Below are 55,946 nucleotides of genomic sequence, written 5' to 3'. Positions count from 1 at the left end.
CGGTGCACCGGCGTGTGGGCATTCGCCCTGAAATGCGCGTAATTGATCGCCAACGCGCAGCAATACAATTTTGGTTTGCCCGATCTGGACTTCAAGGCCACGATTTTCGGGCACATCGGTGAAACGGGCGACGCGTTGCAGTGCCATGATCGGTCTCCAGACAGGCGTTTCACCTATTGAGTTTGGCGCTTGTTTAGAGGTTCAGCCAATTCCTGCTGCCACCGCACGAACGGTACAGCTATAGTTCGCAAGCCGACGACGGCCCCATCCGCACAAGGTGCTCCGGAATGACCCGATTGACCTCTTTGAACCCTTGGCTGGCGGCCGTTGCTGTCGCCCTATGTGTGCAACTGCCAGTGCAGGCCCAGGAACGTTTCACCCTGAACATCCCAGGCGTCACCGATGACCGCCTGTTCACCTCGGCCGCCGCCAGTGACGCGCCCAATTGTGGCGGGCACAACCAGTCACCGGCCTTGAACTGGACCGCCGGCCCGGCGGGCACCCTCAGTTACGCCATCGTCATGCATGACCCCGATGGTGCGAAAGGCCAGGGTGTCGATCACTGGGTGCTTTACGGCATCAAACCGACCACCCACCAGATCCCGGCCGGTGTCGGCGCCAAATCCGCCCTGGAAGGCGTCGGCGGCATGAACGTCAAAGGCACGACGGGCTATATCGGTCCTTGTCCGCCGATTGGCGATAGCGCGCACCACTACATCATCCAGATTTTTGCCCTGGACCTGGCCCCGGACGCCTTGCCTGCTGGCCTTACCCGCGCACAGCTGATGGAAAAGATCAAAGACCATGTGCTGAGAAACAGCAGCGTGGTGCGGCGTTATCACCGCTGAAGATTCTTTTCACTGCGGTTTAACCCGAACCTGTCGGGCTGTCCGTCTCAGAGGATGAATGGATCAATTTCCTCCTGAGGTCAGCCCCATGTTCCTCCCCCTGCATTTCCTCCGCCCGGCCGCCCAGGGTTTCGCCATCGGGTTGTTGCTGTCCGTTGGCGGTTGCGGCGTTTCCTCCAAGCCTGAACCCGCTGAGGTGGCGCCGCCGGCTCAAGGTGCAATGACGACTGAAGCATTGGTGCGCAGCGAGCCCGTTGCGGCAGATGCGTCCATGGCTAAACGCAGCGTACGTCCGGCACCGATGGCGAGTTTTGCGCCTGAGATTGCTGCGCGCGGTTATCGCGATGAGCCGCGCGAGCAGTACCAAGCGCTGGCGGATAACCCGATTCACAGCGTCGCAGAAGCGCCGGTCTCGACCTTCAGCGCCGATGTCGATACCGGCGCTTACGCCAATGTCCGCCGCTTGCTGAATCAGGGTCGGCTGCCACCGGAAGGCGCGGTGCGACTCGAGGAAATGGTCAATTACTTTCCCTACGACTACGCGTTGCCCACCGACGGCTCGCCCTTCGGCGTGACCACTGAGCTGGCGACATCGCCATGGAACCCGCATACCCGATTGTTGCGCATAGGCATCAAGGCGTCTGACCGCGCAGTCGCGGAACTGGCCCCGGCCAACCTGGTGTTTCTGGTGGACGTGTCCGGTTCGATGGACCGCCGCGAGGGTTTGCCGCTGGTCAAAAGCACGCTGAAGTTGCTGGTCGATCAATTGCGCGAGCAGGACCGCGTTTCACTGGTGGTCTATGCCGGCGATTCGCGTGTGGTACTGGAGCCAACGTCCGGTCACGAGAAAGCGAAAATTCGTACCGCGATCGATCAATTGACTGCTGGCGGCGCCACCGCTGGCGCCTCGGGCATCGAGCTGGCCTATCAAATGGCGCAGCAGGCCTTCATTCCCAAGGGCATCAATCGCATCCTGCTGGCCACCGACGGTGACTTCAACGTCGGCGTCAGCGACTTCGACAGCCTCAAGCAAATGGCTGTGGATAAACGCAAGACCGGCGTTTCCCTGACCACCCTGGGTTTCGGTGTGGATAACTACAATGAACACCTGATGGAGCAACTGGCCGACGCCGGCGACGGTAATTACGCCTACATCGACAACCTGCGCGAGGCGCGCAAAGTGCTGGTGGATCAACTCGGATCAACCCTCGCAGTGGTGGCGAAGAACGTGAAGCTGCAAGTGGAATTCAACCCGGCTCAGGTCAGCGAGTATCGACTGTTGGGGTATGAGAATCGGGCGCTCAAGCGTGAGGATTTCAGCAACGACAAAGTTGATGCCGGCGAAATCGGTGCAGGGCATACGGTGACCGCGCTGTATGAAATCGTACCCAAGGGCGAGAAGGGCTGGCTGGAGCCGTTGCGCTATGGCAAGTCGGAGTCGGTGACTTCCGCTACAACCGGGGAATTGGCGATGCTACGTGTGCGTTATCAGTTGCCGGACGGTGGGAATAGTCGCTTGATCGAACGGCCGATTGCGGGTGACTCGGTCGGAAAAGCCAGTGATGACCTGCGATTTGCGGCGGCCGTAGCAGCGTTTTCCCAGCAACTGAAGGATGGGCGATATACCGGTGATTTCAGCCTGAAGGACACAGAGGCCCTGGCGCGCGGTGCACGGGGTGACGACCGTTTCGGTCTGCGGGCAGAGTTCGTGCAACTGGTGGAGTTGACGCAAATCCTGCGCACCACAACGGCCTCCAACAGTGAGCCGCTGAAGGGAGGCTACAACTGACATGTCAGCGCTTGAGCCGAACGACGAATCATTGCTGGCCCGCTATCGTGCGGGCGACGGGCCGGCGTTCGAGATTTTGTACGCCCGTCACCGCCAGGGGCTTTATCGATTCCTGCTTGGCCTGAGTGGCAAGCCCGAACTGGCTGAAGAGGTTTACCAGGAAACCTGGCTGAGCCTGATCCGCAGCACCAGTCAGCCACAGGGCCGGGCGAACTTTCGTACGTGGCTCTACCAGATTGCCCGTAACCGGCTGATCGATCACTGGCGCAAACATGGCATTCACAACCCTTTGCACGACAGCTATGACGAACAAACCCACGCCGTGATTGATGAGGCGACCGATCCGCAGCTGCTGCTGAGCTTGAGCCGCGACAGTCAGCGCCTTGAAGCCGCCCTGCAAAACCTGCCCGCCGACCAGCGCGAAGTGTTCCTGCTGCGCGCCCACAGCGATCTCGATTTCCCGCAGATCGCCACCCTCACCGAAACACCGCTGGAAACGGTGAAAAGCCGCTTGCGCTACGCCCAGCAAAAACTGCGTCGGCTGCTGGCCGAGGAGGTACTGACATGACTGACGCCCGCAAAACACCGGAAGACCAAGTGCTGCAGCATTTTCGTGAACACAGCCGCGATGAGCCCCCGGCGCACCTTGATGCGTTCATTCTGGCCGCCGCACACCGTGAAACGCCTGCGCCGAAACAGAATCTCTGGCAGCGCTGGGTCAAGGCTTGCCAGAAACCGCGCTGGCAAGTCGCGTTCGCCAGCCTCGTGGGTGTCGCGTTGATGCTGGCGCTGGTGCAACGCACGCCAGAACAAGTGCCAGGCTATGACTTCGCACCCGCCCCCGCACCAAAAGCATCGGCCCCGGTTGCCAAGAAGGAATCTGCGCAGGTGGCGCGTTCGCTCGCAGCTCCCGCTGGCGCGATGTCTGCGCCAGAGCCTGCCGCGCCAATGGCCGATTTTACCGCCCCCGCGCAGACCGAATCGATCAGTGCTGAAATGGCTGACGAAGCAAAGGTCAGCAAACCCCCGGTAATGGCGCCGGCAAAGTTTATCGACGATCAATTAAGGGAAGTGATCCGCCTGCAAAAGGCGGGTAAGGCTCAAGCGGCCGCTGACCTGATGGCGACATTGCACAAACGCTTTCCCAAGGAAAACCTCACGGCCAGACTCAAGCAATTGCAGGAAAATTAAGATGCAAAGCGGTCGGCCATTTGGCAACAAGGCCCGAAAGCGCGCACTATCGGGCCATAGCCGATGCGTTGGAGGAAGCCGTGGCGAAAAAAATCGATCGCATCGCCCAAATGCTCAACTGCCCTGTAAAAGGGGAGGACATGAGGCGGGCAATTACCGAGAGTCGTAAGGAGTTTCTTCTTGCTCAGCAGGAAAAGGAGGAGCTTGAGGAAGACGTTCTTGATGAGGAAGAGGTTGGGGACGAAGAGGATGATGAGTACGACGAGTTTGATTGGACGACGGAGTAAATCAGCACTGGACCCAAATTCGGTTGCCCTGTTCAGAGACAACGCCCACAAAAAAGCCCCAGACCCTAAGATCTGAGGCTTTCTCGTTTCTACTATATGGTGCCCAGGCGTCGTTTGAACTGAAGGCTGAGATGCCCGTCTGGTATGGGTTTGAGTAAGGTGATTTCAGTTAGGCATACACGTGGGCATACACGGCCCACGCTGCTGATGGGGTTGCGCTGGTCAACCTAGCACTGATAACGGTCTTTGATGACTCTGTCGAAATACGAACCTTTGGAAGCCGCGTTCATCAATCCTTGATGCACTTGAGATGGTACGCGGCAGAAGTCGTAAGTTCGTCCCTGCTTAAAAGTGATCTTCATCCGGCCAGTGGTGGCGTCATAGCCCACAGCCGTGATTGCCGATGAGATGACACTAATCATGTCCACACAATTGCCCTCAACTTTGCCGCCAACCTATTCAGGCGGCTTTGCTGGGATGGTAGTCGAGGGGGTTGAAGTCGTCGACGCTACGGTCACCAAATCTATGATCAAAATTTGAAGTGCTAATTGGCCGTAGGTCGACTGGCTTTCAGGCTTAGCTGAGTCTCTCGAACGACTCGGCCTGTTGGGCTATCAATTTTGAAGACTCTCATGCCCACAAGAAGGAAGGTGCTTTTGCTATCTGCAAGGATCATATGGCCGGTTAGCCGTTGTCCTTTGTCGGTGATTATGGAATGCAGGTTTTCCAGGCCGTCTGGAGATGCAATAGACGTATATTTCTCAAAGTCTTCCAGTCCAGTTTTCGCCCCCAACTGGACTCCGACAGCGGGAGCGAAGAAGGCCACGAACATGGATATGCCGGACCAAGCTGCAAGCCCGACGATCACTCCGGCTTTTAAGTGTTTGGTGATGAGCGAAATGAAGATCCACGCCGCGCCAACGAACGTCAGCGCAAGCAGCCCTGGGCCAAGGACTGGCAGCCGGTTAGCGGCAGTGAGCGCGCCGGACAGAATATTGATGTAGCCGTGTAGCAGCAGAGTAGGGGTGCCGAGTGCCAATTCATTGATATCTATCCCGAATTGCTCGTAGTACCCGACGAGAAGTGAATATCCGTAAATGGCTAGGGCTGCTTGTGAGCCCAGTGCACCGCAAGCCGTGAGTTTGAGCGCTAGGTCGGTGTCCGTTCTTACTTCCTTAGCCTCAGTTTGTGCTGCCACTGCGGGGGCGATCTGCGGTGCAGGCATTGAAAGGTTTAGGGGAGTCATAAGCTCGGTTTTGATTTTTCTTTCTGTGTTCCAGAACACGGCAATTCCCTGCTTGTTGGCTAGCAGAGCAACATACAGCGACCGCGTGTCATGCTGCCAGTCAGTCAAGTAGGCATTTTACCGCTGGGGACCCTGGGAGTTTCTTGAACACACGGGGTCGGAAACCCGCGAGATCTTGGTAGCGACAGTTTCATCAGCTTACTGAAATTTCAAACGTTGAAATTGAAAGGATCTTGAAGAAAAAGGGGCATCGTTACTGTGTCGGTAATGATGCCCCTTTGTGTTGCTGATAACGCACGCTTGCGTTGGTCAACCGAGTCAACTTCGTCAACCTGTCAACTAACTTAAAAAATCCAGCCGCTAACACGAACGCGCGGGTTCTTTACCCCGTGTCCTTCAGAAACGCTCAGGGTCCCCAGCAACATCCCAATACCTTGTGCAATTGCACTGGTGAACCATGGTTCACCCAGTTCACCTGTTCACTAAGCTGGGCACTTTTCCGCTAACACGATCACGCGGGTTTCCGACCCCGTACCCACCGAATATCCCCAGGGTCCCAGGCGATGCCGATGCCACGGTCGATGGACCTCCCCTGTTCGTTGTTGGCAGACGGCACCTCCCAAAAGCGTCCTAGTGTTCGGCGACCACGCGTTTGAATTGTGCATTAGTCGATACCAAGCCCTTATTGCTTTCGCTGGCGGCGCTATTACCGATGGGGTGTGGGGGCTAGAAAAGACGTGTTACAGGTGTTACGAGTGTTACGGATAAAGTTAACTTATTGAATTTGCTGTAATTTTATGGTGTTACACATTGTTCATCGTTTACTTTCGATGGGTGTTACAAGCCCAATGAGTGTTACAGCATCGTTTACAAATTTGGGTAAGCCGTAGGCTGCGATCGGCCCAAAGCCGACGGTTCAGAAAGCACTAACAAAGGGCGCTTACGCAGAAATTCTCTCCGTCTCCAATGCCGCGCTGACGTACTGCGAGCATCAAAGACTCATTATGAGGACGATCATCATGCTTTATCACCTTGCAAATAATCAGTCTGGGTCTGTTGAAAGCGGTAATTAGCTGGGAGCGGTTCGCGGGCTGTTATGCATGGATTACGCTGGAAAGCCGGTCCTTGAATCCAAATGAACAGGTAGTTGGAATCGCTCGTCCTGCCCGACCAGCTCGTGTTTCTAGAGCTGCTCGCCGAGCGTCCGTTCAGACCTGCGCGACCATCTCACCCAGCGAGACATGTCCGTCCAGCGGTCGGATGGTCCGATCTCAGTGTGTTCAGCTGGCTCGTCCAATAAGGGATGTAATTGAACATGGCTCTCGTCAGCGCCCCGCCGGAAGCTTCTAACTTTTGTAGGTGCTAGAAATCTTTTTGATGGTCGTCCGCTTTGGATCGAAAGTTGCGCGTGTGTAGGCTTGCGGTCAGCCAGAAGACTGCTCTCGTGATAATTGCAGTGGCTGTACAAAGTGCCATCATTCAAACCCTTATGCTAATGCGGTTACCATCCTCCCTCTTCGATGACATGGAATAGTGGAACCAGCACTGCTTAAGAGGAATTGTCCTACAGCAGCGCTTGTGCTCCCCGTTAACGTCATTCTGCCCCAGCGTCAGGCCGGGAACCTCCAAGGACGAACAAGGACGCTGCATGAGCGGTTATGTACCCAACCCGCCGAAAGGCTATAGCTATAGCGGCGACGAGCCCGTCGATACCCACGCCCAACGTTGGGCCGAATACAAAGACCTGGCACCGGAACCAGAAAACAAGCCTGACACCGTGGGCTTTGTATTTGCAAAGAGCTGCAACCTTCCTGACGGTGTAATCAATCACAAAAACCCCGCCGGGTTTGTGCCCGTTGAGAAATTGTCCGACTACGGACTGTGGGCTGTGCTGGCCACCGGGGCCGCAATTACCACCCAAGCCACTCCCCTGCAACTGGTGGGCGGGTCTGCTACTGGCAGTGCAATTGCTCAACGTCTCGGCGGATCGCTGTCACTGGGTTTACTGGAAGGATCAGGCGTTGTAGCTGCTGGCTTTGTAACAGGCTTCGTTGGAATGCTGATACCTAACACCAGCATTTCGCCCGACAGCGCCTTCTACACGACCGATCGATACGCAACGCTTGACGCTGGCCGCACCCGTGTTCGTCTCAATGTGAAGACTTTACCGGACGGCTCCGTCAACGCTTACGGCTTCTACACAGGCGGTAAAACGGATTGGGAAAAGGTCCCCGTCATCAAGGGCGTGAAAGACGGCGAGAAATTTGTCGCTGACCTTGGCAACGGGATAGGACTCACTTGGACGCCAGCGGCAAGCTCTGACGGCGTGCTGGGTATTCCCGCATTGGAAGGCGCCCCACCATTACCGCCGGTCTGGGTGTATCCGCCGACAGCACAATCCGACACGGTGCTGGCAAACCCTGCGCATCCCCCTGAGTTTCAAGATGCAATTATCTGGTTTCCGGGCTCGGGTATTGAGCCAATCTACATTGTGCTCAGTACACAGTTGGAGAAGAACAAGGAGCGGGGAAAGGCCTTCGAGGACCAAAAGGAACGTGAGTTACGGGAAAACACACCTGAAGTGGGCCGAGAAGTGACAGCCAAGACCAAAAGCGGAGTACGCACTAGATTCGATATGCTAGGGCGAGATGCTGACGGCAATATTTCCTGCATCGAATGCAAATCGTCAGAGACAGCGCCACTGACTCGCAACCAAAAACTAGCGTATCCAGAGATTGAAGAAAGCGGCGCAGTAGTCGTAGGCAAAGGAAAACCGGGCTTTCCCGGTGGCACCATCATCCCACCCACCAGAGTCGAAATCATTCGGCCTAAACCCTGAGGGAGCAGACATGTCCATCACAAATCCACAGGTAATCGATATCTGGGCTATCCCTACTTGGGAGCCTGAAAACGTGGTGTTGTATATCTCTGACCACCTTGAATGGGGTGGCAAAGCTGAGCAAGGCGAACACCTGCAATTGCTTCAAGACAAGCTCAATACCTACGTTGCCTTCATCGAGAGCGGTGAGATCTACACCGAGATACCCAATGCACTTGGGAAACATCCCATCATTCGCATCAACGGCTTGTATGAGCTGCCAGAGCAAGGCGAGATCTTCATTGATCGCGCTGCTGAAGTGCTGAAGGAAGTGGGTATTGGTCTGGAGTTTGTGCTTGATGAGAATGACGCGATACGCAACATGTAACCTGGCAGCAATTTTTAGCTCGTTGCACGGTTTTTGATGTTGGGCGGGGCGGTTAGGTCTATTTACCAGGCAGAGAAAATATGACCTGCTTGGCCCCAAGGGGCGCTTACCTGATGGCAGAATAGTGGCAATATCCTTTGGCGTATAGTAAAACGCTTTAGCAAGCTATGATCCTTACTCAGGCGTTGTCCGTCTTGAGGAGAACGGTTACTTGCATAGGATGGCCACATGATTTTTTTTCTCGCGGGGGTCCATGGTGTCGGAAAAACGAGCTTGTCCTCAAGGCTATCTGACAAGCTAAAAATTCCGACCATCAGTGCAGGTGCATTGATTCAAAAGAATATCAAGCACTCTGCCTGGCCGTCCGATAAAAAAACAAAAGAGATTCCACATAATCAATTGCGACTTATTTCAGCTGTTCAGTCATATCAGTTGCAAGTCAAAGATTTCATATTGGATGGCCATTTCTCCCTATTGAATGAATCGGGAGAAATTATATCAATTGAGGTTGATGTTTTTGATGCCTTGAAACTATCGGGTATAATTTTTATTGAAGACGAGCCTCGCGAAATTGCAGCTCGGCTTGAGGCGCGAGATAAGGTGTCGTGGGATGTCGATTTGATTACGGCGCTCCAGCAATCAGAAAAAAAAGTGGCATTGCAACTTCGGGATACATTCAATCTTCCTTTGTTGATCACCGAGCCGAAATTTTTTGATAGCGTTTACGAATTTATTGTTAAGGTCATGAAAATATCTCGCAGTGAGTCTATCGAAGGAATGAGATGAAAAATTTAAAATATTGTAGTTTTTCAGAAGTAGACTTGGATGATCCATTTTTTGATTCTCTGAAACTTGACTATAAAGGTTTTGAAACTTGGTTTGGTAAAAAAACTTTAGCGGACGAGTTGGCTTATGTATTTTATAATTCTAAGAAGGCGATCGATGGTTTTCTTTATTTAAAAGCTGAATCCGGAGGGGATGATGAAATAGTTCCCCCTCTACCGAGAGCCAAGACTTTAAAGGTAGGCACGTTAAAAATAAATGCACATGGAACTAAGTTGGGGGAAAGGTTCATAAAAAAAATCTTTGACCATGCAATTAGCGACGGGTTTGAGCAAATATACGTTACCGTGTTTTCGCGTCATAAAAGTTTGATTGATCTGTTTGAGCGTTATGGATTCGAGTGCTATGCAACTAAGACCACTGCTGATGGTGAGGAGCAGGTTCTGGTCCGTAGAATGAAATCCTTAGTAGGTGATGTCGTAAAAGAGTTTCCTTTGTTCGGGTTCGAAGATCGTAACTATTACCTTTTAGCGATTTATCCCGAATACCATTCAGCTTTTTTACCAGACTCCATACTTAATAACGAGAATCACGACATCGTCCAAGATGTCTCTCACACCAATAGCATCCATAAGGTTTTTATATCGGGTATTGTAAGAACGAAAGTCATGAAGGCGGGGGATCTTGTTCTTATTTATAGGACTTCAGATGGCAAGGGGAAAGCCTATTATCGGTCGGTTGCCTCATCAATTGGTGTGGTCGAAGAAGTAAGACAAATTAAATCGTTCAGTTCTGAGGCGCAATTCATTAAATACACGAAGCCATATAGCATCTTTACATTGGCTCAATTAAAAGATTATTTTACTAACAAGAAAAAATCATATATAATAAAATTTACTTATAATGCCGCTCTCAAAAAAAGGATTATTCGTAAGAGGCTCATGGAGGAGTGCATGATTAGCACCCGGACTAGATGGGATTTCATGTCGTTAACTGAAGCGCAAATTAGATGGGTCGCAGCGGCAGGAGAAATCAATGAAAGTCTTATTATCAATTAAACCAGAATATGCTAATAAGATACTTAGCGGAGAGAAAAGATTCGAGTTTCGCAAGGTGTCCTTTACTAATAGCGGTGTCAGAACCGTTGTGATATATGCAACCAAACCAATCGGGAAAGTTATAGGCGAATTTGAAGTTCTTGATATTTATAGTGATTCTCCATCGAATATTTGGGAGAAAACTAAAAAGCATGCAGGAATTGAGAAGGATTTTTTTGATAGTTATTATCAAGGTAAAAAAGTCGCAGTCGCTATAGCCGTCGGTGAGGTCCAACGGTACAAAAAACCGATGGAGCTATCTGAATTGGGAGGTTCGCTTACTGCCCCGCAGTCATTCCGTTATATGGAGGCTTCTGAGGGGAGGCGTCAAAATGAGCTGGAGCTTGTATAAAAATCTTATGGTGATTGGCTCGGAAGATCGAGCCGAGGGACGTCCCATGCACGAGATTTCCTCTTCTGTCCGTTTAATTGATCGCGACTTTTTACTTCGAAATCCCGATGCGTATACGACTACGCTGCCGATACTTATACAACATCTCCAAGAATTATCCGGCTTTTATCCAGAATTCAACACCTGGCTTTATCAAAAAATGATTCCGGGTATTGTCACTGGCGAGCGTAGTATTTTGCTTGAGCATCGGCGTGGCACTCTCTCAGGGCTGGCAATAGTCAAGAATAATGAGGTTGAGCAAAAACTCTGCTGTCTTCGTGTGCTGCCAGCGTTCCAAGGTACTGGGGTAGGGCTTCGTTTATTTGAGCGGACTTTTGAGTTGCTCAATAATGATCGGCCGCTGCTTTCTGTGGCTGAAGAGCAGATTGAAGTGTTTCGGAAGCTATTTGCTTACTACGGTTTTGAGTTGGAAAAAAAATATAATGGTTATTATCGTCCGTTAAAAGATGAGCTCAGCTTCAATGGTTTGATTGAAGCCGAACCTATTGTTTGCAGACGAGGGGACAGGATAATCGGAAGTGAATTTCAGCTAAAAAATGCTTTGAGATAGCCCTTAATTTTCCTCAGTATATAGCCAGTAGATATAACCGCCCCTGCAGCTAATATCAAAATTAATAGTCTTGTAAAGTTGCTAGTCTCGCCAGAATAGAGATCCTTCGCAATTTCCCAAGAGCCGCTTCCTGCAGCGCCCAAAATAATAACTAAAAAGACAAATCTAATAATCGAAGTGGCATCTGACTTAACCTTTGAAAACCGTCCAAGCACTATTAAATCTTTGACTTTTTTTGTTTGCCCATTTTTCAGAACTTCAGAGGCCGCGGTCCATTGATAGCCTAGGTAATTTCTTACACTGTTCTCGGCGGAAATTCCTATCGCCGTATCAAGTCGAACATATTCGTTCCAAACGTCTTCATCCATTAAGGATCGATAGCCAGAATAGTTTTGGCTTTGGGATATGCACTCTTCGCTTCTTTCTGTAGTTAGGAAGCAATGAATTTTGTCAAACTCAGGAAAGAATAGTCTCTCATCCCCACTCAAAAGCTCCTCGGGGATTCCGCGTCTGACATTTATTCGAAAATCAACAATCCTCGTTTCGGTTGTTGAGCTAATCAATGTCCTATCTTTTTGGCTGAATACGTTAGTATAAACTTTCTCCGGAATATTTCTTATGCGGAATCTTACATATGCGGACTTTCTTATGTTTTTAGGTTCTACAGTGGATAGTAACGGTGGTATTTTAATTGTCAGGCGTGATGCGGGGCTGCCATCGCTTAGGTACATTTTTATTGATTCAAAGTGCTGCGAATTCAACCTAAGTAGCGAAAACGGTTTTACATCGTTATTGTTTTTTCTAAAGCTTATATTCGCAAAGTTGCCCTCAGCAAAACCGTCGTAGTGAACGACTTCGTTAAAAATCGCTGCAACACTTTTTTCACCGTTGAGCCTGGCGCCTAAATCGCTAATATCTTTTAGTTCTACAGACCAAGGTAAATCTACAACTAGATGTCCAACACTTGCTCTGTCGCCAATCATAACCCCAATATCCATAAATGGATTAACAGGGTGCTTGCCCATCTCCCAGAGATTGACGTGTAGTTCGTCTGGTAAATACGTTTCAAGTAGGGCCGACCTCTGCTCCCCGTTTTCAGTTCCTGACCCCGATGTTGCTTGTGCCGCGCCTTCATCCGTATCGGCCAATTTTCCAGACGGTTGGGTGCGTATATCAGGAGAGGACGATTCAGCTTCATTACGTTCTGTGTGGGTGCCGCAGCATTTTTCCTGCGAAACTGGGAGATACCTAACCAGTATTCCTGAAAAAGGATAGCGCATTTGATGAATTCCCTGCACTTAAAAGTAAGTCTATACCAATCATCATTTCATCTTGTCGGTGGAGAGATGTCAATATGATGTCTCTCCAGCGTAATCGATATTGGTCTTAGGCCCTACCGTCGAAGCAATCACTGAGGAATCAGGTATGTAAAATAGCGTATCGGCCCCCCAATTTTATGCGCTACCGAGGCCCGAAATGACTTTCCAAGTTTTTTGGATTATAGATTGCCTGGCGATATAAGACAGCAGGAACGGATGCAGATAACGGACATCAGCGGTTACCTATAAGCAAACGAGGGAAATTGCGATGATTCGATACCAAAGGTTGGTAGTGCGGCCAATCGGTGTTGGTCGGTAACGGTAGCCCGATGGCCTCCGTTTAAATATTAGCCCCTGTTCCTAAGCTTATGTTCAATAAGGCTAATTTCAGCTTTGATAGCGTTAATCGTGAGCTTTTGTGTTTTCTTGCCTTTATATGTACAGACGTTAATTAGGTCCAGCAATGCAATTAGATGGGCTTTTCTCGCTTTCAGGGTGTCAGATTGGGTTGAACTGTTCTGTGTCGATGCGTTCATTTTTTATCCTTGAGTGATCTAAGCAGCCCACGTTCGTGGGCTGCTTCAGGTGATTTAAGTCGTTACATCGCCAGCACGTCTTGCACAGTGTGTTGGCGTGCACGCTCTGACAGTTCATTCCAATTCCAGCTACCGAAGTTTTCCCCTTCTTCCGGAATGACCAGTTTGAAAAGCATGACCTGATCACGGTCAATTAGGCGGTAGGCTGCCCATAGCTTGCCCCCAACGTCCAGCAACGCTCGAGCCGCTTCGTTCCAGTTCTCTTCCAGTGCCATGTGCGCGAGCAGTAGCGCAGTCCTTTCGATTTTCTTGTGCTCCTCCTGCGCTTCGGTGATGTGTCGGTCGACAGTCACCAATTCCTGCTCCAGTGCCGTGATGATCAGATGTTGACGACGGTGTTGCTCGGTCGCCGTGTTAAGGTTTTTCGCGGCCTTTTGCGCATCGGCGTTTGCAGCCTTCTCGCCTTCCGTATCACCCCAGGCAACAGCCTGTGCGTAGGCTGTTGCCGCCTCCGTCTCGGCTTGTCGTGCCTTTGTGATGTCTTCCTGTGCCTGCTGCCGGATCTGATCCAAACGGGTGCAGAGGCTTTGTCGCTTTTCGTTAAGCTCCTGCTCGTCTACTTTCCAATTTTCCATGGCCTCTACGTAGCCCGCCATCAAGGTTTCACGATTGGCAAGGTTCTCACGACGATGAATCCTCCTATTCAGCGCGTCGATCTGCAGGTCCAGCGAGTCAAATTTCCGCTTCCGCTCGTTGTACTGATCTCGCAATTCACGTTCCCGACCCTGTTGGATGACTTCGGGACTTTCCAGTGCTGCCTCCAGGGGGAGCAGTTCGGTTCGGACACTTTCCATTTCGATGGTCAGTCGTTCGCGTCGGTCTTTCAATTCTTGGACTTCGTTCATCTGTCTTGTCTCTGTGCATTTCGATTGTGGGTTGGTTGAATGGCTGGCGAGGCCGGGAGTGAGCCGGCGCTACCTCGATCAATAGGGATGCCGTCAGGCAGCCCGAGCCTCGCTCTCATCCGTCCCCGGAATCGTCTTTACGATGTAGCAGCGTTGCGGGCCGAGGCCAGGCAAACGGATCAAGCTGTACGCTTTCCCATCGCTTCCCGGTTCAAGTACACCTCGGCGTAACAGCTCCTTGTTCACGGCATTGATATTCATGCCCTTGAACACCTCCGAGCGCCATGACTCGGGCAACACGTAGTAGGTGTTGGTGGTGTGCAATGCATCGCCTAAACCGTGTTCCAGCGTTTTGCGAAAGCCCAATCGGTCAATGGTGCGCGGACCGTGCTCGTCGATCTTCGCGGCGGCCGACTCCCAGCGCGTGAAGCGGCTTTCGCCGAAGCGTTCGATGACCTGGCGAAGCCGCGCCAAGATTGCGTCTCCTTCGAAGTTGCCGGCGCCGCCGCGCTCATTCATCCAAGCACTGAGGCATACGCGAGCGGCGGTCGTGGCAGTGCCGTCTGGCCAGCCCGTAATCCCCATCGCGGTGGCCAGCTCTCCAGCTGCGGCGGCCAGTCCAAAACGGGCCGCCGCACGATGGGCTTGGCCACTGGCCGAGGCTGGGAGAGCTTTGGCGATAAAACCTTCCATCGTGTGACGTAGGATCGCCGACCAGCCGTGCCGCTTGCCGGGCTCACAGAGGGCTGACAGGAAGGCCGTGAGCGGTGTGCCGTAGTACTTGGCCACCCGCGCCTTGAGTGCATCGGAGAGGGCGGCGGCATCATCGAAGCCGTTCAGTACGTCGAACATGCCGAGGCCCTTGCTGGCGTCTGCCGGCACGGCGAGCATGCGAACTTCCATACCGGCTTTCAGCTCCTTATTCGCTTCGGCCATGTGCTGCGCCAAGGTCTTCTCGCCGGTCGAGAGAAACAGCAAGCGCCACTCCTGCACCTGTCGACCGGCTTGTCCTCGATCATTGGCGCGAGCCTTGCCGGTGCCGTTGCCGAGCATGTACACCGTTTCGCCAATGATGCGCGGGTCGCACATGCCGATTTCATCCAGCACCAAGAGCCCGTCGGAGTGCGCGGCGGCGATGGATTCCAAGGCGTTATCCGTGGAGCGCCAGGAGCGCACCAGACGTGGCCCACCGTAGATCGAGGCGGCCACTTGCAGGTGGGTGGTCTTGCCGCCTGAGCTGTCACCGTAGAGGTGAAAGCCGCCCGACTCATGGCCGAGCATGTGCAGCAGCGGACCGGCAAATGCCACGCTGGCCACAAATGCCAAACGGTGATTGCCGATGCACAAGGCGCCGATTTGTTCTTGCCACTGCTCCAGAGTGCCGGATTCGCTGATGGGTGGAAGCTGTGCGCCGGCCTCATAAAAGTGCAGGTGTTCAACGTGTGAGCCGACCTGTTGTTCGGGTAGCAGGAAGGCGCTGTCGTGCCAGCCCAAGCGAGTGACCAATCGAGCGCGCTGGGCGCTGTCGAAGCCGCCGAGGTAACTCTGCAGATCGTTGCGGGCATTGCGACCGGAGCGACTGCCAGCCAAGCGCAGGCCCATGTCCACGAGCGGTCCGAGCACGTCCTTGCCGAAGTCACCAGTCATGGTCCGCGCCGGAATGTTCCAACGCTTTTTCGCCCCGTCAGGATCGTCGAACTCGACCAGCAAGCCCCAGTTATGGCCCTGTGCATCACGGGTGCGCGCTAGGATCTCCAGCGGCGAACACACCGGGCGTGCCTCGCCATCGTCACCCGAATAAAACACTCCTTCTGCCGTCAGGCGAAAACCGCCGGGCAGCAGATCATTTTTGGGTTTTGCAGAGCGCTTGGTCGCCGGCTTGGTTTTGGCTTCGAGTGGTTCGTCCGCTGCTTTCTCCGGCTCAACACCGAACAGTTCGCCGCTGAGTTCCAGCTCAACGAAATGCGCCGTCGTCCATCCTTTGCTTTGTGCATCGGCCGCGTCGTCGCCGTCGTCCCATTGACCACCCTTGGCAAAAGTCGGTTGGTCATTCTTGAGCGTGGGCTTGCGTTTGAAGACGCCTAGGGCGATCGTACGCACCGACTTGGCGCCGATCTGGTGCAGTTGCGCCGCGACGGCATCCATGCAGCTTTTGCCACTGGCGTCGTTGTCGGGCCACAAAACCACGGACCGACCTTTCAGTGGTGTCAGGTCCGCTTTGTGCCAGGAGTTTGAGCCGTTCGGCCAGCACGTGGCCACGTAGTTGGGCAGCAGCTCCGCTGCAGCGTCGGCGGCCTTTTCACCTTCGCACAGAATGACCGAAGCCTCTGCGCGTTGTGCCAGTTCATCCAGGCGCAGTAGTGGACGCGGCTCCGGCAGACCTTGCCAACGCCAATGCTGAGTTTGGCCGTCGGCGCGTTGGCACCACGTCAGTGGCGCAAAGACCTTCCTCGGCTTTCCGTCTTCATCGGGGCCGAGGTCGAAGCGGTAGAGCGCCATGACCGGCTGGCCCTGTGCATCGCGATACATCCAGACTTTGGACGGTGCGCCGTGCTGCCGATGCTTGGCCGGGCACTTGTTCATGGCCTCGGCCGGGATCGGCTGTATGGCAGTCCACTCAGGTGCTTTTGTCTTGGCAAGCGCTGGCTTCGCCTGGGCGGCGCCGGGCGATACGTTGAGGAGGTCTGCCAGTTTATTGCAGGCATCTACGTCGGTGCCGTCGTCCAGATAGCGCACCAGATCGATCAGGTCGCCGCCCTTGTCACCGGTGGCGAAGTCGGCCCACGTACCCTTGCTCAAATTGATCTTGAGAGAACCGGCGCGCTTATCGCTGCGGGTCGGATTGGGAGCGGTGTATTCCTTGCCGCCGTCGACGCGCTTGCCATTGGGGAGCCAGTGCGACAGGACGCGATCAATGTCTTTCAGTGCAGTGGCTTTCACGTCGGCGAAGCTGGGACGTTTCGCGGAGTTGCTCGGGCGTTGGTTCATGCGTCAGCCCTCGGCAAAAACAGCGCGTCGTTGATGTCGTCGATCAGGGCCTTGGCCATCTCGCCAAGATATAAAGCAGGCCAACTGAAACGCTCGCCGCTGTCGCTCATGGCAGCGTCGAAGTTAAGCTGGTTGGCGTGATGCTGCAGCAGGGAAACCATCTCCAGTGCATCTTCGACCGGTACTCCGGCATTCACCCGGAACAACTTCAAATCGGTGGCGTTCACGCGAGTAAATGTGGCGCGACCAAGGGTGGTGGAGTTGGTCATAGCGCACCGCCTTTCTGCGCCGCAGGAATCGAGGTGGTGTCACCGTGCAAGGCGAGGGTCTTGATCAGGCCAAGGGTGCCGCGCACGTCCCAGAGGACGGCTGCGATCACATGATTGGCGAGGCGCGAGGATTCGCTTTCGAAGTGATCTTCAAGCAGCGTCAACACCGAGTCGGCGCGATCAATGGCGCAGGTGATGGCGTCGATGGGCACACCGGCTTCAGCAGTTGGATTCACGCAGAGCAGGTCTTCGGGCAGGGCAAAACTCAGTGCGCTGTTCATTGGGCACCGCCTGCGGTTTCGAGTGCGCGGGCTTTGGTCATGTGAGCGTTGTAACGGGAGAGGCGTGTAGCGAGGCTGGAGTTGGCGTGTAAAGCGGCGAGAGCCATTGCACGATGGGCAGCGGCGCGATTTTTGGACGGATTGAGGGCGTGCATTGGTGAAGCTCCTGTATGTGAGGAGCTGCCACTCATCGTCGCCAAACGATTTAAGGGTGGCAGCTGTGCGCGGGTTGGCGAACCGGGCATACAGGACCCCGGCAGACCCGAAGGTCTCCCACGCACAGCCACCATTAAGCAGGAATGCGGACACAAAAAAAGCGCCTGCAATCGGTATGGGGGCGCCTGTGCGCCTGTATGAGCTCGGGTCGCCAAACCCGGTCGCTGAATTTGCAGCGACAGCCAGAGAGTAACGTCCCATTTTCGAAAGTGCAACCGTGCGGAAACCTTGCGCATTTTTTCGATGCGACATAAATTGTTTGGGCATATAGATTTACCTCGACGCCTTCGGATCGCTCCCGAGGGCGTTTTTATTTCATCCGTGAAATTTCCAATGCAGGGAAATCAGCGGAAGGAAACCGCCATCGAGACGTGATCTGGCATCTTCGTAGGCATCACTTTGTTGGCCTTCGTCGATAATCACGGCACTGAATTTTTCAGTGTGCAAAGCAAGGGCACACCAGGTGCCATCTGGCCAAATCAGTACTCCCACAACACGGTTGAGGCGTTCATGTTTGGTTCGGTAGCGCTCAAGGCGTTGCATGTAAATTGACGACAGGCCTATTTCGCGGAGGACTGAAAACGGCTTCAACACAGCCCTATGGGCGATGTGCCGTATCATGCTGCTGCCTTATCGCGAGCTGCGATACGCGCACGGGTCCAACTCAAAACCTCAGACAAAACCCAGGCGACTGGAGCGCCACGGGCATTGCTGTCAGTAAGTTTTACGGACTGCGGGAACCCGCTTTCGGGTTGGCTCATGAGTTTGTAAACCGTAGCGCGTCCAATACCGGTGATGGACATCACCAGTTGGATGCGGATTAGAGTTGCGGCGGGATCGAACCGCCCCAGCTCTGCATCGCCCACTCTTATTGGTGAGGCCATAGGCGACACAATTTCTCGAATCGAATTAGCATGGGTTACTGAAGGCGCGAGTGCCGTAACGGTGCATTTCTGCTTGGTTTCAACCATTACGCATGTCCTCGCGCTAAGTTGGTGGTAGCTGAACACACACGACTTTCGAGCCAGGTGGCGACATCTTGAGGGCGGTAACGCACTCGAGATCCGGTCTTTAGATAAGGGAGAGAGTTGGTGCGCGAACTTCGCCAAGCGGCAAGCGTTCGGCTGGACAAACCAAGTGCAGTGGCAACTTGATCGGTGGTCAGCAGTTCAGATGTGATCGTGGTGTCAGATGTAACTGAAGCGTTGAGGAGCGTCATAGCGCGTTTCCTGTAGTAGTCCTTACAGGCCCAAGCTATATAAACGCTTTTGCATTTATTGGAAGTTCGATTTTCTTGCGCTTTACCCTTCTACGGTGCTTTTTTGAAGGATAAGTCGTGCACGTTCGCAACAAAGTTTTGATTTTCACTGTGGACGTCCAACCATGTCCTACTGGTTTTCCATACAGTTAAAAAATGAAAAGCCAGAGATGGCAGTCGTGTGCAAAACCGACGAACGGTAGTCCCCGCGCCCCTGATCCGCAATCAGGAGCAGCGATGCGAATTCGCCGGATTACACGTAACGGAGCAGCCTACAGGAAGGTGAGGAGGATTTAAGGCGTAACACCTCTTCGCCGCGTAACACCGTGCGGATGGATAGCCTGTGCAGCGTGTTAAGCGGTAGTTACCCAATAAATTCAACGGTTTGGTCGGTCTTGTAACACCCGTAACACTCGTAACACCAATTTTTCATGGGTGCTGGGATTGCATACTCATACCGCCTTGCCAAATTGACCCTTAACAATGTTGCCGTGCTCCAATTCATCAAGGTGGTCTGCATACCACTGCATCATGACTTTGCGCTGAGGCAAGTACACCGCCTTGTTGTACACGCCTGCTATTCCCTCTTTTACATGAGAGAGCTGAGCCTCAATGTGGTTTTCGTCGAATCCCTGTTCATTAAGGATCGTGCTAGCAATGTGACGGAAACCATGGCCAGTTTGCCGGCCCGCATATCCCAGCCTGCGCAGCGCCATCAGAAAGACGGTATTGCTACGGGGGATGGTTCGATCTTTTCTCCCAGGGAAGAGAAGGGGGTATGCGCCTGTCAGCGTGCGCAGCTCCGTTATCGATTCAATGGCCTGTCGAGATAAAGGCACTACATGCTCGCGCCGACGCTTCATTCTCTCGGCTGGAATCGTCCAGAGCTTTTTGTTGAGGTCGATTTCTGACCAACGTGCTTCTCTAATCTCGCTCGGGCGCGCCGCTAACAGAGCAAGCAAGCGAAGCCCAAGACGGACATCCTTCGCGTGAGGGTAAGAGTTGATAGCTCGAAGTAATGCAGGCAGCTCTTCTATTGATACGTGTGCATAATTTTCAGCACTACGTGTCTGAAGAAATTTATTAAGGCCTTCAAGGGGGTTGTGGATCGCTCGGCCTGTCACGCGTGCCAAGTCGTAGATCTCTTTGCAGAAGGCCCGAACTCTGCCCATTTGCTCAATGATCCCTTTCTGCTCCATACCGCGCAGAAACTCCATCCATTCAAGGGGCAGTATTTCTGTGTAGATGCGTTTGCCGAAAACGGGGAATACGTGAAGCTCCAGGGCACCAAGGACTCGACGGGACGTGCCGGCTTCCCAGCTCGAGCGCCTAGCCTCAAACCATTCGCGTCCTAATGCTTCGAAAGTGTTGTTGGCAGCCACCCGGTCAGCAATCTTGCGAGCCTGCTTACTGACTAAAGGATTTTTACCAGTCGAGGCGTCATCCCGCAGTTGCGCCGCCTTCTGCCTGGCTAGCGAACCACTAATTTCGGGGTAACCGCCTAGGCCCAGCCAGGACCATTTCCCGTCTGGCTTTTTGTAGCGCAACTCCCAAGACTTCTGTCCATTTGCCTTGACCCGAAAATACAAGCCGTTGCCGTCTTGCTCCCGGTACGTCGCACTCTCTGGCTCCAAGCCTGCAAGAGTAGTGTCGGCCAGTGGGCGGCGTTTGATTTCTGTACGCTTCACTGCGTGTATGCCTCCAGTTCAATGAATCTCAAAGCATACACGTGGGCATACACGGCGTGAAGTTATAGGGGTAGACAGGGAGGGATAGCCAGAAACAAGAAAACCCGCACGGGGCGGGCTTCTTGGGGTGTTTCGTAGACTGTCTGAGACAGGTCTAGACTGCTATATGGTGCACCAGGCGGGATTCGAACCCACGACCCCTGCCTTCGGAGGGCAGTACTCTATCCAGCTGAGCTACTGGTGCAATGCGGGCGCCATGATACTCATATGCACTGCGGGCGTCCATGCTGCTGAATCGACTGTGGTTTTCGCAACCGTAACAACCGTTTGCTACGTTGATCAGAAAAATTGGGCAAATGCGGCGTTTTCGTTCTTTTTTTCGAACAGGCTATTGTCCTTTACCCCCTTTGATCCTAGGATTCGTTTGAGATTTCAAACGCTCTTGTCTGGGTGCTGAACCGCACGAGTTTCGATCAGTGCGCTATTTATGTGCTTCAGCCCGGTGAATGATTTCCCTGACGGCAGCCTTTGAGGCGCCTTTCTACAATCATAATTCGCTCCGCGCTGGTCGCGGTGCTGTTAAGGAAAGCCGACATGCAGCTTAAAGACACCCAGTTGTTCCGCCAGCAAGCCTTTATCGATGGCGCTTGGGTCGATGCGGACAATGGTCAGACGATCAAGGTCAACAACCCGGCAACGGGCGAAATTCTGGGTACTGTGCCGAAAATGGGCGCTGCCGAAACCCGCCGTGCAATCGAAGCCGCTGACAAAGCGCTGCCGGCCTGGCGTGCACTGACCGCCAAGGACCGTGCGAACAAGCTGCGTCGCTGGTTCGAACTGATCATCGAAAACCAGGACGACCTCGCTCGCCTGATGACCCTGGAACAGGGCAAGCCATTGGCCGAAGCCAAGGGCGAAATCGTTTACGCCGCTTCCTTTATCGAGTGGTTCGCCGAAGAAGCCAAGCGCGTCTACGGTGACGTGATTCCGGGCCACCAGCCAGACAAGCGCTTGATCGTGATCAAGCAGCCAATCGGCGTGACCGCTGCAATCACCCCGTGGAACTTCCCGGCTGCAATGATCACCCGTAAAGCCGGCCCGGCCCTGGCCGCCGGTTGCACCATGGTGCTCAAGCCTGCTTCGCAAACCCCGTTCTCGGCGTTTGCTTTGGCTGAACTGGCCCAGCGTGCCGGCATTCCGAATGGTGTGTTCAGCGTTGTGTCCGGCAGCGCCGGCGACATCGGCAGCGAGCTGACCAGCAACCCGATCGTGCGTAAATTGTCCTTCACTGGCTCGACCGAAATCGGTCGTCAGCTGATGGCTGAATGCGCCAAGGACATCAAAAAGGTTTCCCTGGAACTGGGCGGCAACGCGCCGTTCATCGTGTTCGACGACGCGGACCTGGATAAGGCTGTCGAAGGCGCGATCATTTCCAAGTACCGCAACAACGGCCAGACCTGCGTCTGCGCCAACCGTCTGTACATTCAGGATTCGGTCTACGACGCGTTCGCCGAGAAGTTGAAAGTGGCCGTGGCCAAACTCAAGATCGGCAACGGTCTGGAAGAAGGCACCACCACTGGCCCGTTGATCGACGAAAAAGCCGTGGCCAAGGTTCAAGAGCACATTGCTGACGCGATCAGCAAAGGCGCAACCGTGCTGGCCGGTGGCAAGGTCATGGAAGGCAACTTCTTCGAACCGACCATCCTGACCAACGTGCCGAAGAACGCAGCCGTGGCCAAGGAAGAAACCTTCGGTCCATTGGCGCCGCTGTTCCGCTTCAAAGACGAAGCCGAAGTGATCGCGATGTCCAACGACACCGAATTCGGTCTGGCGTCGTACTTCTATGCTCGCGACCTGGGCCGTGTGTTCCGTGTGGCTGAAGCCCTGGAATACGGCATGGTCGGCGTCAACACCGGGTTGATCTCCAACGAAGTCGCGCCGTTCGGCGGCATCAAGGCGTCGGGCCTGGGCCGTGAAGGCTCCAAGTACGGCATCGAAGATTACCTGGAAATCAAATACCTCTGCCTGGGCATCTAAGCTCGCAAGACAAGAGCCGGCAAGGCATTGCTTTAAACGCAAAGGGCACGAGAGCGCTGTCCCTTTGCGTGCTTCAAATGGAATTTTCTCTGTGGCCGGGAACGCTATGGCAGTCGATCATCGCATGCTGCCGTAGGTGCCTCCCCGCCGCATTTTCCTTGAACCACGCCGCCCGATGAGCGGTGAATGAGGACTTTATGAGCAAGACTAACGCATCCCTGATGAAACGCCGCGAAGCCGCTGTACCACGCGGTGTTGGCCAGATTCACCCGATCTTCGCCGAGTCCGCGAAGAACGCCACCGTGACTGACGTTGAAGGTCGCGAGTTCATCGACTTCGCCGGCGGTATCGCTGTGCTGAACACCGGCCACGTGCACCCGAAAATCATCGCCGCCGTGACCGAGCAGCTGAACAAGCTGACCCACACTTGCTTCCAGGTACTGGCTTACGAACCGTACGTAGAAGTGTGCGAAAAAATCAACGCCAAGGTGCCAGGTGATTTCGCCAAGAAAACCCTGCTGGTGACCACCGGTTCCGAAGCCGTTGAAAACGCCGTGAAGATTGCCCGTGCTGCCACTGGCCGTGCCGGCGTGATCGCGTTCACCGGCGCTTACCACGGTCGTACCATGATGACCCTGGGCCTGACCGGTAAAGTCGTGCCTTACTCGGCCGGCATGGGCCTGATGCCAGGCGGCATCTTCCGCGCGCTGTACCCGAACGAGCTGCACGGTGTGAGCATCGACGATTCGATCGCCAGCATCGAACGCATCTTCAAGAACGACGCCGAGCCGCGTGACATCGCTGCCATCATCATCGAACCGGTTCAGGGCGAAGGCGGTTTCTACGTCGCGCCGAAAGAGTTCATGAAGCGTCTGCGTGCCCTGTGCGACCAGCACGGCATCCTGTTGATCGCTGACGAAGTTCAGACGGGCGCTGGCCGTACCGGCACTTTCTTCGCCATGGAACAGATGGGCGTTGCTGCCGACCTGACCACCTTCGCCAAATCCATCGCTGGCGGCTTCCCGCTGGCCGGTGTGTGCGGCAAGGCCGAATACATGGACGCCATTGCTCCAGGCGGCCTGGGCGGCACCTACGCTGGTAGCCCGATTGCTTGCGCCGCGGCCCTGGCCGTGATGGAAGTGTTCGAAGAAGAGCACCTGCTGGACCGCTGCAAGGCTGTCGGCGAGCGTCTGGTGACTGGCCTCAAAGCCATTCAGGCCAAGTACCCGGTGATCGGTGAAGTCCGTGCATTGGGCGCGATGATCGCGGTCGAGCTGTTCGTTGACGGCGACAGCCACAAGCCGAACGCTCCAGCGGTCGCCGCTGTTGTCGCCAAGGCGCGTGACAAGGGTCTGATCCTGCTGTCCTGCGGCACCTACGGCAACGTTCTGCGCGTCCTGGTACCGCTGACTTCGCCGGACGAGCAATTGGACAAAGGTCTGGCCATCATTGAAGAGTGCTTCTCGGAGCTTTGATCTAAAGTGCTTACATGAAAATGTGAGCTGATCGACAAAAAACCCGCTTCGGCGGGTTTTTTTGTCCCTCAAAATAGACGCCTCGTTTCAAACAACCCGAGTCGACTAAGGTACAAGCATCGCAAAGGGAGCGTGCAGATGACCGCTGTGGTATTACCGGCTGTACCGCGTGTGCTGATTGCCGAGGCCGACCCCTGGTCTCGCGACCTGCTCAAGCATGTGTTGTTGAATGTGCGCTGCGACGCACGGTTGGACCTGTGCGCCGATGGCCAGGAAGCGTTGCGCCTCCTGGCGGACAATCCCTACGATCTGGTGATCGTCGATTGGGAGCTGCCTGGTATCGATGGCCTGAATGTCTTGCGCAACGTGCGCCAACGCAAGCGCAATCCACCGCTGCCCTTCATCCTGATGAGCAGTCGCAACGACAGCGCCAGCGTGCGTGAAGCACTGCCCCTGGCGCCTGCGGCGTACCTGACCAAACCCCTGAACATGGAAAGCCTGACCCATCGCCTGCAGGACTTGCTGGTGAATGCTGGGGAGGAGGTGGCCTGTGAGGTGCAAACGCTGGCGCCAGGCATGACTTTGTCGGTGTACCTGGAGCGGCGTCGTGAACTGGCGGAGGGTGCGCCGCTGATGACCGACGTGCAGGTGGCGGTTAACCGCAGCCTCAATCCCAATGGCCTGGACCTTAACCGCCTGGAAGGCGAAATCCGCACCGACCCACAGATCACCGCGGTGCTGATCGCGGCAGCCAACAGCGCGGCGCAGCACCTTGGCGATCCGGTCCAGACCTTGGGCCAGGCGTTGCACCGCTTGGGCACCGCGCAAAGCATGAACCTGATACTGGGGCTGGCGCTCAAACGCAGCGCCCGTCTCAGCGATCCATTTCTGGCCGACTACGCCGAGCGTTATTGGGACCTGTCGCTGCACACCGCTGAATACGCGCGGACGCTGGCGCGCTTGCTCGATCTGGATCAGGAACGCTGTTACTGCGCGGGCATATTGCACTGCCTCGGCGATCTGGCGCTGTTGAGGTGTTTGCAGGAATGGAAGCAGGCCGGCGGTGAGCTGGATGAGTGGGAGGAGGTTGGGGATGCCCTGGCCGAGTTCGGCGCAGCGTACGGTTCGGCCTTGCGCACGCGCTGGCGTCTGCCGCTGGAGTTGCGAGAGCTGATTGCAGCGGTCTACCAGCTCGGTGGCGGGGTTTACTCCCGCGAGGCCTTGGTGATGAACATGGCGGCGCAATTGGCGCGTCTGACTGAGCATGAGGGCATCGAGGCGTTGGCCAAGAGCCGAACGGCGCGGCTACTCAAGATCGGGCTGCCGGAGTTGATGCGCTTGCGCAAAAAATAAGCACTACACATAACCCTGTGGGAGCGAGCTTGCTCGCGATGAGGGCGTCACATCCAACATTGATGTTGGCTGATAGTCCGCTATCGCGAGCAAGCTCGCTCCCACATTGGTTTGTGTTTCGCCTGAGGTTGGGATCAGCCGGAGATGATGCGGTTTTTGCCCTGGCGCTTGGCTTCATACATCGCGGCATCCGCGCGGGCGTAAAGACCGTCGAGGCTTTGGTCTTCCGCGGTCAGGCTGGTCAGGCCCTGGCTGACAGTGATACCGAACGTCTTGTCGTCATGACTGAAGCTCAACTGTTGAATCATCCGCTGCAGGCGTTCGGCCACTTGCATGGCCATGTCAGGGGCGCAGCCCGGGAAGACAGCGGCGAACTCCTCCCCACCGATTCGCCCGAACAGATCGCCCCGGCGTAATGCGGCACGACCACTCTCGGCGATTCGTTGCAGCACGATGTCGCCGGTTTGATGGCCGTAGGTGTCGTTCACTAATTTGAAATCATCAATGTCGAGCAGCAGGAACGCCATCGGCGCGCCTTGCTTGCACGCTTGCGCAAACTCGTGCTGAGCGCATTCGAAGAAGTGGCGTCGGTTGCTGCTTTGAGTCAGCACATCGGTGGTGGCCAGTCGCTGCAATTCCGCCTCCATTCGTTTCTTTTCCGTGATGTCCTCGGCGATGCCGACGATGATCACCGGTTGGCCCGGTTCGGCCTGGCGATTGATGAAGCACTTGTCGCTGATCCAGCGCACCTGGCCGTCGGCGGCGATGATGCGGTACTCGCGGTCTTCAACGGCCCCTTTCTCCAGTACTTCGGCCAGGCTGCGCTCGGCGTACTCCAGATCATCGGGGTAAATACTGTCGCGCCATTGGTTGTAATCGGACAGCAACAGGCCTGCGGATCGGCCGAAAAGGCGCTCATAGGCCGGGCTGACATAGAGCACCTGGCGGGTTTCCCAATTGAAGGCCCAAAGCACCGCGTTGACGCTCACCAGCAGCGAGCTGAACAGCTGTTCGCGTTCGCTCAGTCTGGCGACTTCGCCCTGGGCATGCATCAGCGCCATCAGGGTTTGCGCGGTGTCGGGTGATTGTGTGAGCGATGAGTCGTGCAGGTTTTTAGGGACCATTGGGACAAATCTCAAAGGGCATGGGCCGCTCGAGGTTCGAACGCGGCGACAACGAAGCCCGCCGGGGGTGGCGAAGTGTCTTTGAGATAGGCGATTTGGAACGAAGTTCCTGAGGGTGCGCCCGCGAACGGGGCGCACCGATCAACGGCGTCAGGCAGCGGCGGGGCGCAGGGAGTAGGTCTTCAACTGGTCGGCGAAGTCACGCAGGGACTGAATCCCGCTGGCTTCAGCCTCGTGAACCCAGTCCTTGATGGCGGCCAGCATGTCGTGACCATTTGAGCTGGTCTTGACCCAGATCTGCTGCAAGGCCAGGCGTTTCTCGTAAATTACCTTCAGCGCCTGACTGTGCTCGAGCATGGTCTGGATGCGCACGTGGTGTTTTTCATCCAGCAGGCTGGTTTCCCGCGAAAGCAGGCGCTTGGCGCGGTGGAACTGGTGACGGACCGAGTGATCGACCTTTTCCAGTTCTTGCTTGACCAGCGGCGCGATGACCAGTTTGCGGTACTGGGCCATGATCTGGAAACGGTTGTTAAGGATGGCCATGGCAGTGTCCATGTCCAGGCTGCCTTTACCCTCCACGCGGTGGGCAATCGGCGCAACCCGCTGGACCTTGGCCAGACGGAAGAAACTGAAGACCTGGATCCAGGCCCAGCCGAGGTCGAACTCCCACTTCTTCACCGACAATTTTGCCGAATTAGGATAGGTGTGATGATTGTTATGCAGTTCTTCGCCGCCGATCAGGATGCCCCATGGCACCAGATTGGTCGCCGCGTCACGGCATTCGAAGTTGCGGTAGCCGATGGCATGACCCAGGCCGTTGACCACGCCGGCGGCCCACACCGGGATCCACATCATCTGGATCGCCCAGATGGTGATGCCGATGGTGCCGAACAGCATGAGGTCGATGAGCGCCATGATTCCAACGCCCAGCAGCGGGTAGCGGCTGTAAAGGTTGCGTTCGATCCAGTCTTCGGGGCAGTTTTTGCCGTAGATGCGCAGGGTCTCCGGGTTTTCCGCTTCGGCGCGGTACAGTTCGGCACCTTTGCGCAGAACCGTGGACAGGCCCTTGATGACCGGGCTGTGCGGGTCATCGACTGTTTCGCATTTGGCGTGATGCTTGCGGTGGATAGCCGTCCACTCGCGGGTGTTCTGCGCCGTGGTCAGCCACAGCCAGAAGCGGAAAAAATGTTTCAGGCCAGCATTGAGCTCGAGCGAGCGATGGGCTGAATAACGATGCAGATAGACCGTGACGCCGACAATCGTGACATGGGTCATCAGCAGGGTGACTGCCACCAGTGACCAGGGCGACAAGCCGAGAAAACCTTCGTACCACATAGGCTATAGGGCCCTCGATAAAGAAAAAAACAGCCGTTGCATTATCACTAAGCCCACAGATAAAACCAGTCGCCCTTTCAGATAAGAGTGGCTGGATGTTTCTTTGGCATATAATTCCAACCAATTTGTAGGGACATGGACCGTCGAATGTCTGCCACATATCGCGATGCCTTGCGTGCTGCGCTGCTTTACCTGGTGCTTTCCGTCGTCTGGCTCCAGTTTAGCGGCCAGCTATTGAACAGTTTCTTCGATAACTCCACTGAGTTACTGCGATGGCAACTGATCAACGGTTACCTCTGGGTGGCGTTCAGTGCGGGGCTGATCTTCATTGCCCGAGCGCGTTTGTTCCGCTGCCTGGGGATCGGCGCCAAATTGCGCGAGCGCAGTGAAGACCGCGAGCGCTTGCGTCAGGCGGCCGCGGTGTTCGATTGCACCCGCGAAGGTGTGCTTGTCACTGACAGCAAAGGCCTGATCGTCCACGTGAACCGGGCGTTCATGGAAATTACCGGCTATCAGCGCGAAGAAGTGCTGGGCCAGCGCCCGAACATGTTCAAGTCTGGTCATCACCCGCCAGCGTTCTATCAGCAGATGTTTGCCACCCTGGACGGCACCGGTGAGTGGAGTGGGGAAATCTGGAACCGGCGTAAAAGCGGCGAGATTTACCCGCAATGGCAGACCATCCGCATCATTCGCGACGAGCAGCGCCAACTCAGCCAATACGTCGCTGTGTTTTCAGACATCAGTGCGATCAAGAATTCCGAGCATGAACTCAAGTACCTGGCCAGCCACGATCCGCTGACCACGCTGCCGAACCGTTTGCTTTTCACCGACCGTGCCGAGCAGGCCCTGGCGTCGGCGCAACTGCACAAGCGCGGTTGCGCGTTGCTACTGATCGATCTGGATCACTTCAAGATGATCAACGACGGCCTCGGGCACACGATCGGCGACCAATTGCTCAAGGCTGTGGCTGAGCGCTTGAAAGCCCTGCTCGACCCGGGCATTACCCTGGCACGCCTGGGCGGGGACGAGTTCGCCGTGCTCGCCGAGAGTTGTCCACAACTGGTGCACGCCGGGTCACTGGCCCAGCGAATCATCGATGAACTGCGTGAGCCGCTTCATATCGAGGGGCATCGGCTCTTTGTCAACGCCAGCATTGGCATCAGCCTGTTTCCCAGTGATGCCTTGAGCGCCGAGCAGCTATTGCGAAACGCCGATTCAGCGCTGTTCAAGGCCAAGAGCGCGGGTCGCGATGGCTACGCCTTGTACACCGAAGAATTGACCGCGCACGCCCAGCAGCGAGTGGAAATCGGTTTCGAGCTGCGCCGCGCCCTGGAGCAGCAAGAGCTACGGGTTTACTACCAGCCGGTGCACGACCTCAAGTCCAGTCGCCTGATCGGCGTCGAGGCGCTGGTTCGCTGGCAACATCCGCAGCGCGGGTTGGTGTCGCCGGCAGAGTTCATCCCCATTGCCGAGCGCACCGGGCTGATTGCCGCGATCGATGCCTGGGTCATGCGTCAGGCCTGTGAGCAGATGTGCCGCTGGCAAGCCGCGGGTGTGGCGTTGTCATTTGTCGCGGTGAATGTTTCATCCCGTTTGTTTGCCCGTCGTGAGTTGTATCAACAGGTGGCTCAGGTGCTGCGCGAGACCGGGCTGGATCCGGCGTATCTGGAGCTGGAAGTCACTGAAAGCGCAGTGATGGACGATCCTGAAGTGGCCCTGGAGCAGATGCATCGCTTGCGCGAATTGGGTGTGCGGTTAGCCATCGATGACTTCGGCACCGGCTATTCGTCGTTGTTGCGACTCAAGCGTTTACCGGTGCAGAAGCTCAAGATCGATCAGGGCTTTGTCGCCGGTCTGCCGTGGGATGAGGATGACGCGGCCATCGTGCGGGTGATTATCGCGCTGGCGCGAAGCATGGGGATGCAGGTGCATGCCGAGGGGATCGAGCAGGTCGAGCAGGCGCGCTTCCTGCTCGAGCAGGACTGTAATCTGGGGCAGGGCTACTGGTTCGGGCGTCCGGTGCCGGACCAACAACTGGATTGGGCTCACGCGCCGGAAATTCGTTAAGCCGAAAAAGATCGCAGCCTCGTTTCACTCGACAGCTCCTACATGGAAATCCGTACTCCAGTAGGAGCTGTCGAGTGAAACGAGGCTGCGATCTTTTGCTTTTCAAGCAACCAATCGTTCCCAAGCCCTTGTCCTGTCAGAAAATCGTTTCTGGTTATATAAACATTCTTAAATAGTCTTTTTAAGAATATCCGCGCGTCTCTACTATTGCTCTCACGCCGCAAGCAGTGCCCTCGCTGCCAGGCAATCTCTCAGTCTAAGGAGCAGCACCATGAGCGCATCCCTACGTAGCGTTGACGGTCAAGACGAAGCCACCATCTTGCGTGAGATCCAGAGTGCACTGCGCGATCTGCGCTTTGGCGCCGTGGAAATTACCGTGCACAACGCACAGGTAGTCCAGATCGAACGCAAAGAGAAATTCCGTTTGCAGAATCCGAGCAACAAACCGAGCTAAACCACCGGCAACCCGATTCCAGCACACCATAAAAAAAGCCAACACAATCAGAATTCCAGGAGCTTTCACCATGTCGTCGATTCGTCAATTCGCTTTGGCCGCCTTGGCCAGTGCCCTTTTTGCTGGTTCCGCGGTTGCCAAGGATTACGAATTGCTCAACGTGTCGTATGACCCGACCCGTGAGCTGTACCAGGATTACAACGCCGAATTCGTCAAGTTCTGGCAGAAAGATCACGCTGGCGACTCGGTGAAAATCCAGCAATCCCACGGCGGCTCGGGCAAGCAAGGCCGTGCTGTGATCGACGGTCTGCGCGCCGACGTAGTGACGCTGGCCCTGGCCGGTGACATCGACGAAATCGCCAAGCTCGGCAAGACCCTGCCGATCGACTGGCAGAAGCGTCTTCCCGAGGCGAGCACGCCTTACACCTCGACCATCGTGTTCCTGGTGCGCAAGGGCAACCCTAAAGGCATCAAGGACTGGGGCGATCTGGTCAAGAACGACGTGTCGGTCATCACCCCGAATCCGAAAACCTCGGGCGGTGCGCGCTGGAATTTCCTCGCGGCTTGGGCCTATGGCCTGAAAGCCAACGGCGGTAACGAAGCCAAAGCCAAGGAATACGTGCAAACCCTGTTCAAGCACGTGCCTGTGCTGGACACCGGTGCTCGCGGTTCGACCATTACCTTCGTCAACAACGGTCAGGGCGACGTGTTGCTGGCCTGGGAAAACGAAGCGTTCCTGGCGTTGAAAGAAGACGGCGGCGCCGACAAATTCGAAATCGTTGTGCCTTCGCTGTCGATCCTGGCCGAACCGCCGGTTGCCTTGGTCGATAAAAACGCCGAGAAAAAAGGCAACACCGAAATCGCCGAAGCGTACCTCAAGCACCTGTACAGCCCGGCAGGCCAGGAAATTGCAGCGAAAAACTTCTATCGTCCACGTGACAAGGATGTGGCCGCCAAGTACAGCAAGCAGTTCCCGACACTGGACCTGGTGACCATCGACAAGGACTTCGGCGGGTGGAAAACCGCACAGCCGAAATTCTTCAATGACGGTGGCGTTTTCGACCAGATTTATCAGGCGCAGTAACCTGAAATAAGCCATCAACGAGCCCCGATTCATGCGTCGGGGCTTTGCGCGTTCTCAACCAAGGACTTTTATGTCGCGTCGTATCTCCCCCGTCATACCCGGCTTCGGGCTGACGCTGGGCTACACCTTGGTGTACCTCAGCCTGATTGTGCTCATTCCACTGGCGGCGATGTTCGTGCATGCCGCTCAACTCACCTGGGAACAGTTCTGGGCGATTATCTCGGCGCCACGGGTGCTGGCGGCGTTGAAGCTGAGCTTCGGCACCGCGCTCTATGCCGCGATCATCAACGGCATCATCGGCACGCTGCTGGCGTGGGTGCTGGTGCGTTACACGTTCCCCGGTCGCAAGATCATCGACGCGATGATCGACTTGCCCTTCGCATTGCCCACTGCGGTGGCCGGTATCGCGCTGACCGCGCTGTACACCCCCACCGGTTTGGTCGGTCAGTTTGCAGCGGACCTGGGTTTCAAGATTGCGTATACCCCCCTCGGCATCACCCTTGCCCTCACTTTTGTGACGCTTCCATTCGTAGTACGTACCGTACAGCCAGTATTGGCTGATATCCCTCGAGAAGTGGAAGAAGCGGCCGCGTGCCTGGGTGCAAAACCGTTGCAGGTTTTCCGCCATATCCTGGTGCCGGCACTGCTTCCGGCCTGGCTCACCGGGTTCGCGTTGGCCTTTGCCCGTGGGGTCGGCGAGTACGGTTCGGTGATCTTCATCGCCGGTAACATGCCGATGAAAACCGAGATCCTGCCGCTGCTGATTATGGTCAAGCTCGACCAGTACGATTACACCGGCGCCACCTCCATTGGTGTACTGATGCTGGTGGTTTCCTTCGTCCTGTTGCTGCTGATCAACTTGCTGCAACGCCGTATCGAAACCCCATAAGGAGGCGCGAACAATGTCCCAATCGTCTATTGCGGCCGCTTCCTCGGCCAATGCCGCCCGCCGTGGCAGTGCCACTTCGCGGCGAATCCTGATCGGCCTCGGCTGGCTGATTTTTGCGCTGTTTTTGTTATTGCCGCTGTTCATCGTGGTGTCCCAGGGCCTGAAGCTTGGCTTGGGTGCGTTTTTCACCGCGATCTTTGAGCCGGATGCTTTGTCGGCCTTGAAGCTCACGGTGATCGCTGTGCTGATTTCGGTGCCGCTGAACCTGGTGTTTGGCGTCAGCGCGGCGTGGTGCGTGAGCAAGTACTCGTTCCGTGGCAAAAGCATGCTGGTGACGCTGATCGACCTGCCGTTCTCCGTCTCGCCGGTTATTGCCGGTCTGGTCTACGTGCTGATGTTCGGCGCCCAGGGCCTGTTCGGTCCGTGGTTGCAGGATCACGACATCCAGATCGTCTTCGCCTTGCCGGGCATCGTGCTGGCGACGATTTTTGTCACTGTGCCATTCGTGGCCCGCGAGCTGATCCCGTTGATGCAGGAACAAGGCACGCAGGAAGAAGAGGCCGCGCGCCTGCTGGGTGCCAATGGTTGGCAGATGTTCTGGCACGTCACCGTTCCCAATATCAAATGGGGCCTGATTTACGGCGTGGTGCTGTGTACCGCGCGGGCGATGGGTGAGTTCGGTGCGGTGTCGGTGGTTTCCGGGCACATTCGCGGGGTGACCAACACCTTGCCGCTGCACGTCGAGATCCTCTACAACGAATACAACCACGTGGCCGCGTTCGCTGTGGCGAGCCTGTTGCTGATCCTGGCGCTCTTCATCCTGCTGCTCAAGCAGTGGAGCGAAAACCGTATTAACCGCCTGCGCGCCAGCGCCGCGGAGGAATAATTCATGTCGATCGAAGTGCGTAACGTCAGCAAGAATTTCAACGCGTTCAAGGCGCTGGACAACATCAGCCTGGACATTCAAAGCGGCGAGCTCGTGGCGCTGCTCGGCCCGTCCGGTTGCGGCAAGACCACGCTGCTGCGGATCATCGCCGGCCTGGAAACGCCGGATCAGGGCAGCATCGTTTTCCACGGCGAAGACGTTTCCGGCCATGACGTGCGTGATCGCAACGTCGGCTTCGTGTTCCAGCACTATGCGTTGTTCCGCCATATGACGGTGTTCGACAACGTCGCATTCGGCCTGCGCATGAAACCGAAAAACCAGCGCCCGAGCGAAAGCCAGATTGCGGTGAAGGTTCATGAACTGCTCAACATGGTGCAGCTCGATTGGCTGTCGGATCGCTACCCGGAACAACTCTCCGGCGGTCAGCGCCAGCGTATTGCCCTGGCGCGTGCCTTGGCAGTGGAACCGAAAGTCCTGCTGCTCGACGAACCCTTCGGCGCCCTCGACGCCAAGGTGCGCAAGGAGCTGCGCCGCTGGTTGGCGCGGTTGCACGAAGACATCAACCTGACCTCGGTATTCGTGACCCACGACCAGGAAGAAGCCATGGAAGTGGCTGACCGGATCGTGGTGATGAACAAAGGCGTGATCGAGCAGATCGGTTCACCGGGCGACGTCTACGAGAACCCGGCCAGCGATTTTGTCTATCACTTCCTGGGTGACTCGAACCGGCTGCATCTGGGCGAAGACAACCACGTGCTGTTCCGCCCGCATGAAGTGTCGCTGTCGCGTCATGAACTGGAGGACCATCATGCGGCCGAAGTGCGTGATATTCGTCCGTTGGGCGCGACGACGCGGGTGACATTGAAGGTCGAAGGCCAGAGCGAACTGATCGAAGCTGAAGTGGTGAAGGACCACGACAGCCTGATCGGTCTGGCGAAGGGCGAGACGCTGTTCTTCAAGCCCAAGGTCTGGCAAAAACTCGCCAATATTTAACCCTCCTGCCTGATAGCTCCCACGCTCTGCGTGGGAGCTATCAAGCATCATTGTGGGAGCGAGCCTGCTCGCGATGACGTCCTACGCTGCAGCGCGATTCGGATTGACCCGCACCCCACCCACTCGCGCCTCGATCTGCTCTTTCAGATCCCGACGCAATCCCAGCAAAAACGCCAGCTCGACCACCACGAACAACGGCCCGACAATCAACCCGGTCACGTCATCGACGAACGCCGGTTTGCGCCCTTCATAGTGGTGACCGAGAAACTGGATCGCCCAGCCCACCACAAACATCCCGATGCCGCTCGCCAGCCACACCAGCGTGCTTTGCTGTGCAAGAATCTGTCCCGCCCAAACGCACAGGCCAAGCAATACGGTCATCAACACCCCGAGGCGCAGCTCCAGGCGCAGGTAAAACCAGGCTGACGCCAATGCCACCAGCGCCGCCGGCGAAAGCCAGCCCCCGGCCCATTGTGGACGGGACAACAACACCGCCACCGCCACCACGATCAGCGGGATACCGATAAAGTGGCTGGCAATGTTGCGCGGGTCGCGATGGTATGCGGCGTATTGACTGAGATGGTCAACGAGGCTTTTCATTGTTATTCCTCCTGTAGGGTGATTGATCATGCCCCGTGTTCTGTTCTCGCTCTGTCAGGCAGGCGACAATCTTTAGGAGATTCCATGGATATGCAGGCTTGGCGTTCGTGCCTGATGATGGGGCAGTGGTTCAGTCATCTCCCTGTTTCCTTACAGGATAGTTTGCTGGCAGCGGCCAGGGTTCGGCGCCTGTCGATGGGGCAACTGTTGTTCAAGCGCGGCGATCCGCCGTGCGGGTTGTATGCGGTGCTCGAAGGCGCCATACGCATCGGTGCCGTCAGCGAGCAGGGCAAGGAAGCGCTGCTGAGCCTGGTGGAACCGCCGCACTGGTTCGGCGAAATCTGTCTGTTCGACAACCAGCCACGCACCCACGATGCCTTCGCCGTTGGCCAGTGCACCCTGTTGCACATCCCGCAGGCGACCTTGCTCAAGTTGCTCGACGAACAACCGGTGTACTGGCGGCAATTGGCATTGCTGATGAGCCACAAACTGCGCCTGACCTTCATCAACCTCGAACAACTGAGCCTGATGCCCGCCCCGACCCGACTGGCGCATCGCTTGCTGATGATCGCCGGAGGATACGGCGAAATCGATCCGCCACGCCGCGTGCTGCAACTGCCGCAGGAGCAGTTGGCGTCGATGCTCTCGCTGTCGCGCCAGACCACCAACCAGATCCTCAAGGACTTGCAGGGGCAGGGGATTATCGGTTTGGGCTATGGCGAGATCGAGATTCTGGACGCTGAGCGTTTGCGGGCCCTGGTCACCATCTAGCGGCATGTATTGAAGTTTGTGATGGGCAATCGGCCCGAACGCGCCTAGCCTGTACTCCTGAATAATCGAGGTGTGCCATGCGTGTCCTGTTAGTGGAAGACGAACCCGAAGACGCCAAACGTCTGGCCAACGGCCTGAACGAAGCGAGTTATGCGGTAGACGTGGCGCTCAACGGCATGGACGGCCGCCGCTACATCGAGTCCGGCGAATACGCACTGATCATCCTCGACGTGATGCTGCCGGGGCTTAATGGCTGGCAGCTGCAGCAACAGATCCGCAAGCTCGGCGACACGCCGGTACTTTTCTTGACCACCAAAGACGGCATCGAAGATCGCCTGCGCGGGTTGGAATTGCATGAGGATGATTACCTGCTCAAGCCGTTTGCCGTGAGTGAGCTGGTGGCGCGGGTGCGGAAGTTGTTGCGGCGGGATCGGGGCCGGGTAGGTTCTTGAGTCTGGTTAAAAAACGAGCTGGACATACTCATTAAACTGCACTAAATACAATGCACATCCACATTTTGTGGAAAATTGCACGGTATACAATGCAGGTTAAGCGATGGAAAACCTTGGCAGACTCATTCGGTCGTTACGCAAAGAGCGAAAGCTTTCGCAACAGGAATTGGCGCAACAGTACGGTATGAGCCGTTCGACGATTTCAGGCATCGAGAACAACACCATCTCCGAAATCGGTTTGCGCAAGATTGAGGCGATCCTCAATGGTTTCGGGTATGAGCTCACTGCCGTGCCCCGTCAGTCGAAGCGTCCAACGCTGGACTCTCTGAAGCAGGTCAACTTCCATGGCTGATCCAGAGAGAGAAAGGCTGCACATCAGTGTTTCTGGAATCGCAGTCGGCGCCCTCGGTCGGGGTCAGCCTCGCGGCGATTCGGTCTTTACCTACGCCGAAAATGCGCAGGAGCAAAACGCGGTCTCGTTGACCATGCCGGTCCGACTTGAGAGTTATACGTGGGACCAAGGCATACACCCGATTTTTGAAATGAACCTGCCGGAAGGCGCTCTGCGCGATGAGTTGGTTCGTCGATTCAGTAAAGCGGTCAGGGGCTTCGATGATTTCGCGATGCTGGCGATTGTCGGCCCATATCAGCTTGGACGAGTAGGCATTGCGAACGCGCAAGATTCGAATGACCGGCCCCCAGAAACCAGCCTCGCGGATCTTCTGGTGCATGACGGTGCACAGGGTTTGTTCGATGATCTGCTGCACACCTATGGCCAGTATTCGGGTGTTTCAGGCGTACAGCCGAAAGTGCTTGTCCGGGACAATGCGACAACTGTCGACCGGTTGACCCATCGAGGCGCGACACACCTGGTCAAATCGTTTCGTGCAGAGGAATACCCCGAACTCGCGGCCAACGAATATTTCTGCATGCGGGCCGCGCTGCATTGCGGACTTGAAGTGCCGAAATTTGAACTCAGCGAGCACGGCAAATTTCTGGTCGTCGAACGTTTCGATCTGAACGACAAGGGTTATCTGGGGTTCGAGGATTTCTGTGTCCTCAATGCCTGGCCGTCGAAGGCCAAATACGATGGGTCGTACGAAGGTGCTGCGAAGCAAATCAAGGAATTCGTCTCCCCGCCGCTGCTCAACCAGGCGCTTGAATCTTTTTTCAAGATCGTCGCACTTTCGTCCGGTTTGAAGAATGGCGACGCGCATCTCAAGAACTTCGGCGTGCTCTACGAGCATTGCGCTCTTGATGCGCAGATCAGCCTCGCTCCGGCCTACGACATCGTCACGACATCGGTTTACATCAAGTCCGACAGCATGGCATTGCTGTTAGGCGGGTCGAAGGCATGGCCCAAGTACAAAATGCTGATGCGATTTGGTCGTTCGGCCTGCAACCTGACGGAAGGGCGCTGCAATGAACTGCTGCAACAGGTCGCTCATGGGATGGATGTGGCGATGGGCGAAATGACTGATTACATCAAGGCACATCGTGCCTTTGCCGAGGTTGGTGACGCGATGCTGGAACAGTGGACATCAGGTATTGAGCGTAGCCTCATCAAAACCTGATCACCGCAACCCATCCCGAAACTGCCCCGGCGTCATCCCGGTCCAGCGCTTGAAGGCGCGATTGAAGCTGCTGGTATCGGCGAATCCCAGTAAATAACTGATCTCACTCAACGAGCATTGCGGGTCGCGCAGGTGCAGCAGCGCCAGGTTTTCGCGACTCTCATTGAGCAGCGTGTCGAAGCGACAACCTTCGTCGGCCAGGTGCCGTTGCAGGCTGCGCAAACTCAGGTGCAAGGCCTGGGCGATGCGTTCGGCCGAGGGTTCGCCTTCGGGCAATTGCTCTTCTATGGCGTCGCGGACTTTGCGTTCCCAGGTCAGTGGTTTGAGTTGCGCCAGGGTGCGCTTGAGCACCGCTTCATTGTGTTCGGCCAGTTCCGGGTTCGCATCGTCCAGGTGACTGTCGAAGTCCACGAGGGAGAATTCCAGTCGATCCTCGTCGGCGGCGAAATACACCGGTGAGCGAAACACTTTGTGCCATTGATGCGGATCGGCAGGTTCTGGGCGGCGCAGGTAAACCGCCAGTGGTGCGTATTCGCGACCCAGGCGATTGCGACAGGTGCGCACGTAGATGGCCGTGAAGGCGTCGATGGCTTCGAACGCGGGGGCCGGGTTGCCGACCGGGATTTTCAGGCGGAAGCGGTAGCGATCTTCGGCGCGGGTCAGCTCCAGCTCCAATGCATCACTGACCACTTGGTGATAACGCACGATGCGCTCGAACACTTCCCGCAGACTGCCGCTGGCCACAAGCGCATAGCCGAGTGCGTGAAACGTCGTCGGGCTGACAAAGCGTGACACCCGCAGGCCGATCGCCGGGTCGCCGCTGACCTGCACCGCGATTTCCCACAGGCGCGTGGTGCCGGACAACGGGTAACGGGCGTTCGGGTCGTCCATCAATTGCGGGTCGAGCCCCGCCTGGTGGCACAGGGCGGTGCTGTCGAGGCCCAGCGCATCAAGTTGCTTGCGCAGGGCGCGGGTCCAGCTGGCGAGGGAGGTCGGTTCAGTCATGCTGATTGGCGCTTCCGGTCAACAGGTTGGCGTTCACGGCTACCATCTTGCGAGGGTTCACAAGGCAGGATGCGAACATCAATAACCAGAGGATGGAAGCATGGACCGTACTTCTGCAAGTCCCCAGCGACTGAATGCAGCTCAACGATCAGCACATATTCGCGAAGTGGTGCTGGCCAGAGGGGTCGAGCTGCGCAAGCGCTACCCGATTCTCAACCATCAGGACGCCTTGGGCGCCGGCATTCTGGCCTTCGCGCTGATCGCAATGATTGGCTCGGCGGCGCTCTACATCACCGGGCACATGGCTTGGTGGGCGTGCCTGTTGCTCAACGCGTTTTTCGCCTCGCTGACCCACGAGCTGGAACACGACCTGATTCATAGCATGTACTTTCGCAAGCAACGCGTGCCGCACAACCTGATGATGGGCCTGGTGTGGCTGGCACGGCCTAGCACGATCAATCCGTGGATTCGCCGCCATCTGCACCTCAATCACCACAAGGTTTCCGGCACCGAAACAGACATGGAAGAACGTGCGATCACCAACGGCGAGCCTTGGGGTTTTGCGCGGTTGCTGATGGTGGGCGACAACGTGATGTCGGCGTTTATCCGCATGCTTCGGGCCAAAACCTGGACGCATAAATTCAGCATCATCAAGCGCACGTTGAAGGTTTATGCGCCGTTGGCGCTGGTGCATTGGGGCGCGTGGTACGTGTTTCTCGGTTTCCATGCGGCCAATGGCATCGCCCATCTGTTGGGGGCGCCAATTGAATGGTCGGCGACTACGTTGTCGGTGATGCAGGTGATCGATATCGCGGCGGTGGTGATCATCGGACCGAACGTATTGCGCACGTTCTGCCTGCATTTTGTCAGCTCGAACATGCATTACTACGGTGATGTGGAGCCGGGCAATGTGATCCAGCAAACCCAGGTGTTGAACCCCTGGTGGATGTGGCCTTTGCAGGCGTTCTGCTTCAACTTCGGCAGCAGTCACGGGATTCACCATTTTGTGGTGAAGGAGCCGTTTTACATCCGCCAGATGACCGTGCCAGTGGCCCACAAGGTGATGCGCGAGATGGGGGTGCGGTTCAATGATTTCGGTACGTTTACACGGGCGAACCGATTTGTGCGCAAGGATGCAACAGAGACCCGGCGTGTGCGTGCAGCTCAGGTCTGAGCAATATCTGCGGAAACTCAAAGGCAAAAACGCCCGTCATCAAATTGACCCAAAGCGACGCTAAGTTGTGACGCAAGCAGCGATGGTTCGGCGGTTATTGAAGGTGATTGGTATATGCGATTCAGGCCTAATAAAGTAATTAAATATTCCTTTATTAGATAACTGCTTTCGCCAATCATTGGCCTCAGGGCTGTTGAACAGCGCTCACACATTTTGAGTTTCCGGGGCCGTCTCCTTGGCAGGGTGCGGCCCCTTTTTTATTTCAGGCAAACACAAACCCTTGTGGGAGACTGGGTCTGTATATTCGATACAGGTCTTAATAAATAGCTTCTTATTCCTTAACGAATATAACTCTCCTCCCTATACTCGACCAGGAACAGACACGCAGCAGGAGAGTTCCCCCATGCGCAACGAATCAATTCGCTACCTGATTGTGCCGGGCTGGCAAGGATCGCCGGAAGATCATTGGCAAAGCCATTGGCAGAACAGCCTGCCGAACAGCGCGCGGGTGGAGCAAGCCGATTGGCTGACGCCGCGTCGTGAGGACTGGGTCGCCGCGCTGGCCGAGGCGATTGCCGCCGATAGCACGCCAGTGATTTTGATCGCCCATAGCCTGGGCTGCATTACCGTCGCCCATTGGGCCGCCACTGCGCCACTGCACTTTTTGCGTCAGGTGCGCGGTGCCTTGCTGGTCGCACCCGCGGATGTCGAGCGTCCCGCCTGCTCACCGGCATTGCGTAACTTCGCGCCGATTCCGAGCCACTTGCTGCCCTTCCCGAGCCAGGTCGTCAGCTCCGACAACGACAGCGCCGTGAGTGCGGCCAGAGCCCTTGAGCTTGCCCGCAACTGGGGCGCCGAGGCGGGGATTTTGTCCGGGGCCGGTCACATCAATGTGAAGTCCGGCCATCAGCGTTGGGAGCAGGGGTTTGCCTATCTCTATCGCCTGCAAAACCGAATGGAACACCACGCCCTGCGACGTGCTTAAACTTTTTTATTGTCAAACGCCCCCCGTCTCCCGGCGGTGTTGGGCGGGAGTCTGCCATGAGCTTTGAAACCTTCGGCCAGCCATTGCTGACCTTTCCCGACGCCGAAAAAAGCCCGCTTAGCATCCGCGCCAAGGCCCTGGTGTTTGTCGATCCACGTTCTCGCCAATTGCGCCAGGAACTGGAACAACTGGCACCGCGCTCGATCTCGGTATTGATTCGTGGCGAAACCGGCAGCGGTAAAGAATTGCTCGCGCGGCACATCCATCGCGCCAGTGATCGTGGCGGGCTGTTTGTCTCGGTGAATTGCGGCGCGATCAGCCCGACCTATGCCGACGCTGAACTGTTCGGTTACGCCGCCGGCAGTTACACCGGCTCGGCCAGCAGTCGCGCAGGCTGGTTCGGCTCGGCCAACGGTGGAACCCTGTACCTGGATGAAATCGGCGACCTGCCGTTGCCGATCCAGATCAAGTTGCTTGCTGCGCTGGAAAACCACGAGGTGACGCGCGTTGGCGCTCATCAACCGAGCCCGGTCGACGTGCGTCTGGTGGCCGCCACCAGTATCGACCTGGCGCAAGCGGTGGCCGCCGGAAAATTTCATGAGCGGCTTTATCACTACCTCAGCGAAGGACAGCTCGAACTGCCGGCGCTGCGTGATCGGGTCGGCGATATTCTTTCGCTGTCCGAATATTTCCTCGGCATCTACAGCCAGCGCCTTGACCTGCCGGTGCCGCTGATCAGCGAAGCGGCGCAGCTTGTGCTGGAGCGACACAGTTGGCCGGGCAATACCCGGGAGCTGGAAAACGTCATTCACTTTGCGCTGCTGGTCAGCACCGGCGACGAGATTTTGCCGGAGCATTTGAATCTGCCAGAGGCGCCTGTGTCATTGCTGCAGATCGAGCAGCAAGTAGCTCATACCGTTAAAAACGGCACGGCTGCCGAGCGTTCAGCGCTGAAGAGCCTGCTGGATAGCCTGGCGCAAACGCTGTAGCGGCCTGTATGAACAAAATGGAATATGAAGGTGAATAAAAGATATTGTTCGGGAATAAAAAATCCCGGTATTGTCCGCTTCACGCCAGCGATAGCACTTCACTGGCACTCGTACTAAACAAGCCGTCGTCGATGACGACCGTGATTTTCGATAAGGACACTGCATGAAAAAGGTTCTGTTGTTCACCGCACTGGCGGCTGCCCTGACCGCGGGCCTGGCCCAGGCTGGCGAGAAACTGGTGGTTGCGGCGACCCCGATTCCACACGCCGAGATTCTGGAACTGATCAAGCCAACCCTCGCCAAAGAAGGCGTGGACCTGGAAATCAAAGTGTTCACCGATTACGTTCAGCCGAACGTGCAGGTCGACCAGAAGCGTCTGGACGCCAACTACTTCCAGACCCTGCCGTACCTGAAAAGCTTCAACGAAGGCAAAGGCACCAACCTGGTGACCGTGATCGGCGTCCACGTCGAACCGTTCGGTGGCTACTCCAAGAAAGTCAAAACCCTGGCTGAGCTGAAGGACGGCGCGACCATTGCCATCCCGAACGAAGGCAGCAACAGCGGCCGTGCCCTGATTCTGCTGCAGAAGGCTGGCCTGATCGAGTTGAAAGACCCTAAAAACGCCTTGGCTACCCCGAAAGACATCGCCAAGAACCCGCACAACTTCAAGTTCAAGGAACTGGAATCGGCCATGCTGCCGCGCGTTCTGGACCAGGTTGACCTGGACATGATCAACACCAACTACGCGCTGGAAGCAGGTCTGAACCCGGCTAAAGATGCGCTGGTGATCGAAGGTGCCGATTCGCCTTACGTGAACTTCCTGGTGGCTCGTCCGGACAATAAGGACAGCGTTGCCATCCAGAAACTGGCCAAAGCCTTGACCAGCCCGGAAGTGAAAGCCTTCATCGAGAAGAAGTACAGCGGCGCGGTACTGCCAGCGTTCTGATTCGCGAGGTAAACCCCTTCAAGGTTTCGAACGCCGACGGCTGGTATAGCGTCGGCGTGATCGTTCCCACGCTCCGCGTGGGAATGCCTCAAGGGACGCTCCGCGTCCAGTGACGCGGAGCGTCACGGGCTGCATTCCCACGCAGAGCGTGGGAACGATCCACATCTCCTAGGCCGCCCTGGCCTCCAGCGCCCTGCGCAACGCCACCAATAACTTCACGATTTCCTGCGGGTCCAGCCGCTGCGGCACTTTTACGTCTGCCATTTTCTCTTCCTTGTGATAGTTCGGCCGGGGGAGTCTGGCCAAAAGCTGTGCGTCCTTGGAGAGGCTTTTTGAAAAAAAGATCCCTCCTACAGCGCAAAGGAAAATAGTCGTCTTCCCTAGCCTCGGCAAATCCGCAGGATAGTTTTTTGCGTGATATCAATATGCTTTAACGGTATTTAAATTCTTCTTTTTATACCTTTAAAGTCGGTGCCTGCCGGGTCGTTATCCACGCCCCATGGACTGCGCCACCGTCGCTTACCCCGCGACGTCCAGGATGTTCAATGAACTTCGATTACGCTTTTATCCTCAGCACACTGCCGGCGTTTCTCAGCGCCGTGGGCGTGACGCTGCAGGTCGGCTTTATCGCCATCGGCACTTCGCTGCTGGTGGCCCTGATCAATGCAACGATTCTGGTTTTCCGCACGCCCTACTTGCAGCGGCTCGTTGGGCTCTATGTAGAGCTGGCGCGCAACACACCGCTGCTCATTCAACTGTTCTTCGTCTACTTCGCTTTGCCAGCGCTGGGTATCAAGGTTTCGGGCTTTGCGGCGGCGATCATCACCATGACCTTCCTCGGTGGGGCTTACCTCACCGAGGTGCTGCGTGCCGGCGTGGACGCCGTGCCCCAGGCACAGCTCGAATCCGGTCGCTCCATCGGCCTCTCACACGGACAATTGCTGCGCTACGTGATCCTGCCGCAAGCCGGGATACTCAGCTTGCCGTCGCTGTTCGCCAACTTCATTTTTCTGCTCAAGGAAACCACCGTGGTCTCGGCCGTGGCGGTGCCAGAGATTCTCTACACCACCAAAAGCTACATCGCGCTCTATTACAAAACCTACGAAATGCTCGCCGTGCTGACGCTGATTTGCGTGCTGCTGTTTTTGCCGCTGTCGCTGCTGCTCAGCCGCCTGGAAAGGAGGCTCCAGCATGGCCAGTTCGGGTCTTGAGTTGCTGTGGGTGTCGTTGCCGCAACTGGGCAAGGGCGCGGCGCAAACCTTGTCTATCTCTTTCCTGAGCATCGCCATCAGCACCGTCGGCGGTGTGCTCTACGGCGTGTTGCGCACGCTGAATTCGAAATGGCTGAACGCGATCCTGCGGGTCTACCTGGAATTGTTCCGGGCGATCCCGGTGTTGGTGTGGTTGTACCTGCTGTTTTTTGGCCTGCCGATTTTTTTCGGCCTGAGCATTCCGAGCTTTTGGTGCGCGGTGTTGGTGCTGTCGTTGTGGGGCGCCAGCGAGGTGGGCGAAGTGGTGCGCGGCGCATTGCATTCGTTGCCACGCGGGCAGCGTGAGGCAGGGTTGTCGATTGGCCTCAACGGCCCGCAACTCTACGGCTACGTGCTGCTGCCCCAGGCGCTGAAGCGCATGACGCCGCCGACCATCAACGTCTACACGCGGATCATCAAGACCAGCTCCCTGGCCGTGCTGATCGGTGTGGTGGACGTGATCAAGGTCGGCCAGCAAATCATCGAACGCACCTACGAATCAGTGCTGATCTACGGCGCACTGTTCCTGTTTTTCTTTTTCATCTGCTACCCGCTATCAGCCGCCTCGCGCGTGTTGGAGCGGCGCTGGACGCAAGCATGAGCGCATTGATCGAGTTCAAGGATTTCAACAAGTTTTTCGGCGAGCAACAGGTGCTCGATGGCATCGACCTGCAGGTGAATCCGGGCGAAGTCATCGTAATTCTCGGCCCCAGCGGCTGCGGAAAAAGCACCTTGTTGCGTTGCCTTAACGGTCTTGAAGTCGCCCACAGCGGCAGCTTGAATTTTGCCGGCCGCGAGTTGCTGGACAAGGGCACCGACTGGCGAGACGTGCGACAACAGATCGGCATGGTGTTCCAGAGTTATCACCTTTTTCCGCACATGAGCGTGCTCGATAACTTGCTGCTCGGCCCGGTCAAAGTGCAGAAGCGCGACCGCCGTGAAGCCCGCGACCAGGCTGAAGCCCTGCTGGCGCGGGTGGGCCTGCTGGATAAGCGCGACGCCTTCCCGCGTCAGCTCTCCGGTGGTCAGCAGCAACGCATCGCCATCGTCCGTTCGCTGTGCATGAATCCCAAAGTCATGCTCTTCGACGAAGTCACCGCCGCCCTCGACCCGGAAATGGTCAAGGAAGTGCTGGAAGTCATTCAAGGTCTGGCCCGCGAGGGCATGACCCTGCTGATCGTCACCCACGAAATGGCGTTTGCCCGCGCCGTGGCTGACCGGATTGTGTTCATGGATGCCGGGCGAATCCTCGAACAAAACCCTCCCGAGATTTTCTTTACGAACCCGCAAACCGCACGAGCGCAGCAGTTCCTGGAGAAGTTCTCCTACGTCGCCGCACTACCCAAAACGACTCAAACAAAGGAACTGGAACTGCTATGAAAACTGCCAAGGCTTCACTGCTGCTACTCCCGCTGTTCGGCCTAGCGTTGCTGGCCGGTTGCAACAAAACCGAAGCGCCTGCCAAACCTGCGACTACCAGCACCAGCTATCTTGAAAAAATCAAGGCGCGGGACAAACTGATCGTCGGCGTCTTCACTGACAAGCCGCCGTTCGGGTTCGTCAATGAGGCCGGGCGTTATGTGGGGTTCGATACCGACATCGGCCGTCAATTCGCCAAGGACCTGCTGGGCGACGAGAACAAAGTCGAGTTCGTCGCGGTGGAACCTGCCAGCCGGATTCCATTCCTGCAAAGCGACAAGGTCGATCTGATCCTGGCCAACATGACGGTTACCCCGGAGCGCAAGGAAGCCGTGGAGTTCACCAACCCGAACCTCAAGGTGGCGGTGCAGGCGTTGGTGCCTCAGTCGAGTTCGGTGAAAAACCTCGATGACCTGGCGACGCGCACCACCATCGTGACCACAGGCACCACGGCGGATATCTGGCTGACCAAGAATCACCCGGACTGGAAGCTGCTGAAGTTCGAAAAAAACTCCGAGTCGCTGCAAGCCTTGGCCAATGGTCGTGGTGATGCCTATGCGCAGGACAATCTGGTGCTGTTCAGCTGGGCCAAGCAGAACCCGGGCTACCGCGTGTTGACCCAGACGCTGGGTGCCGAAGCGCCGATTGCACCAGCGGTGAAGAAGGGCAATATCGAACTGCGTGACTGGGTGAATGCCGAGTTGGCGAAGCTGGGTGAAGAGAAGTATCTGCTCAAGCTGTATGACCAATACGTGCGCAAAGAGCTGAGCGATGACACCAAGCCTGAAAGCGTGATTGTCGAGGGTGGGAAGTGGCAGGGGTGATGCACTGACCTTGATGATCGTTCCCACGCTCTGCGTGGGAATGCCTCTGCGGACGCTCCGCGTTCGGCTTTAGATGTGACGCGGAGCGTCACGGGCTGCATTCCCACGCAGAGCGTGGGAACGATCTTAGGCGATCGGAGAGGGTTAGTCCGGCCAATACCACGCCGGTTCATCCAGCATCCCCTGCCCGACAATCCCGGTCTGGCCCAACGTTTTCTCCAGCACGATGCAATTGCATTCGGGATCTGCCTGCAGCGCCGAAATCAACCGTCGGGCATGCGACACGACCCATACCTGACATTGCTCGGAGGCGCGGATAATCAATCGCGCCAACGCCGGCAACAGGTCCGGGTGCAAGCTGGTTTCCGGCTCGTTCAGCACCATCAGCGTCGGTGGCCGAGGCGTCAGCAGTGCCGCCACCAGCAACAAATACCGCAGTGTTCCGTCCGACAACTCGGCCGCGGACAATGGCCGCAATAATCCTTCCTGATAAAACTCAATCGCAAACCGCCCGCCCGGCAACGGCGCGATGTTCAATCGTGCACCGGGAAAGGCGTCGCTGATTGCATTCCACAGTGCTTCGGGATCGCCAATCTCGATAATGGTCTGTAACGCCGCCGCCAGATCCCTGCCGTCGTGATGCAAAACCGGCGTACGGGTGCCCAGTTGTGGTTGGCGCACGGGTGCATCGGCGTCGCTGCGAAAGTGATCGTAGAAGCGCCAGCGGCGGATGAACTCGCGCATCTCCAGAACCTCCGGCGAGGTACGCAGGCTGCCAACCTGATCGAACAGGCTGTCGAAATTCGGCGTATGTTGCGCCTGCACTTCCCAGTTGCGGTTGGCTCGGGTGCGGATCATCGGGCCATCGCGATCCACCAGCAGGCTCGCTGGACGATAGAATGCCCCGGCCCAAAGACATTCACGCTTGATTTGCGGGTCGAGGCTGAAACGCGACGCGATGGGCGAACTGTTTCCAGGCAACATGAAATGGCCATTGGATTCGGGCAACCCCAGGCTGATCGAGTATCCGAAGTGTTCACCGGCAAAGCCCAGGCGCAGGCGCTTGGCACCGTGGCGCACGGTCGCTTCGATCGGCACCTCACCATTACGCATGCGCCGGGTAATGTTTTCCGGCCCGGCCCAGAACGTCGAGTCCAGCCCACCCTCGCGCGCCAAGGCATTGACCACTCCACCCTGGGCGGTTTCCGCCAGCAGGCGCAACGCGCGGTAGAGGTTGGATTTGCCGCTGCCGTTGGGGCCGGTGATCAGGTTCAACCGGCCCAGCGGAATCACCAATTTGTTGATCGAGCGGTAATTGGCCACCGCGAGGGTCTTGAGCATGGGAAGCTTCCTGCTGTGTAGTTGGCCAGTTTGCCCTATTGCCAGGAACACCGTGATCCCACAGGGCTTCGCCACGGTTACAAGATTTGTGACAGGATCCCTTTATTTGAAGCCGCCAGATGCGCCTGTGGAACCCTGTTCTAAGCTCACAGTCGTATCGCCATTGGCACGTCCGTACAACGCAAAGGAGTTTGCATGGCTGGTCCCGGATTGAAAACAGTGGTTGGCTTGAGTCTTCTTGTCCTGCTGACCGCGTGTGGCGATAAAAAGCCCGTTGAGAAGGACCGCCCACGGGTCTTCGTCCAAGAGGTAAAAGCCGCGGATTACGCCGCATCGGTGACACTCACCGGTGACGTTCAGGCCAGGGTCCAGACCGAACTGTCGTTCCGCGTAGGCGGCAAGATCGTGCAGCGCATGGTCGATGTCGGTGACCGGGTTTCGGCCAAACAAGTGCTGGCCAAACTCGATCCGAAGGACCTGCAGACCAACCTCAACTCAGCCCAGGCTCAGGTGGTGGCCGAGCAAGCGCGAGTCACACAGACCTCCGCCGCCTTCGTTCGCCAGCAAAAGCTCCTGCCCAAGGGCTACACCAGCCAAAGCGAATACGACTCCGCGCAAGCGGCATTACGCAGTAGTCAGAGCGCGCTCACGGCCGCGCAGGCGCAGCTGGCCAACGCGCGCGAACAACTCAGCTACACCGCGTTGATAGCCGACGCTCCGGGCGTGATTACAGCGCGTCAGGCCGAGGTCGGTCAGGTGGTGCAGGCGACGGTGCCGATTTTCAGCCTGGCGCGCGATGGCGAGCGTGACGCCGTGTTCAACGTCTACGAATCACTGCTGACGGAACGGCCTGAAGGCAAAACCCTGGAGGTCAGTCTGCTCGACAACCCGGCGATCAAAACCACCGGCACCGTGCGCGAAGTCACTCCGGCCGTTTCGGCGCAGACCGGCACGGTGCAGGTCAAAGTCAGCCTGAGCAGCCTGCCCGAAGGCATGCAACTGGGCTCGGTGGTCAGCGCCACGGCCAAATTGCCGGGCAAGGCGGCGGTTGAACTGCCCTGGTCGGCGCTGACCAAAAATATCAGCGAACCGGCTGTCTGGCTGGTCGACGGTGAGGGCAAGGCGCAATTGCACACCGTCACGGTCGGACGCTACCTGACCGGCAAAGTGATCATCAGCGCCGGCCTGGACGGTGGCGAAAAAGTCATTATCGCGGGCGGCCAGTTGCTGCACCCCGGCGTGAAAGTTGAAATCGCCGAAAATACTTATAAGGATTTAGCCGTGGAAGCCCAGCCATGAAGCGTCTGTTGTTGGTCTGCACCGCGGTGCTGCTGGTCGCCTGCTCGAAAAAAGAACCACCGCCGGAACCCGTGCGCCCGGTGCTGTCGATCAAGGTCGAGGCGCTGGACGAAGAAAATCTCGGACGCTTCGCCGGGAGCATCCAGGCTCGTTATGAAAGCAACGTCGGCTTCCGCGTGCCGGGACGCATCGCCAGCCGTCAGGTCGATGTCGGTGCCGAAGTCGAGAAGGGAGCGTTGCTCGCCACGCTGGACCCCACCGATCAGCAGAACCAGCTGCGTTCCGCGCAAGGTAATCTGGCCAGTGTGCAGGCCCAATTCATCAACGCCCAGGCCAATGCCCGCCGGCAGCAGGAGTTGTTCGATCGCGGCGTGGGCGCCCAGGCGCAACTCGACATCGCACAGACTGACCTGAAGACCACCCAGGCTTCTCTCGATCAGGCCAAGGCTGCGGTCGACCAGGCCAAGGATCAACTCAACTACGTCGAACTGCACGCCGACCACAAGGCCATCGTCACCGCCTGGAATGCCGAAGCCGGGCAGGTTGTCAGCGCAGGCCAGCAAGTGGTGACCCTGGCGCAACCGGACATCAAGGAAGCCGTGATCGACCTGCCCGATACCCTGGTCGACCAGTTGCCGGCGGACGTGGTTTTCCAGGTCGCGGCGCAACTGGACCCGAGCATCACCACGACGGCGACCATTCGCGAAATCGAACCCCAGGCCCAAAGCGCGACCCGTACCCGTCGCGCCCGCCTGACCCTGACTGAAACACCCCCCGGTTTTCGCCTGGGCACCGCGATCAGCGTGACCCTCAGCTCGGCGATCAAACCGCGGATCGAGCTGCCCTTGAGCGCGCTGCAGGAGGTGGATGGCAAAACCCGCATCTGGGTCATCGATGCGCAGGCCCAGACCGTGGCCCCACGTGACGTCAGCCTGATCAGCCGAACCGATTCGACGATGATCCTGGCCGATGGTGTGAAGTCCGGCGAGCGGGTAGTCAGTGCCGGTGTGAACAGCCTGAAACCTGGGCAAAAAGTCAAAATCGACGAGGACAGCCCGCAATGAAAGGGAGTTTCAACTTATCCGAATGGGCCCTCAAGCATCAGTCGTTTGTCTGGTATTTGATGTTTGTCGCGCTGTTGATGGGCGTGTTCTCGTACATGAACCTCGGCCGCGAGGAAGACCCGTCCTTCACCATCAAAACCATGGTGATCCAGACCCGCTGGCCTGGCGCGACCCAGGAAGAAACCCTCAAGCAGGTCACTGACCGCATCGAGAAAAAACTCGAAGAGCTCGACTCCCTCGACTACGTGAAAAGCTACACCCGTCCCGGCGAATCCACAGTGTTCGTCAACCTGCGCGACACCACCAGCGCCAAGGACATCCCGGAAATCTGGTATCAGGTGCGCAAGAAGATCAACGACATTCGCGGCGATTTCCCTCAGGGCCTGCAAGGGCCGGGGTTCAACGACGAGTTCGGTGACGTGTTTGGTTCGGTGTACGCCTTCACCGCTGACGGCTTGTCGATGCGTCAGTTGCGCGATTACGTGGAACAAGTGCGCGCTGAAATTCGTGAAGTGCCGGGGTTAGGCAAGGTCGAAATGATCGGTGAGCAGGACGAAGTCCTCTACCTGAATTTCTCCACCCGCAAACTGGCGGCGCTGGGCATCGATCAGCGCCAGGTGGTGCAGAGCCTGCAAGGCCAGAACGCGGTGACGCCGGCCGGGGTGATCGAAGCGGGACCGGAGCGCATTTCGGTGCGCACCTCGGGGCAGTTCGAATCCGAGAAAGACCTGGCCAACGTCAACTTGCGACTCAATGATCGCTTCTACCGTTTGGCCGACATCGCTGACATCAGCCGTGGTTACGTCGACCCGGCGACACCGGAGTTTCGCTTCAACGGCCACCCGGCCATCGGCCTCGCCATTGCGATGAAGAAGGGCGGCAACATCCAGGTGTTCGGCAAGGCACTGCATCAGCGCATGACCGACCTGACCGCGGACTTGCCGGTGGGCGTCGGTGTTCACACCGTGTCCGACCAGGCCGAAGTGGTGGAAAAAGCCGTCGGCGGTTTCACCAGTGCATTGTTCGAAGCGGTAGTGATCGTGCTGATCGTCAGTTTCGTCAGCCTCGGCGTGCGCGCCGGGCTTGTAGTGGCGTGCTCGATCCCGCTGGTGCTGGCGATGGTCTTTGTCTTCATGGAATACAGCGGCATCACCATGCAGCGGATTTCTCTCGGTGCGCTGATCATCGCCCTCGGCTTGCTGGTGGACGATGCGATGATCACGGTGGAGATGATGGTCACGCGTCTGGAAATGGGCGAGACCAAGGAGCAGGCGGCGACCTTCGCCTACACCTCGACCGCGTTCCCGATGCTCACCGGCACGCTGGTGACCGTCGCCGGTTTTGTGCCGATTGGCCTCAACGCCAGTTCGGCCGGCGAGTACACCTTCACCCTGTTCGCGGTGATCGCCGTGGCGATGCTGGTGTCGTGGATCGTCGCGGTGCTGTTCGCCCCGGTGATCGGCGTGCACATCCTCAGCGCCAATGTGAAACCCCATGACGCCGAGCCCGGGCGCATCGGTCGTGCGTTCAATTACGGCATGCTGTGGGCGATGCGCAATCGCTGGTGGGCCATCGGCATCACCATTGCGCTGTTCGTGGCGTCGGTATTTTGCATGCAGTTCGTGCAAAACCAATTCTTCCCGTCCTCGGACCGCCCGGAAATCCTCGTCGACTTGAACCTGCCGCAAAACGCCTCCATCGGTGAAACCCGCAAGGCTGTGGACAAACTTGAAGCAACACTCAAGGACGATCCGGACATCGTGCGCTGGAGCACGTACATCGGCGAGGGTGCGATTCGTTTCTACCTGCCGCTCGACCAGCAACTGCAGAACCCGTACTACGCGCAATTGGTCATCGTCAGCAAAGACCTGGAATCGCGTATTGCCCTCAGCCAGCGCCTGCGTGAAAGGTTGCGCAAAGATTTCGTCGGCATTGGCAGCTACGTCCAGGCGCTGGAAATGGGCCCGCCGGTCGGCCGTCCGATTCAATACCGGGTCAGCGGCAAGGACATCGATCAGGTGCGCAAGCAGGCGATCGCCCTGGCCACCGTACTGGACAAAAACTCGCACATTGGCGAGATCATTTACGACTGGAACGAGCCGGGCAAAGTCCTGCGTATCGACATCGCCCAAGACAAGGCGCGGCAGTTGGGGCTTTCGTCGGAAGACGTGGCCAACCTGATGAACAGCATCGTCGTCGGGGCGCCGATCACCCAGGTCGATGACGATATCTATCTGATCAACGTCGTGGGCCGTGCTGAAGACGCGGAACGCGGTACGCCGGAAACCCTGCAGAACTTGCAGATCGTGACACCGGGCGGCACCTCCATACCGCTGCTGGCGTTTGCCACCGTGCGCTATGACCTGGAGCAGCCGCTGGTCTGGCGCCGCGACCGCAAGCCGACTATCACGGTCAAGGCCGCGATGCGCGACGAGATACAGCCGACGGACCTGGTGAAACAGCTCAAGCCGGACATCGACAAATTCGCCGCCAGTCTGCCGGTGGGTTACTCGGTTGCCACCGGCGGTACGGTAGAGGAAAGCGGCAAGGCTCAAGGGCCGATTGCCAAGGTGGTGCCGTTGATGTTGTTCCTGATGGCGACCTTCCTGATGATCCAGTTGCACAGCGTGCAGAAGCTGTTCCTGGTGGCGAGTGTCGCGCCCCTCGGGTTGATCGGCGTGGTGCTGGCGTTGGTTCCGACGGGAACGCCGATGGGCTTCGTGGCGATCCTCGGGATTCTGGCGCTGATCGGCATCATCATCCGCAACTCGGTGATTCTGGTGACTCAGATCAACGCGCTGGAGATGGAAGGCTATTTACCGTGGGATGCCGTGGCGCAGGCCACGGAACATCGTCGTCGACCGATTCTGTTGACCGCTGCGGCAGCGAGCCTGGGGATGATCCCGATTGCCCGGGAAGTGTTCTGGGGACCGATGGCGTACGCGATGATCGGCGGGATCATCATCGCCACGTTGCTGACGTTGCTGTTTTTGCCGGCGCTTTATGTGGCCTGGTACAAAATCCGCGAACCGAAGAAAGAGCTGCGGTAAGGCGAGCGCTTCGCGCTGATCGTTCCCACGCTCTGCGTGGGAATGCAGCCCGTGACGCTCCGCGTCACTGGACGCGGAGCGTCCCTTGAGGCATTCCCACGCAGAGCGTGGGAACGATCATGTCTAGGCCTTACGCCAGACACTCGCCAGCCAAGGCTGCTGCTCGCGCGGCAGCCCCGCCGGCCGGTAATAATGCTCCAGCTCGACAAACCCGGCTTCGGTCAGCAACTGCTGCCATGCCGCCAGGTCGTGATACGCCCCATACCGCGGCCCATTCCAGCCTTCCTGATTTTCCCCGCGTGGATTGGAACTGAACAACACGCCACCCGGCTTCAACGCCCCGCGCAACTCCTTCAACACCCGAGGCAATTCCTGGCGCGGGATGTGAAACAGCACCGCATTGGCAAAAATCCCGTCGAAGCGCTCAGCCGGCAGATCCAGCTTCAGAAAGTCCTGCTGCCACACCTCGCAACCACTGTCTTCACGCGCCATTTGCGCGAACTTTTCTGAACCATCCAGCCCGACGGCGGTGTGGCCCATGCGCGTGAAGGTTTTCAGATCTCGCCCCGGGCCACAGCCAAAATCCAGAATGCTGAACGGCGCCTCGCCCTGAATATGCCGCAGCAGGGCATCGATGTTCTGGCTCACATCGTGATCGCGAGTCCCTTCGCGAAAACCTTCGGCCACTGAGTTGTAATGGCCCAGGGTGGTGGAGGTGATCTGCTCGAGGTCGGCGGGGGTCTGTTTCATGGTCGGCTGCGCAGGCAATGGGGATTTGCCGAATATACGCCATCACACATGGGGCTGCTTCGTAGCCATTCGCGAGCAAGCCCGCTCCCACAGTTGATCTCCAGCGAACACAAATCTTGTGTACGGTACAGATCCAATGTGGGAGCGGGCTTGCTCGCGAAAGCGGTAACACTGGCGACTGAAGACTCAGGCCAGACTCAGGCCTGCTTCATCCCCAAACAATCAATGGATCGATCAACCATGGCCTTGGCGATCTCCAGCAAATGCCAAACCGAGAACACCATGGCCCGATCCGCCCCTTTGAGGTGATCGCCACACTGATATGCCGTGACCGAGGCACAACGCAGTAGATCCGCAACATAGAGTTGGGTGTCTTCAAAGCTCACGTCTTCACTGACGTTGTAGAACCGCAGCTCATCGGGTGCTGGGGGCTGTTCTCCGGTGAGGTAGAAATCGATTGCACGATAAAGGGCAGAACGGTCTCTTGGCGGATCGTCGGCAGGTTTACCTTGGGTGGACGTTTCGGGAGGCGGATCGGGGACGGATCTTTTCATTGGTAAAACTCCTGGTATTAGTTGGAGCCAACCGATGCCGCGACTAAACGAACAGGGGTGGCGGCTGCACGCAGGTTAGTCGACCGGTCACCAGGAAATACCGGCGCACCCGAGGGTGCCCTGCGCACAGCCACCATAAAATTCAGGTGATAAAGCACCTGACAAGAGGTGGCGCTGTGCGCCTGGTGTGTTCCGAGCGACTAAACCCGATCACTGATGAGCAGTGACGGGCCGAAGACTAGCCACCGGATTTGGCAGGCGCAAGCGAGCGGAATGATCTAGGAAATGTCCTGCAAGTGGAAGGGATCAAGCCTGTAGGCGCACTGATTTTCCTGTGGGAAATGTTCCCCGCTCCTGAAGGCAGACACCCCACTTAGCGCTTGTTCAACCCCCGCGCCAAGCGGTCCCCACCCAACTGAATCACCGCCACCAACACCACCAGCAGCACAATCACCGTCAGCATGATCTGGCTATCAAATCGCTGATAACCATACCGGTACGCAATGTCCCCAAGCCCACCGGCGCCAATCGCCCCGGCCATGGCCGATGAGTTGATCATTGTCACCAAGGTAATCGTGAAGCCGCCGACAATCCCCGGCAGCGCCTCGGGCAACAACACATGCCAGACAATGTGCCAGCGCCGGCAACCCATTGCCTGCGCCGCTTCGATCAACCCGTGATCGACCTCGCGCAAACTGACTTCGGCAATGCGCGCAAAGAACGGTGTGGCAGCAATGGTCAGTGGCACCACGGCAGCCCAGACACCATAAGTGGTGCCGACGATCAGCCGGGTAAACGGAATCAGCGCCACCATCAGGATCAAAAACGGAATCGAGCGAAACAGGTTCACGAACGCGCCCAATGCACGGTTCAGCCCAGGCGCTTCATAGATCCCGCCCTTGGAGCTGGTGACCAGGATCACCGCCAACGGTATGCCTGCCAGCAGCGCAATCAGCGACGACACACCGACCATCAAAAACGTGTCGATGAAGCCTTGCAGCAAGCGATCAAACCACATAACCCAGCACCTCCACTTGTTGCGCCCAATCGCTGGCGCGCTGGCGCAATTGCTCTGCGCCGTGGGACGAGCCGGTCACCGCCAACAGCAGTTGTCCCAGTGCATGGCCCTGAATCCGCTCCACGCCACCTTGCAGCAAGCGCACTCGACCGCCGAGCGCGGCGAACAGCGCAGCCAGATCCGGTTCATCGCTCGCGCTGCCGGTGAACTGCAAGCGCAGCACCACGGCAGCGTCCGAGGATTGTGGCTGAGGGCGCAAGCGGCTTTGCAGTTCTTCCGGCAAGCCATGTTGCAACGGTGCGAGCAAGGTCTTGC

57 protein-coding genes and 1 tRNA gene (2 of these 58 only partly in view) are annotated in these 55,946 nt (G+C 57.0%); 35 read left to right on the top strand and 23 right to left on the bottom strand.

The annotated features are described in order from the left end of the window. On the bottom strand, positions 1-147 hold the start of the coding sequence (locus HNR03_RS28560) for an apoptosis inducing factor family protein (RefSeq protein ID WP_259157457.1). Its footprint begins 1,383 nt before the window's first position; only the first 147 of its 1,530 coding nucleotides appear in the window; it begins with the start codon at positions 145-147; its stop codon lies beyond the left edge, outside the window. A 140-nt stretch (positions 148-287) separates the two neighbouring features. Between HNR03_RS28560 and HNR03_RS28555 the strand changes: the two genes are divergently transcribed. From HNR03_RS28555 to HNR03_RS28535, 5 genes are all read left to right on the top strand, one after another. Next, positions 288-848 (top strand): YbhB/YbcL family Raf kinase inhibitor-like protein, encoded by a 561-nt coding sequence (locus HNR03_RS28555; protein WP_222589281.1) that lies wholly within the window; start codon positions 288-290, stop codon positions 846-848. A gap of 88 nt (positions 849-936) precedes the next feature. Continuing rightward, positions 937-2,637, top strand: a complete 1,701-nt coding sequence (locus HNR03_RS28550) for a VWA domain-containing protein (RefSeq protein ID WP_259157456.1) — start codon at positions 937-939, stop codon at positions 2,635-2,637. Between the two features lies 1 nt (position 2,638). Further along, positions 2,639-3,205 (top strand): RNA polymerase sigma factor, encoded by a 567-nt coding sequence (locus tag HNR03_RS28545; protein ID WP_259157455.1) that lies wholly within the window; start codon positions 2,639-2,641, stop codon positions 3,203-3,205. Next, on the top strand, positions 3,202-3,828 hold the full coding sequence (locus tag HNR03_RS28540; protein WP_259157454.1) for a hypothetical protein: 627 nt from the start codon (positions 3,202-3,204) through the stop codon (positions 3,826-3,828). The genes HNR03_RS28545 and HNR03_RS28540 overlap by 4 nt, the downstream gene beginning before the upstream one ends. A gap of 20 nt (positions 3,829-3,848) precedes the next feature. Further along, entirely contained in the window at positions 3,849-4,115 is a 267-nt protein-coding gene (locus HNR03_RS28535) for a hypothetical protein (protein ID WP_259157453.1), read from the top strand. A gap of 227 nt (positions 4,116-4,342) precedes the next feature. Here HNR03_RS28535 and HNR03_RS28530 read toward each other — a convergent pair whose 3' ends face one another. Together HNR03_RS28530 and HNR03_RS28525 are read right to left on the bottom strand one after the other, a co-directional pair. Beyond that, positions 4,343-4,537 (bottom strand): KTSC domain-containing protein, encoded by a 195-nt coding sequence (locus HNR03_RS28530; RefSeq protein ID WP_259157452.1) that lies wholly within the window; start codon positions 4,535-4,537, stop codon positions 4,343-4,345. 122 nt (positions 4,538-4,659) lie between these two features. Then, the gene (locus HNR03_RS28525; protein ID WP_259157451.1) at positions 4,660-5,469 is read right to left on the bottom strand and encodes a hypothetical protein; all 810 of its coding nucleotides are present in this window, start codon (positions 5,467-5,469) and stop codon (positions 4,660-4,662) included. A gap of 1,540 nt (positions 5,470-7,009) precedes the next feature. On the opposite strand from HNR03_RS28525, the gene HNR03_RS28520 reads away from it, so the two are divergent. The 6 genes from HNR03_RS28520 (at position 7,010) to HNR03_RS28495 (ending at position 11,409) form a co-directional block, all read left to right on the top strand. Continuing rightward, positions 7,010-8,200, top strand: a complete 1,191-nt coding sequence (locus tag HNR03_RS28520; RefSeq protein ID WP_259157450.1) for an S-type pyocin domain-containing protein — start codon at positions 7,010-7,012, stop codon at positions 8,198-8,200. 10 nt (positions 8,201-8,210) lie between these two features. Beyond that, on the top strand, positions 8,211-8,567 hold the full coding sequence (locus HNR03_RS28515; RefSeq protein ID WP_259157449.1) for a DUF6572 domain-containing protein: 357 nt from the start codon (positions 8,211-8,213) through the stop codon (positions 8,565-8,567). A gap of 228 nt (positions 8,568-8,795) precedes the next feature. After that, positions 8,796-9,353, top strand: a complete 558-nt coding sequence (locus HNR03_RS28510) for an ATP-binding protein (protein WP_259157448.1) — start codon at positions 8,796-8,798, stop codon at positions 9,351-9,353. Next, the gene (locus HNR03_RS28505; protein WP_259157446.1) at positions 9,350-10,408 is read left to right on the top strand and encodes an N-acetyltransferase; all 1,059 of its coding nucleotides are present in this window, start codon (positions 9,350-9,352) and stop codon (positions 10,406-10,408) included. The genes HNR03_RS28510 and HNR03_RS28505 overlap by 4 nt, the downstream gene beginning before the upstream one ends. Next, the gene (locus tag HNR03_RS28500) at positions 10,386-10,799 is read left to right on the top strand and encodes an ASCH domain-containing protein (RefSeq protein WP_259157445.1); all 414 of its coding nucleotides are present in this window, start codon (positions 10,386-10,388) and stop codon (positions 10,797-10,799) included. Before HNR03_RS28505 ends, HNR03_RS28500 begins: the two co-directional genes overlap by 23 nt. Then, complete coding sequence (locus HNR03_RS28495) at positions 10,780-11,409, top strand: GNAT family N-acetyltransferase (protein ID WP_259157444.1); 630 nt, start codon at positions 10,780-10,782, stop codon at positions 11,407-11,409. The genes HNR03_RS28500 and HNR03_RS28495 overlap by 20 nt, the downstream gene beginning before the upstream one ends. On the opposite strand, the gene HNR03_RS28490 is transcribed toward HNR03_RS28495, so the two are convergent. The 11 genes from HNR03_RS28490 to HNR03_RS28435 form a co-directional block, all read right to left on the bottom strand. Continuing rightward, entirely contained in the window at positions 11,385-12,689 is a 1,305-nt protein-coding gene (locus HNR03_RS28490; RefSeq protein WP_259157443.1) for a hypothetical protein, read from the bottom strand. The genes HNR03_RS28495 and HNR03_RS28490 overlap by 25 nt on opposite strands. Before the next feature lie 637 nt (positions 12,690-13,326). Further along, the gene (locus tag HNR03_RS28480) at positions 13,327-14,169 is read right to left on the bottom strand and encodes a chromosome segregation protein SMC (protein ID WP_259157441.1); all 843 of its coding nucleotides are present in this window, start codon (positions 14,167-14,169) and stop codon (positions 13,327-13,329) included. 93 nt (positions 14,170-14,262) lie between these two features. Further along, entirely contained in the window at positions 14,263-17,157 is a 2,895-nt protein-coding gene (locus HNR03_RS28475; RefSeq protein ID WP_259157440.1) for a DUF927 domain-containing protein, read from the bottom strand. Beyond that, a complete protein-coding gene (locus tag HNR03_RS28470; RefSeq protein WP_208669770.1) occupies positions 17,154-17,426 on the bottom strand; it encodes a DUF3077 domain-containing protein in 273 nt (90 codons plus the stop codon). Before HNR03_RS28470 ends, HNR03_RS28475 begins: the two co-directional genes overlap by 4 nt. After that, on the bottom strand, positions 17,423-17,707 hold the full coding sequence (locus tag HNR03_RS28465; protein ID WP_111454474.1) for a hypothetical protein: 285 nt from the start codon (positions 17,705-17,707) through the stop codon (positions 17,423-17,425). Before HNR03_RS28465 ends, HNR03_RS28470 begins: the two co-directional genes overlap by 4 nt. After that, positions 17,704-17,862 (bottom strand): hypothetical protein, encoded by a 159-nt coding sequence (locus HNR03_RS28460; protein WP_259157438.1) that lies wholly within the window; start codon positions 17,860-17,862, stop codon positions 17,704-17,706. Before HNR03_RS28460 ends, HNR03_RS28465 begins: the two co-directional genes overlap by 4 nt. 376 nt (positions 17,863-18,238) lie before the next feature. Continuing rightward, entirely contained in the window at positions 18,239-18,544 is a 306-nt protein-coding gene (locus HNR03_RS28455) for a hypothetical protein (protein ID WP_259157437.1), read from the bottom strand. Further along, positions 18,541-18,807, bottom strand: a complete 267-nt coding sequence (locus tag HNR03_RS28450; protein ID WP_259157501.1) for an AlpA family transcriptional regulator — start codon at positions 18,805-18,807, stop codon at positions 18,541-18,543. The genes HNR03_RS28455 and HNR03_RS28450 overlap by 4 nt, the downstream gene beginning before the upstream one ends. 86 nt (positions 18,808-18,893) lie before the next feature. Further along, positions 18,894-19,142: a helix-turn-helix domain-containing protein gene (locus HNR03_RS28445; RefSeq protein ID WP_253434641.1), complete on the bottom strand. Its 249-nt coding sequence runs from the start codon at positions 19,140-19,142 to the stop codon at positions 18,894-18,896. 491 nt (positions 19,143-19,633) lie between these two features. After that, the gene (locus HNR03_RS28440) at positions 19,634-20,869 is read right to left on the bottom strand and encodes a tyrosine-type recombinase/integrase (protein WP_259157436.1); all 1,236 of its coding nucleotides are present in this window, start codon (positions 20,867-20,869) and stop codon (positions 19,634-19,636) included. 167 nt (positions 20,870-21,036) lie between these two features. After that, a tRNA-Arg gene (locus HNR03_RS28435) sits at positions 21,037-21,113 on the bottom strand. A gap of 350 nt (positions 21,114-21,463) precedes the next feature. Here HNR03_RS28435 and gabD point away from each other — a divergent pair. The 3 genes from gabD (at position 21,464) to HNR03_RS28420 (ending at position 25,734) form a co-directional block, all read left to right on the top strand. Next, entirely contained in the window at positions 21,464-22,906 is a 1,443-nt protein-coding gene (gene gabD, locus HNR03_RS28430; RefSeq protein WP_054050229.1) for an NADP-dependent succinate-semialdehyde dehydrogenase, read from the top strand. Between the two features lie 197 nt (positions 22,907-23,103). Further along, positions 23,104-24,381 (top strand): 4-aminobutyrate--2-oxoglutarate transaminase, encoded by a 1,278-nt coding sequence (gabT, locus tag HNR03_RS28425; RefSeq protein ID WP_090177104.1) that lies wholly within the window; start codon positions 23,104-23,106, stop codon positions 24,379-24,381. A gap of 138 nt (positions 24,382-24,519) precedes the next feature. After that, entirely contained in the window at positions 24,520-25,734 is a 1,215-nt protein-coding gene (locus HNR03_RS28420; protein WP_222589285.1) for a response regulator, read from the top strand. Positions 25,735-25,868: 134 nt separating this feature from the next. Here the strand turns inward: HNR03_RS28420 and HNR03_RS28415 are convergent, their stop codons facing one another. Together HNR03_RS28415 and desA are read right to left on the bottom strand one after the other, a co-directional pair. Continuing rightward, positions 25,869-26,858, bottom strand: a complete 990-nt coding sequence (locus HNR03_RS28415; RefSeq protein WP_222589286.1) for a sensor domain-containing diguanylate cyclase — start codon at positions 26,856-26,858, stop codon at positions 25,869-25,871. Between the two features lie 150 nt (positions 26,859-27,008). Further along, on the bottom strand, positions 27,009-28,193 hold the full coding sequence (desA, locus tag HNR03_RS28410; protein WP_259157434.1) for a delta-9 fatty acid desaturase DesA: 1,185 nt from the start codon (positions 28,191-28,193) through the stop codon (positions 27,009-27,011). A gap of 147 nt (positions 28,194-28,340) precedes the next feature. On the opposite strand from desA, the gene dibA reads away from it, so the two are divergent. The 6 genes from dibA to HNR03_RS28380 all read left to right on the top strand — a co-directional run bounded on the left by dibA (position 28,341) and on the right by HNR03_RS28380 (position 34,566). Then, positions 28,341-30,260, top strand: a complete 1,920-nt coding sequence (gene dibA / locus HNR03_RS28405) for a phosphodiesterase DibA (RefSeq protein WP_259157433.1) — start codon at positions 28,341-28,343, stop codon at positions 30,258-30,260. A gap of 271 nt (positions 30,261-30,531) precedes the next feature. After that, on the top strand, positions 30,532-30,714 hold the full coding sequence (gene oscA, locus HNR03_RS28400) for a sulfur starvation response protein OscA (RefSeq protein ID WP_007945260.1): 183 nt from the start codon (positions 30,532-30,534) through the stop codon (positions 30,712-30,714). 70 nt (positions 30,715-30,784) lie between these two features. Next, positions 30,785-31,798, top strand: a complete 1,014-nt coding sequence (locus HNR03_RS28395; RefSeq protein ID WP_259157431.1) for a sulfate ABC transporter substrate-binding protein — start codon at positions 30,785-30,787, stop codon at positions 31,796-31,798. Positions 31,799-31,868: 70 nt separating this feature from the next. Continuing rightward, positions 31,869-32,687 (top strand): sulfate ABC transporter permease subunit CysT, encoded by an 819-nt coding sequence (gene cysT / locus HNR03_RS28390; RefSeq protein ID WP_208670587.1) that lies wholly within the window; start codon positions 31,869-31,871, stop codon positions 32,685-32,687. Between the two features lie 13 nt (positions 32,688-32,700). Further along, on the top strand, positions 32,701-33,573 hold the full coding sequence (cysW, locus tag HNR03_RS28385) for a sulfate ABC transporter permease subunit CysW (protein ID WP_046031356.1): 873 nt from the start codon (positions 32,701-32,703) through the stop codon (positions 33,571-33,573). Positions 33,574-33,576: 3 nt separating this feature from the next. After that, complete coding sequence (locus HNR03_RS28380) at positions 33,577-34,566, top strand: sulfate/molybdate ABC transporter ATP-binding protein (protein WP_090177086.1); 990 nt, start codon at positions 33,577-33,579, stop codon at positions 34,564-34,566. An 81-nt stretch (positions 34,567-34,647) separates the two neighbouring features. Here the strand turns inward: HNR03_RS28380 and HNR03_RS28375 are convergent, their stop codons facing one another. Beyond that, the gene (locus HNR03_RS28375; protein WP_259157429.1) at positions 34,648-35,166 is read right to left on the bottom strand and encodes a DUF962 domain-containing protein; all 519 of its coding nucleotides are present in this window, start codon (positions 35,164-35,166) and stop codon (positions 34,648-34,650) included. Positions 35,167-35,250: 84 nt separating this feature from the next. On the opposite strand from HNR03_RS28375, the gene HNR03_RS28370 reads away from it, so the two are divergent. The 4 genes from HNR03_RS28370 (at position 35,251) to HNR03_RS28355 (ending at position 37,963) form a co-directional block, all read left to right on the top strand. Continuing rightward, entirely contained in the window at positions 35,251-35,937 is a 687-nt protein-coding gene (locus tag HNR03_RS28370; RefSeq protein WP_259157428.1) for a Crp/Fnr family transcriptional regulator, read from the top strand. 77 nt (positions 35,938-36,014) lie between these two features. Next, positions 36,015-36,389, top strand: coding sequence for a response regulator (locus tag HNR03_RS28365; RefSeq protein WP_259157427.1), 375 nt, complete (start codon positions 36,015-36,017; stop codon positions 36,387-36,389). Positions 36,390-36,492: 103 nt separating this feature from the next. Further along, positions 36,493-36,741, top strand: a complete 249-nt coding sequence (locus HNR03_RS28360; RefSeq protein ID WP_259157426.1) for a helix-turn-helix domain-containing protein — start codon at positions 36,493-36,495, stop codon at positions 36,739-36,741. Next, positions 36,734-37,963, top strand: a complete 1,230-nt coding sequence (locus HNR03_RS28355) for a type II toxin-antitoxin system HipA family toxin (RefSeq protein ID WP_259157424.1) — start codon at positions 36,734-36,736, stop codon at positions 37,961-37,963. The genes HNR03_RS28360 and HNR03_RS28355 overlap by 8 nt, the downstream gene beginning before the upstream one ends. Here HNR03_RS28355 and HNR03_RS28350 read toward each other — a convergent pair whose 3' ends face one another. Further along, on the bottom strand, positions 37,964-38,968 hold the full coding sequence (locus HNR03_RS28350) for an AraC family transcriptional regulator (RefSeq protein WP_259157421.1): 1,005 nt from the start codon (positions 38,966-38,968) through the stop codon (positions 37,964-37,966). 100 nt (positions 38,969-39,068) lie between these two features. Between HNR03_RS28350 and HNR03_RS28345 the strand changes: the two genes are divergently transcribed. From HNR03_RS28345 to HNR03_RS28310, 8 genes are all read left to right on the top strand, one after another. After that, positions 39,069-40,142 (top strand): fatty acid desaturase, encoded by a 1,074-nt coding sequence (locus HNR03_RS28345; protein WP_259157419.1) that lies wholly within the window; start codon positions 39,069-39,071, stop codon positions 40,140-40,142. A 403-nt stretch (positions 40,143-40,545) separates the two neighbouring features. After that, a complete protein-coding gene (locus HNR03_RS28340) occupies positions 40,546-41,127 on the top strand; it encodes an alpha/beta hydrolase (RefSeq protein ID WP_222589295.1) in 582 nt (193 codons plus the stop codon). Positions 41,128-41,183: 56 nt separating this feature from the next. Continuing rightward, entirely contained in the window at positions 41,184-42,116 is a 933-nt protein-coding gene (locus HNR03_RS28335; protein WP_208670578.1) for a sigma 54-interacting transcriptional regulator, read from the top strand. A 163-nt stretch (positions 42,117-42,279) separates the two neighbouring features. After that, positions 42,280-43,062, top strand: coding sequence for a MetQ/NlpA family ABC transporter substrate-binding protein (locus tag HNR03_RS28330; RefSeq protein ID WP_027922262.1), 783 nt, complete (start codon positions 42,280-42,282; stop codon positions 43,060-43,062). Positions 43,063-43,607: 545 nt separating this feature from the next. Beyond that, positions 43,608-44,273 (top strand): amino acid ABC transporter permease, encoded by a 666-nt coding sequence (locus HNR03_RS28325; RefSeq protein WP_259157409.1) that lies wholly within the window; start codon positions 43,608-43,610, stop codon positions 44,271-44,273. Beyond that, positions 44,254-44,913, top strand: a complete 660-nt coding sequence (locus tag HNR03_RS28320) for an amino acid ABC transporter permease (protein ID WP_223415282.1) — start codon at positions 44,254-44,256, stop codon at positions 44,911-44,913. Before HNR03_RS28325 ends, HNR03_RS28320 begins: the two co-directional genes overlap by 20 nt. Beyond that, a complete protein-coding gene (locus HNR03_RS28315) occupies positions 44,910-45,692 on the top strand; it encodes an amino acid ABC transporter ATP-binding protein (RefSeq protein ID WP_259157404.1) in 783 nt (260 codons plus the stop codon). Before HNR03_RS28320 ends, HNR03_RS28315 begins: the two co-directional genes overlap by 4 nt. Then, complete coding sequence (locus HNR03_RS28310; RefSeq protein WP_259157403.1) at positions 45,689-46,555, top strand: transporter substrate-binding domain-containing protein; 867 nt, start codon at positions 45,689-45,691, stop codon at positions 46,553-46,555. Before HNR03_RS28315 ends, HNR03_RS28310 begins: the two co-directional genes overlap by 4 nt. 144 nt (positions 46,556-46,699) lie before the next feature. On the opposite strand, the gene HNR03_RS28305 is transcribed toward HNR03_RS28310, so the two are convergent. Further along, positions 46,700-47,896 carry an AAA family ATPase gene (locus tag HNR03_RS28305; RefSeq protein ID WP_259157401.1) on the bottom strand — a complete coding sequence of 399 codons (1,197 nt, stop codon included), beginning with the start codon at positions 47,894-47,896 and terminating at the stop codon, positions 46,700-46,702. Between the two features lie 195 nt (positions 47,897-48,091). On the opposite strand from HNR03_RS28305, the gene HNR03_RS28300 reads away from it, so the two are divergent. Genes HNR03_RS28300 through HNR03_RS28290 form a run of 3 tightly spaced genes read left to right on the top strand, consistent with a single transcriptional unit; the run spans position 48,092 to position 53,309 of the window. Then, entirely contained in the window at positions 48,092-49,195 is a 1,104-nt protein-coding gene (locus HNR03_RS28300; RefSeq protein WP_259157399.1) for an efflux RND transporter periplasmic adaptor subunit, read from the top strand. Continuing rightward, the gene (locus HNR03_RS28295; RefSeq protein WP_222589302.1) at positions 49,192-50,259 is read left to right on the top strand and encodes an efflux RND transporter periplasmic adaptor subunit; all 1,068 of its coding nucleotides are present in this window, start codon (positions 49,192-49,194) and stop codon (positions 50,257-50,259) included. Before HNR03_RS28300 ends, HNR03_RS28295 begins: the two co-directional genes overlap by 4 nt. Next, a complete protein-coding gene (locus HNR03_RS28290; protein ID WP_259157397.1) occupies positions 50,256-53,309 on the top strand; it encodes an efflux RND transporter permease subunit in 3,054 nt (1,017 codons plus the stop codon). The genes HNR03_RS28295 and HNR03_RS28290 overlap by 4 nt, the downstream gene beginning before the upstream one ends. A 123-nt stretch (positions 53,310-53,432) precedes the next feature. On the opposite strand, the gene HNR03_RS28285 is transcribed toward HNR03_RS28290, so the two are convergent. From HNR03_RS28285 to HNR03_RS28270, 4 genes are all read right to left on the bottom strand, one after another. Continuing rightward, entirely contained in the window at positions 53,433-54,059 is a 627-nt protein-coding gene (locus HNR03_RS28285; protein WP_259157394.1) for a bifunctional 2-polyprenyl-6-hydroxyphenol methylase/3-demethylubiquinol 3-O-methyltransferase UbiG, read from the bottom strand. Between the two features lie 197 nt (positions 54,060-54,256). Beyond that, complete coding sequence (locus HNR03_RS28280; RefSeq protein WP_259157393.1) at positions 54,257-54,613, bottom strand: DUF6124 family protein; 357 nt, start codon at positions 54,611-54,613, stop codon at positions 54,257-54,259. Between the two features lie 373 nt (positions 54,614-54,986). Further along, entirely contained in the window at positions 54,987-55,631 is a 645-nt protein-coding gene (locus HNR03_RS28275) for a methionine ABC transporter permease (protein WP_222589306.1), read from the bottom strand. Continuing rightward, positions 55,621-55,946 carry the final stretch of a methionine ABC transporter ATP-binding protein gene (locus HNR03_RS28270; protein WP_259157392.1) on the bottom strand. 796 nt of this gene lie beyond the right edge of the window, so the window shows 326 of its 1,122 coding nt (coding positions 797-1,122); the start codon falls outside the window, past its right edge; the stop codon is at positions 55,621-55,623. Before HNR03_RS28270 ends, HNR03_RS28275 begins: the two co-directional genes overlap by 11 nt.

This window comes from Pseudomonas sp. JAI111 (genome assembly GCF_024809425.1).
In the GTDB taxonomy this organism is placed as follows: domain Bacteria; phylum Pseudomonadota; class Gammaproteobacteria; order Pseudomonadales; family Pseudomonadaceae; genus Aquipseudomonas.
Note: the sequence above shows the minus strand (reverse complement) of the source record. Positions and strands in the feature narration are given on the sequence as shown.

Coding starts and splice junctions, on each gene's coding strand:
- HNR03_RS28490 (WP_259157443.1), bottom strand. CDS start 12,689: ATGCGCTATCCTTTTTCAGGAATACTGGTTAGGTATCTCCCAGTTTCG.
- HNR03_RS28280 (WP_259157393.1), bottom strand. CDS start 54,613: ATGAAAAGATCCGTCCCCGATCCGCCTCCCGAAACGTCCACCCAAGGT.
- oscA (WP_007945260.1), top strand. CDS start 30,532: ATGAGCGCATCCCTACGTAGCGTTGACGGTCAAGACGAAGCCACCATC.
- HNR03_RS28415 (WP_222589286.1), bottom strand. CDS start 26,858: ATGGTCCCTAAAAACCTGCACGACTCATCGCTCACACAATCACCCGAC.
- HNR03_RS28335 (WP_208670578.1), top strand. CDS start 41,184: ATGAGCTTTGAAACCTTCGGCCAGCCATTGCTGACCTTTCCCGACGCC.
- HNR03_RS28455 (WP_259157437.1), bottom strand. CDS start 18,544: ATGATACGGCACATCGCCCATAGGGCTGTGTTGAAGCCGTTTTCAGTC.
- cysT (WP_208670587.1), top strand. CDS start 31,869: ATGTCGCGTCGTATCTCCCCCGTCATACCCGGCTTCGGGCTGACGCTG.
- HNR03_RS28305 (WP_259157401.1), bottom strand. CDS start 47,896: ATGCTCAAGACCCTCGCGGTGGCCAATTACCGCTCGATCAACAAATTG.
- HNR03_RS28340 (WP_222589295.1), top strand. CDS start 40,546: ATGCGCAACGAATCAATTCGCTACCTGATTGTGCCGGGCTGGCAAGGA.
- HNR03_RS28365 (WP_259157427.1), top strand. CDS start 36,015: ATGCGTGTCCTGTTAGTGGAAGACGAACCCGAAGACGCCAAACGTCTG.
- HNR03_RS28510 (WP_259157448.1), top strand. CDS start 8,796: ATGATTTTTTTTCTCGCGGGGGTCCATGGTGTCGGAAAAACGAGCTTG.
- HNR03_RS28310 (WP_259157403.1), top strand. CDS start 45,689: ATGAAAACTGCCAAGGCTTCACTGCTGCTACTCCCGCTGTTCGGCCTA.
- HNR03_RS28350 (WP_259157421.1), bottom strand. CDS start 38,968: ATGACTGAACCGACCTCCCTCGCCAGCTGGACCCGCGCCCTGCGCAAG.
- dibA (WP_259157433.1), top strand. CDS start 28,341: ATGTCTGCCACATATCGCGATGCCTTGCGTGCTGCGCTGCTTTACCTG.
- HNR03_RS28465 (WP_111454474.1), bottom strand. CDS start 17,707: ATGAACAGCGCACTGAGTTTTGCCCTGCCCGAAGACCTGCTCTGCGTG.
- HNR03_RS28505 (WP_259157446.1), top strand. CDS start 9,350: ATGAAAAATTTAAAATATTGTAGTTTTTCAGAAGTAGACTTGGATGAT.
- HNR03_RS28530 (WP_259157452.1), bottom strand. CDS start 4,537: ATGATTAGTGTCATCTCATCGGCAATCACGGCTGTGGGCTATGACGCC.
- HNR03_RS28370 (WP_259157428.1), top strand. CDS start 35,251: ATGGATATGCAGGCTTGGCGTTCGTGCCTGATGATGGGGCAGTGGTTC.
- HNR03_RS28290 (WP_259157397.1), top strand. CDS start 50,256: ATGAAAGGGAGTTTCAACTTATCCGAATGGGCCCTCAAGCATCAGTCG.
- HNR03_RS28300 (WP_259157399.1), top strand. CDS start 48,092: ATGGCTGGTCCCGGATTGAAAACAGTGGTTGGCTTGAGTCTTCTTGTC.
- HNR03_RS28315 (WP_259157404.1), top strand. CDS start 44,910: ATGAGCGCATTGATCGAGTTCAAGGATTTCAACAAGTTTTTCGGCGAG.
- HNR03_RS28550 (WP_259157456.1), top strand. CDS start 937: ATGTTCCTCCCCCTGCATTTCCTCCGCCCGGCCGCCCAGGGTTTCGCC.
- HNR03_RS28420 (WP_222589285.1), top strand. CDS start 24,520: ATGACCGCTGTGGTATTACCGGCTGTACCGCGTGTGCTGATTGCCGAG.
- HNR03_RS28330 (WP_027922262.1), top strand. CDS start 42,280: ATGAAAAAGGTTCTGTTGTTCACCGCACTGGCGGCTGCCCTGACCGCG.
- HNR03_RS28445 (WP_253434641.1), bottom strand. CDS start 19,142: ATGACGCTCCTCAACGCTTCAGTTACATCTGACACCACGATCACATCT.
- HNR03_RS28395 (WP_259157431.1), top strand. CDS start 30,785: ATGTCGTCGATTCGTCAATTCGCTTTGGCCGCCTTGGCCAGTGCCCTT.
- HNR03_RS28345 (WP_259157419.1), top strand. CDS start 39,069: ATGGACCGTACTTCTGCAAGTCCCCAGCGACTGAATGCAGCTCAACGA.
- HNR03_RS28515 (WP_259157449.1), top strand. CDS start 8,211: ATGTCCATCACAAATCCACAGGTAATCGATATCTGGGCTATCCCTACT.
- gabD (WP_054050229.1), top strand. CDS start 21,464: ATGCAGCTTAAAGACACCCAGTTGTTCCGCCAGCAAGCCTTTATCGAT.
- HNR03_RS28545 (WP_259157455.1), top strand. CDS start 2,639: ATGTCAGCGCTTGAGCCGAACGACGAATCATTGCTGGCCCGCTATCGT.
- desA (WP_259157434.1), bottom strand. CDS start 28,193: ATGTGGTACGAAGGTTTTCTCGGCTTGTCGCCCTGGTCACTGGTGGCA.
- HNR03_RS28475 (WP_259157440.1), bottom strand. CDS start 17,157: ATGAACCAACGCCCGAGCAACTCCGCGAAACGTCCCAGCTTCGCCGAC.
- HNR03_RS28520 (WP_259157450.1), top strand. CDS start 7,010: ATGAGCGGTTATGTACCCAACCCGCCGAAAGGCTATAGCTATAGCGGC.
- HNR03_RS28555 (WP_222589281.1), top strand. CDS start 288: ATGACCCGATTGACCTCTTTGAACCCTTGGCTGGCGGCCGTTGCTGTC.
- HNR03_RS28540 (WP_259157454.1), top strand. CDS start 3,202: ATGACTGACGCCCGCAAAACACCGGAAGACCAAGTGCTGCAGCATTTT.
- HNR03_RS28470 (WP_208669770.1), bottom strand. CDS start 17,426: ATGACCAACTCCACCACCCTTGGTCGCGCCACATTTACTCGCGTGAAC.
- HNR03_RS28380 (WP_090177086.1), top strand. CDS start 33,577: ATGTCGATCGAAGTGCGTAACGTCAGCAAGAATTTCAACGCGTTCAAG.
- gabT (WP_090177104.1), top strand. CDS start 23,104: ATGAGCAAGACTAACGCATCCCTGATGAAACGCCGCGAAGCCGCTGTA.
- cysW (WP_046031356.1), top strand. CDS start 32,701: ATGTCCCAATCGTCTATTGCGGCCGCTTCCTCGGCCAATGCCGCCCGC.
- HNR03_RS28460 (WP_259157438.1), bottom strand. CDS start 17,862: ATGCACGCCCTCAATCCGTCCAAAAATCGCGCCGCTGCCCATCGTGCA.
- HNR03_RS28500 (WP_259157445.1), top strand. CDS start 10,386: ATGAAAGTCTTATTATCAATTAAACCAGAATATGCTAATAAGATACTT.
- HNR03_RS28295 (WP_222589302.1), top strand. CDS start 49,192: ATGAAGCGTCTGTTGTTGGTCTGCACCGCGGTGCTGCTGGTCGCCTGC.
- HNR03_RS28320 (WP_223415282.1), top strand. CDS start 44,254: ATGGCCAGTTCGGGTCTTGAGTTGCTGTGGGTGTCGTTGCCGCAACTG.
- HNR03_RS28285 (WP_259157394.1), bottom strand. CDS start 54,059: ATGAAACAGACCCCCGCCGACCTCGAGCAGATCACCTCCACCACCCTG.
- HNR03_RS28495 (WP_259157444.1), top strand. CDS start 10,780: ATGAGCTGGAGCTTGTATAAAAATCTTATGGTGATTGGCTCGGAAGAT.
- HNR03_RS28450 (WP_259157501.1), bottom strand. CDS start 18,807: ATGGCCTCACCAATAAGAGTGGGCGATGCAGAGCTGGGGCGGTTCGAT.
- HNR03_RS28480 (WP_259157441.1), bottom strand. CDS start 14,169: ATGAACGAAGTCCAAGAATTGAAAGACCGACGCGAACGACTGACCATC.
- HNR03_RS28275 (WP_222589306.1), bottom strand. CDS start 55,631: ATGTGGTTTGATCGCTTGCTGCAAGGCTTCATCGACACGTTTTTGATG.
- HNR03_RS28360 (WP_259157426.1), top strand. CDS start 36,493: ATGGAAAACCTTGGCAGACTCATTCGGTCGTTACGCAAAGAGCGAAAG.
- HNR03_RS28325 (WP_259157409.1), top strand. CDS start 43,608: ATGAACTTCGATTACGCTTTTATCCTCAGCACACTGCCGGCGTTTCTC.
- HNR03_RS28355 (WP_259157424.1), top strand. CDS start 36,734: ATGGCTGATCCAGAGAGAGAAAGGCTGCACATCAGTGTTTCTGGAATC.
- HNR03_RS28375 (WP_259157429.1), bottom strand. CDS start 35,166: ATGAAAAGCCTCGTTGACCATCTCAGTCAATACGCCGCATACCATCGC.